The following is a 57,671-nucleotide window of genomic DNA, read 5'->3' as shown; positions in this document are numbered from 1 at the left end:
GCTCGACAGTGTCCAGATTGACGGTGTCGGCGGTGCTTTGCTTGCCGCTTTTATCCTTTCGATCCTTAATGCGGTCGTCCGTCCATTTCTTGTCATTTTGACTCTTCCGATTACGATTGTCTCGCTCGGACTGTTCCTGTTTGTGATCAACGCCATCACACTGGCTCTGACCGACTTGTTCCTCGGAAGTACATTCGATATTGATGGATTTGGCATGACCATCCTTGCCGCGGTCATCATTTCTTTCTTGAACCTGGTACTAAACAGTCTTTTGAAAGATATGAAGACATCCTGATGCAGCCGTACGGAGAAATCCGTACGGTTTTTTTATGCGCAGGACGTATTTTATGTCTATACTGATAGGGACCCCTGGTTGATACAGACCTATCCAAGATTTCAGCAAAACATGCTACAATAGGGGACAGTGATTGATGAATGGAGGTTGTTGGAAAGATGAGCAAGGTCCGCACAGAAGATTTACTGGAACAGTTTCAGCTTGAATTAGTAACCGGAAAAGATGGAGTTCACCGTGAAATACATATGAGTGATATTTCCCGCCCCGGTGTAGAAATGACCGGGTATTTCAAGTTTTACCCGAAAGACAGACTGCAGCTTCTCGGGAAGACAGAGCTGTCCTATTTCAATGAACTGACAAAGGAACAGCGTCAGGAGCGGGCGCAAAAGCTCTGCACCGATGTTACCCCGGGGATCGTTATAACGAGGGGTATGGATATTCCGGAAGAGTTGTTTGAAGCCGCTGAAGAAGCTGGCGTCCCGCTGATGATCTCTCCATATAAGACAACGAGAGTCATCAGCCGGCTGACCAATTTCCTGGAGTCCAAGTTTGCCCCGTTTACAGCTATACACGGTGTCCTTGTAGATATTTACGGTATTGGTGTACTGATCACCGGTCAGAGTGGCGTGGGTAAAAGTGAAACAGCGCTTGAACTGGTGAAGCGTGGTCACCGCCTCGTTGCTGATGACAGCGTGGAAATCCGCCAGGAAGATTACGATACGCTGATCGGAAACAGTCCGCCTCTGATTGAACATCTTCTTGAAATCCGGGGTCTCGGTATTATAAATGTGATGACGCTGTTCGGCGCTGGTGCTGTCCGCAGCTTCAAACGCATCACCCTTGTCATCAACCTGGAAATTTGGGATAAGAACAAGCAGTATGACCGCCTGGGCCTCGAGGAAGAGACGATGAAAATTATGGACGTTCATGTGCCGAAAGCGACGATCCCTGTCCGTCCGGGACGTAACCTTGCCGTCATTATTGAAGTGGCAGCGATGAACTTCCGCCTGAAGCGGATGGGCGTTAATGCCGCAGAAGAGTTTTCCGAGCGGTTAACCAAAGTGATCGATCAGGATCAAACGGGAAAATAAGGAGGAAACAAGATGCAGACATGTGAAGCACAGCCTCTTGATCCCGTCTTTCTTCAGCTGGGTCCACTTTCTGTTTACTGGTATGGCTTGATTATTGCTACAGGAGCCTTTTTAGGATTATGGATTGCGACAAGAGAAACAGAAAGACTGGGATTGAAAAAGGACTATATGGTGGACATTGTGGTCTTCGCCATCCCTGCGGCCATTTTATGTGCCCGCCTTTATTATGTGATTTTTGAATGGGAGCGGTATGCCGGCGGCCCGTTGTGGAAGGTTTTTGCTGTCTGGGAAGGCGGAATCGCCATCCACGGAGCGTTGATCGGTTCGGTGCTGACCGCCTATATTTATACAAAAGTAAAAGGCATCTCCTTCTGGATGATGGCAGATATCGCTGCCCCGAGTATTATTCTTGGTCAGGCGATCGGGCGTTGGGGAAACTTCATGAACCAGGAAGCCCACGGTGGACCTGTCTCACAGGCTTTTTACGAGAATTTCATGCAGTATCTGCCCGCGTTTATCAACCAGCAGATGTGCATTGACGGAACGGTGTATCACCCGACGTTTCTTTATGAATCCGTCTGGAATATCATCGGTTTCGCTCTTCTGCTCGTTCTCCGCCACCGATTCAACCCGCGTCGTGGGGAAGTTTTCTTAAGCTATGTCATATGGTATTCTGTCGGCCGTTTCTTCGTGGAAGGACTGCGTACGGACAGTCTCTACTTGTTCGGAGATATTCGTATGGCTCAATTTATTTCCATTGTCCTGGTGATCGGTAGTGCCGTACTCATGTATTACCGCAGAAAGAGCGGAATGGCAGATAAATATTATAACGGAAAGAAAGTAAAATAAGGGAGCCGATAGCATGAAAGGAACGTGGCTGCGTGGTGGGAAAAAGGGCCTGGATTTAACATGGACACTGGGGAAAGTCATTTTTCCCGTAACATTGATTGTGACGATTCTCCAGTATACGCCTGTCCTGCCATGGGTGATGGATAAACTGGAACCTCTGATGGGGTGGCTCGGTCTTCCAGGCCAGGCGGCTGTCCCTTTAGTGGTTGGGAATTTTTTGAACCTGTATGCCGGCATCGCTGCGATTCTCTCCTTTGATTTTACGGTGAAAGAAGTATTTATTTTAGCTGTCATGCTGTCGTTCTCCCATAACCTGCTGATTGAATCGACCGTTGCTAAAAAAGTGGGGGTCAGCTGGTGGATCGTTATTGGTGTCCGCCTTACCCTTGCCTTCTTTTCCGCATTTGTCATCCATTTGTTCTGGGACGGGGGAGGGGAACAGGCGAAGTACGGCCTTGCCCCCTCTAATCCTGTGGAACCGGAGGGATGGACGGAAATCATCATCCAGGGGGTGCAGACGGCCGGCATGGGGATTATCCAGCTTGCCTTCATTGTCATCCCATTGATGGTCGTTATGCAGTTTATGAGAGAAAAAGGATGGCTCGACAAATTTTCGGAATGGGTCGCTCCCTGCACCAGATTTTTAGGTATGGAGCGGAATACATCCATGACGCTGGCCGCCGGCTTGACGATCGGTCTTGCCTACGGCGCCGGTTTGATGATTCAGGCCGTGGAAGAGGACGGTGTATCGAAAAAGGATATGTATCTGGCCGTCATTTTCCTTGTCGCCTGTCATGCTGTTGTCGAAGATACGCTCGTATTCATTCCACTCGGCATCCCTGTCTGGCCGCTTCTCATCATCCGGTTAACGACAGCTGTGCTGTTAACAGCGTCCGTAGGGTTTGTTTGGAACAAATTACAACATAATAGAAAGGATACATCACATGAGCATACGTACCATTCTCTTTGATTTAGACGGCACACTGATTGATACGAATGAACTGATTATCGCATCCTTCACTCACACCATCGCCCAATATGGGGACAGAGACTATACGCGTGAAGAGATCTTGGATTTTATCGGCCCCCCTCTTGTGGAAAGCCTGGCTGAGATCAACCCGGACAAAGTGGAGGAGATGGTGGAAACCTACCGCGAACATAATGTGGAAAACCATGACCGTTATGTGACTGCCTATGAAGGGGTTGTCGAAACGATGCATACCTTGAAGAAGCAGGGATTCCGTCTTGGTGTTGTGACGACAAAGATGAAGAACACCGTTCATATGGGGCTGGAACTCACGAATCTGGACGGCTTGTTTGAAACGGTTGTCACTCTTGATGATGTGACCAATGCCAAACCTCACCCGGAGCCGATCGTGCGGGCGCTTCAAGAACTGGATACGCCGGCATCAGAAGCTCTCATGGTCGGTGATAATACCCACGATATTGAAGCAGGAAAAAATGCCGGAACGAAAACAGCCGGCGTTGTGTGGACTGTCAAGGGCAGAAATGTACTGGACGAGTTAAGTCCGGATTACATGCTGGATAACATGCGTGACCTGCTGCAGATTACCGGGAGATAATCGATGAGAAAGACAGACCGCTATCCCGTCGAGGGTGCGAATTCCCTGTGGCATATTTATAAAACCGTGCCGTTTTTTAAAGTCGTAAAAAATTTCATCGTTATTCAGATGGCACGTTACACCCCTTTTCTCGGAATGAAAAATTGGCTGTACCGCACGTTTTTGAACATGAAGGTGGGTGACCAGACAGCCTTTGCCTTGATGGTCATGGTTGATATTATGTTTCCCGAAAAGATCAAAGTTGGGTATAATACGGTAATTGGGTACAATACAACCATCCTAGCTCATGAATATTTGATCGATGAATACCGGCTGGGTGAGGTGATCATCGGAGATGAAGTTCTGATCGGAGCCAATACGACAATCCTCCCGGGAATCACGATTGGGGACAGGGCGGTAGTATCGGCCGGCACGTTGGTGAATAAAGATGTTCCACCCGGCAGTTTTGTCGGGGGAAACCCGATGAAGGTCATTTATACGAAAGAGCAGATGGCTCAGCGGGAGGCGGAAGAATGAGTTTTACACAGACGGTTTTACCGGCAGTAAAGAAAATCAAGGATTTTGAAACCCTGCTGGAATCGGATACGGAGTATATCATCCTTCTTGAAAGCCGTCTCGGACTGCTTCGAAAGCTCGTCCGTCTCGGGCAGAAGGCGGGGAAAAAAGTCCTCGTCCACGTGGATTTGATCCAAGGCTTGAAAGCGGATGATTACGGTATGGAATACCTCGGTCAGGAAGTGAAACCCGACGGAGTGATTTCAACAAGAGGACATGTCATTCATCAGGCGAAAAAATATAATATCCTATCTGTGCAGCGGTTGTTTCTGATTGACAGTCAGGCCATTGAGCACAATGTGAAGCTCATTCAAAGAACGGAGCCTGATTACGTCGAAGTTTTGCCTGGTGTCCTGCCGGGAATGATAAAAGAGATTAAAGAGCGGATCGGGGTACCTGTCATCGCTGGAGGACTCGTCCGTACGGAAGAAGACGTGGAGCAGGCACTGGCCTCCGGGGCTTCTGCCGTTTCTACTTCTCGTACCGACTTATGGAAGTTTTCCAAATAGATGATCCAGACGCCCTTTGTAAAAAAAGGAGCCTGAAAACGCACAGAGATTAGAAGAGACGCTAATAGTTGTGCGTTTTTGGCAGGGATCCGCTGAAGATCGGAAAGGAGCGGGCACATGACGGAATTTATGGGTGAACTGATCGGTACGATGATCTTAATCATTTTTGGAGGCGGTGTCATAGCCGGAGCGAACTTGAAAGCTACAAAAGCGGAAGGGAACTGGGTGCTTATTACAATTGCCTGGGGCCTTGCTGTTGCCATGGGCGTGTACGCGGTTGGAAGCGTTACAGGCGCTCATATCAATCCGGCAGTAACACTTGGGTTTGCTGTTGTCGGAGATTTCCCGTGGGCGAAAGTCCCACTATATATCACCGCGCAGATGATGGGGGCTTTTATCGGAGCAGCCATCGTGTTTTTCCATTACCTGCCTCATTTCAAAGATACGGAGGATCAGCTGGCTATCAAATCCATCTTTTGTACGGATCCGGCCATACGCAGTCCTATTTCCAATCTGGTAAGTGAAATGATCGGTACTTTTGTACTCGTGATGGGGTTATTATTTATTGGGGCCAATGATTTCACAGACGGCTTGAATCCGTTGATCGTCGGCTTGTTGATTGTGGCCATCGGGATGTCCCTTGGTTCTACAACCGGTTATGCGATCAACCCTGCGAGGGACCTTGGGCCGAGAGTGGCGCATGCGGTTCTTCCTATCCCCGGTAAGGGAGGATCTGATTGGGGGTACTCCTGGATTCCTGTGGCCGGCCCGGCTATCGGCGGAATGTATGGCGGATTATTTTATCAAGCCATTTTCCAGGCGGAGTATACCATATGGTTTTGGATAGGATCCGCGGTTGTTGCCGCTGTCCTTCTCAGTTCCATGAACATAGAATTAAAAAAAGTGAAACAAGCATAAAGGGAGAGATTTACCATGGGAAACTATATTTTATCAATTGATCAGGGTACAACGAGCTCGCGGGCCATCCTGTTCAACCGCGATGGAGAAATTGTTGAAACCGCACAGAAGGAATTTCAACAATACTTTCCAAAAAGAGGATGGGTGGAGCATGATGCCAATGAAATCTGGACATCTGTGCTTGCCTGTATTTCCGATGTGCTCCGCCTTGCGGATGTAGACGCCGGGGACATTGCTGGAATCGGTATCACAAACCAGCGGGAAACGACCGTCGTGTGGGATAAACATACAGGAAAACCGATCTACAAAGCCGTCGTCTGGCAGTCCAGACAGACGCAGGGCATTTGTAACGAATTGAAGGAGAAGGGACTGGAAGATACCTTCCGTGAAAAGACAGGTCTTCTCCTTGATCCTTACTTCGCAGGAACGAAAGTGAAATGGATTTTGGACAATGTGGACGGAGCAAGAGAAAAAGCCGAAAACGGGGACCTGCTGTTCGGAACGATCGATACGTGGCTCGTATATAAGCTGTCCGGCCAGAAGGCCCATGTTACGGATTATTCCAACGCTTCCCGTACGCTTATGTACAACATTTATGATTTGGAATGGGACAAGGAGCTCCTGGAACTGCTGAACGTTCCAGAAAGCATGCTTCCTGAAGTGAAAGAGTCCTCTGATGTCTATGCTCATACCATTGATTATCATTTCTACGGAAAAGAAGTACCGATCGCAGGGATTGCCGGGGACCAGCATGCGGCTCTGTTCGGACAGGCCTGCTTTGAAAAAGGAATGGCTAAAAATACTTATGGCACCGGTGGGTTCATGTTAATGAATACCGGGGAAGAACCTGTCAAGTCCAATCACGGTCTGCTTACAACACTGGCCTGGGGGCTGGATGGTAAAGTCGAATATGCTCTGGAAGGCAGTATCTTCGTTTCTGGTTCAGCCATCCAGTGGCTCCGTGACGGTCTGCAGATGATCGAATCTTCTCCTCAAAGTGAAGAGGTTGCAGGAGAAGTGAATTCTGCTGACGGTGTGTATGTGGTGCCGGCCTTTGTTGGTCTTGGAACACCGTATTGGGACAGTGAAGCGCGCGGAGCTGTCTTCGGTCTGACACGGGGAACAACCAAAGCCCACTTTGTAAGAGCAACGCTCGACTCGCTGGCCTATCAAACGAAAGATGTGGTCAATGCTATGGTGGAAGACTCCGGTCTTGAATTGAAAACGCTCCGGGTGGACGGCGGTGCTGTGAAAAATAATATGCTGATGCAGTTCCAGAGTGACCTGCTTGATGTGAACGTGGAACGTCCGGAAATCAATGAAACGACAGCGCTTGGAGCTGCCTACCTTGCCGGTCTTGCAGTTGGTTTCTGGGAAGACCGCCGTGAAATCGAAAATCAATGGAAGGTGGAGCGTGAATTCCAGCCAAGTATGGAGGAAAAGAAAACGCAGACACTATATAAAGGATGGCAGAAAGCTGTGGAAGCTACCCGGGTCTTCAAGCCTGAAGAATAAATCTTTGACACGTGTCCGCTCTCTGATATAATAAAAGTACAAGTTGATGGACACGGTCGGAGACGCGGAGAGACCACGAAGCTTTATGCACAGCATAAGGAGTTTCGTGGTCTCTTTTTTTATGCCACAGTGTCTAAAGAACATTCCCACACATAACTTTCGACATTTTCGGGAATATCCGTACCAGACCATTAAATGAAGACAACGGAAGAAGGAGAGATCGATATGCAATCATTTTCAAGCTTGGAAAGACAACGTCAATTTGAACGCTTGACTCAGGAAGAGTGGGACGTACTCGTCATCGGGGGAGGAATTACCGGCTCTGGAATCGCACTGGATGCGGCCAGCCGCGGCATGAAAACAGCGGTTGTTGAAATGCAGGACTATGCAGCCGGAACATCCAGCCGCTCCACGAAGCTCGTACACGGCGGCCTGCGTTACTTGAAGCAGTTTGAAGTTAAAATGGTGGCAGAAGTAGGAAAAGAGCGGGAGATCGTATATGAAAACGGCCCGCACGTAACCACTCCAGAATGGATGCTGCTTCCATTCCACCAGGGCGGAAACTTCGGCCCGTTCTCTACGAACATCGGCCTGCGCGTCTATGATTATCTTGCTGGTGTTAAGAAATCCGAACGCCGCTCCATGATGAGTGCGGAAGAAGCCCTTAAGCGTGAACCTCTCATTAAACAGGACGGCTTAAAAGGTGCTGGGTATTACGTAGAGTACAAGACAGATGATGCCCGTCTGACTCTTGAAGTCATGAAAAAAGCAGTCGAATATGGTGCCAACTCTTCCAACTACTCCAAAGTCGTGGACTTTATCTATAGTGATGAAGGCAGAATCGTTGGAGCAGTAGTGGAGGATTTAATCACAGGAGAACAGTATAACGTGAAAGCGAAGAAAATCATCAATGCGGGCGGTCCATGGGTGGATGAGCTTCGTGAAATCGATGGCTCCAAGAAAGGGAAAACCCTGCAGCTGACCAAAGGTGTTCACCTTGTATTCGATCAGTCTGTATTCCCGCTGAAGCAGGCGATTTACTTCGACAGTCCGGACGGTCGTATGATTTTCGCTATCCCGAGAAACGGTAAAACGTATATCGGTACAACGGATACGGTGTACGATCAGGATATTTCCCACCCGACGATGACGGAAGAAGACCGCGATTATATTATCAAAGCAATGAACTATATGTTCCCGACCGTCAAAGCGACGAAAGAAGATGTGGAATCCAGCTGGGCCGGCCTTCGTCCTCTTATTCATGAGGAAGGCAAAGATCCATCTGAGATTTCCCGTAAAGATGAAATTTTTGTTTCTGATTCCGGTCTGATTTCCATGGCTGGTGGGAAGCTGACAGGTTACCGTAAGATGGCTGTGACTGCCGTGGATCTTGTCCGCGATCAGTTGATGGAAGAAACCGGCGTCCGCTATTCTGATTCCGAGACGAAGCGCATGGCTATTTCCGGAGGAGAAGTTGGCGGTTCTAAAGGATTCAAGCAGTTCAAGGAAGAACGCTTGAAAATCGCTGAATCCATTGGTATCGATAAAGAGGAAGCAGATAAACTGATCCAGCTTTATGGTGCCAACGTGGATAAAGTGTTCAATAACTTCCAAAACCGTAAGCAGGAAGCGGAGAACGAAGGCATCGATCCAATCGTCTTTGCTCAGCTTGCTTACGCGCTTGAAGAGGAAATGACCTTCAAACCGGTGGACTTCTTCGTCCGTCGTACCGCGGCCCTGTTCTTCAACATCCAATGGGTACGCGATCATAAGGACAGCGTTATTGACTACATGGCTGAATCCTTAAACTATACAGATGAGCAGAAGAAAGAATATACCGAGCAGCTTGATCAGCTTCTAAAAGAAGCCGTTACGCCTATTGAATATGTATAAGTAATCAAACCCGTCCTCTCCGGAGGACGGGTTTTCAAGTTCTCGGGGAAATCGGTGCTGCGAATTCATCAACCGACAAATGCACGGCCTCGGAATGGCCTTATTTTCATAAGCTAACAAGCAAACGGATTCTATGGTACATTCTCCGCCAAATGTCACGCAGGATTTTTCCATTGGATTCAAAAATCTTCCCGTATTGTTTGATAGATGGGGAGGAGGATGCATACTCCTTTCTTCTTCCTGTCCTCTTATAAGACCAGTTTTTTCTGAAACTTTTTCCTTGTTTGCTGCGTAGAACATAGAAAAGGGGGAAAAGGTATGATGGACATTCGGTCATTGATATTGAAAGATGCGGGAAGACAGTTGATCACGGGTGGGGTTCTGCTGGTTTTGGGTATGTTCTTTCTTTTTTCCATCCTATTATACCAGGAGGCATCCTTTATCCTTTCTCTTTTTTACTTCCCCTTGTTCTTTGTAACGGGAGCAGGATTGTTTGCAACGGGTATACAGGATTTCAAAAAATTACGGCATACGACAATCCAGACTGCGGAGTTCGGTCCTGAATACACTTATCCCCTTTTTCCGAAGCGCATGTACCTTGGGCAGCAGGATATTAGAAATGATCAAGCTGGTCTTTATGATATGAATGGGGAACGATATGCACGGGCGGAGGAAGAACACCATTGGAAGTATAAACCGGCCGCTGTCATTTCAAGCTGGCTTTCTTTTCCTTCTATTAAATCAGGTTCTTTTGTTTGTAAAGATGATTATGATGCGTCCCAGTACCGCCTTGAGAAAAAGGGCGGCTTCCAATGGCGCGGTTATATTCAGAACGAAGCCGGCAGGTATACGGCTTATACGAAAGTGTGGAAAGGGACGGATGGAAAGCGGATCATCGGTTTTATTGAAGGACCTAACCTCCGGTGGCAGCTTAAAGGAGACCGTTACCTCGGCTGGTACAAGGTGACAGATGAAAACGGCAGGATCTGGGCGGAGATTAAGCAGGGAGCTATTCCGACCGAAGCGGCCGACCGTTTCGGGAACATGCCGGGTTTTATCATAGAATGGTCTGTAAGGGAGCAGGTTCCTTCCTCCCTTGTTGCTTTTCTATTTTTATTTCAATACGGGAATTATTAAACACCAGCCAACGCTGGTGTTTTTAATTTCCAAAATTTTATAGTTGAAGGTGACGTTAACGTAAATGGTATAGTGTAATTGTTGGAAAATTCATTCAATGAGAGGCGCTGCAGATGAGAGACGGACTGTCGATTAAGGATGTAGCTGACACGTTTGATGTAACGAAGCGGACGATCCGGTATTACGAAGAGATCGGCTTAATCAGGCCGGAACGGAACCTCCAGGGACGGAGGGTCTTCTCCACGGGGGACCTCACAAGAATCCGACTCATATTCCGTGGCAAAAAGTATGGCTTTCATCTGGAAGAAATCAAGGAAATGATCGAACTATTTGATCAAGACCCTTCCGGAGTGAGCCAGTTGGAAAGGACCATGTCTTACGGGAGGGAAAAGATGGAGGAAGTGGACATCAGGATCCGTGAATTATCGGAATTAAAGGAGGAAATGGACACTTGGATGGCAAGGTTTGAGCAGGAATTGAGGGAGCGGAGAGGAGAATCGCTGTGAATGTATCAGAAATGCTGGCTTATCAGGCAAGGAAATACCCGGATAAAGATGGATTGATTTCACCCGATCGACGGTTGAGCTATAAGGAATGGGATGAACAGGTGAATCAGATGGCCCGCGCCTTTATGAGACTTGGTGTAGAACGGGGGGATAAAATTGTCATTCACATGCCGAACACAATCGAGTTTATCGTGAGCTACTTTGCAGCTCACCGGGCGGGAGCGGTGGTCGTTCCCATTCATGCCCGGCTGATAGAGAAGGAAGTTTCCTATATTTATGATCACAGTGATGCAGTCGTCCTGCTTACACATGAACAGACGTGGCCACAAGTCAAAGGGCTTGCAGAAGACAAAGTGGGAACCTTTATTAAAACCGGGGTGTCCCGGGGGAACTGGCTCTCCTACTCCGCTCTTCTGGCTCAGGAAGAGGGGGTGGAAATCGTGAATGATGCCTCTGAAGAGGAGGAGGCTTCCATTTTGTATACGTCGGGAACAACCGGGACGCCAAAAGGAGTAGTATTTACGCACAAAAACATAGTAAGCGTTTCCATTATGATGGCCATCGAAATGGAGATGAAAGCTTCGAGCCGGATTCTTCATATGATGCCACTCAGCCATTCCGCTCCGCTTCACTTGTTTTTAACCGCAGGTACCTATGTCGGAGCTGCTCATGTTACAGCCCCATCATTTACGCCTGATCTTTTGCTGGAACTCGTATCCAGAGAGAAAACGACGCATTTCTTCGGGGCGCCTGTCGCCTATTTAATGACAGCGAGACATCCGGATGTTGCTGATACAGACATGAGCTGGATGAAACACTGGATTTATGGAGGGGCGCCGCTTTCCCGTACGGAGGTGGATTTCATACAAGAACAGTTGGACACAGAGAGCCTGTACTGTGTATATGGATTAACAGAAGCCGGTCCCAACGGTACTCTTCTGCTTCCGTCAGAGCATGAAAGAAAAGCAGGCAGTATCGGACAGCGTGCGGCTCTCAACTGTGAAATGAAAATCGCCCGTGACGATGGGCAGGAAACCGAAGCGGGAGAGGTGGGCGAAATCTGTCTGCGGGGAGATGGGGTTATGAAAGCCTACTACAAAGACCCGGAGCTCACCAGAAAAGTCATTCAGGACGGATGGTTGAAAACCGGTGATCTCGCAGTGCGGGATGAGGAGGGGTATGTGTGGGTGGTCGATCGTAAGAAAGATATGATCATCTCGGGAGGTGTCAATATCTATCCGCGGGAAATTGAAACCATCCTCTTACAGCATCCCCTCATTGAGGATGCGGCGGTGACGGGCGTCCCTCATCCCGACTGGGGTGAAACGGTGAAGGCTTTTATCGTTTCGCACGGGAGGATCGATGAATTGGAAGAGGAATGCCGGGGGTTTCTTGAAGACCACTTGGCAGGGTATAAAATCCCGCGGTTGTATGAAGAAGTGCAGGAGCTGCCCCGGAATGCCACAGGCAAGCTGTTGAAGCACAAGCTTCGAGAAGAAAATCAACAGGTTCAGGGGGACCGGTCATGAATTTTTTTGTAAATGACGAAAATCTTCAGCATGTACTAAAGCAATCCTGGAATGAACCTTTTCAGGAATGGGCCTTCCCCAAGCTGGAAAATTACGGCGCGTTGTGTGCTCACGACATTGATGAGCGCGCGGCGTACACGGACAGAGATGGGCAGCCTGTTTTGATTAAGTATGACAAGATGGGGCGGGACATTTCCTATGTGCGTCTCAACGAAGGGTACTTGAAGACTGTTCAGGATACCTACAACACGGGTATTGTGGGTTTTGTTCATAAACAGATTCCGGAACTGGGTGTGCCGGGGGATTACACGTATTCCTTTGCACTCGGTTACCTGCTCTCCCAGGCAGAGCCCGGCTTTTATTGTCCGGTCACCCTTACAATGGCTACTGCCTATTTAATCGATCATTACGCTGATGACCAATTGAAAGCTGAGTATCTGCCTCACGTCCTATCCACAGGAGAGGTGGACCTTTTTGAAGGAGCGACTTTCTTAACCGAGCGCCAGGGAGGGTCGGATGTTGGGGCGAATGAAGTCAAGGCCGTGAAGGAGGGGGACGTCTACCACCTTTATGGAGAAAAGTATTTTGCCAGTAATGCCGGTGCCTGTGGCGTCGCTATGGTTCTGGCCAGGATGGAAGGTGCACCGAAGGGGACGAAAGGATTGAGTCTGTTTCTCGTGCCCTGGCGGGGCGGGGATGGACAGTTGAACGGCATTCAAATCCGCCGTTTGAAAGACAAACTCGGAGTCCGGGCTGTTCCATCAGCCGAGGTGGAATTTGCAGGAGCCGAGGCTTACTTAGTAGGAGAGGCGGATAGAGGGTTTTATTACATGATGGAAGCCTTGAACCTTTCCCGGATATGCAATGCTGTGGCTTCGATTGGAATTATGCGCCGCTCAGTCACCGAATCCCTTGCCTATGCGAAAGAACGGGAGGCGTTCGGGGGCAGGCTGATTGACTACCCGATGATTCAGGACACCCTTTCCACTATGACAGTGAAACAGGAAGTAGAAACGCGGGCGGTGTTTCACATGATCCGTGCCTTTGACCGCATGGTTCATGCTCCAGAACACCGTCCGGAAGAAGCGGTGCTGAACCGGCTTCGGATTGCTGTATTAAAAAAGGAATCAGCAGAACAGGCGGTTCACTTTGCCCAGGAAGCCATTGAACTTCATGGAGGCAATGGATATATCGAAGATTTTGTCACTCCACGGCTGCTCCGCGACGCCCAGGTGCTTACAGTCTGGGAGGGGACGGCGAACATCCTCGGCCTTGAGGTTCTCCGGCTGTTCCATAAGTATCAGGCCCACCAGCTGTTTTACGACGAGCTTAAAGCACGAATGGATGTCTTGGTAGAAGATGAGGATGTCCGGGCGGTCGACGGATACTTGGAAGATTTTCATGAAGAAGCCATCCGGATGATGCAGATGAAGGAACGGGAGCAGACCCTTTACAGCAAACGCCTCGCCAAAAGGATGGCTCTGCTCTATGAAGGGGTCACCGCGCTGGAGATGAAAAGAGAAGGCGGACGCACAGAAAAGGCCGCCGGCTTGTATCTCCATCTGCATTTTCACCGCGAATCAAACGTGGAACATCCATTGGTCCTTCAGTATGCAGATGATCTGTTATACCGGACGGCCGTCAAACCTTAAACAGACAGTCCCCTCTTACAGGGGGCTGTTTTTCGTTGGGCGGCTGAACCGGTTTTTTTCAAAAGATTCTGTTATGATAGGGAAGAATGTATTCGGGTAGGAATTCTTGTTTGACGCGCAATCTTTATCATGTTAGCATATTAGCAAGCTAAAGGATTTGATGAAAGGATGGGTTCCATTGGTCAAACGTCTGATGTTTGAAAAACCTTTGGGAATGCGGGACACGCTTCCCTTTTTTTATAAACAAAAATCAAAAGCAAGAAGAAATTTATCGGAAACGATCCTATCTTACGGCTATTCGTTTATGGATACGCCGATTATGGAATATCACGATACCGTCGGTCAGGTGAGTGCCACACTTGATCAGCAGCTGTTCAAGCTGCTGGACCAGCAGGGGCATACCCTTGTGCTCCGTCCGGATTTGACGGCTCCCATTGCGCGTGTGGCAGCTTCTCAGCTGAAAAACAGCGAGTTCCCTCTCCGTCTGGCCTATGACGGTCCGGTCTTCCGTGCTCAGCAGGCAGAAGGAGGAAAGCCTGCTCAGTTTGAACAAGTGGGAACAGAACTCATTGGCGATCATTCTTCCTATGGAGACGCAGAAGTGATTGCTCTTCTTGTTGAATCCTTAAAGCAGACGGGGCTGGACGACTTTGTCATTACGGTCGGACACATCGGGTACGTCAAAGCCTTTTTCAACGATCTGCTTGGAGATGATCAGGAAACGATTGATGAGCTGCTGAACTACCTTTACCGAAAAAATTATGTCGGCTATAAAGAAGCCGTCAAATCCCTGGATGCCCAGGCGGATAAAAAACAATCCCTTCTCCAGCTGCTCACGCTGAAAGGCGGAGAAGAAATCTTTGAATACAGCCGCTCGCTTGCCCGCAATCAGTCCTGCATGCAGGCAGTGAATGAATTAAAACAGCTTCACAAGCTTCTGGAGCAGTACGGGGTGCAGCAGTACATTCAGTTTGATTTGAATCTGATCAGTCATATGGATTATTACACCGGGGTCCTGTTTGAAGGCTACGCCCCTCACCTGGGAGCGATGCTCTGCAATGGCGGGCGCTACGATACTCTCCTGCCTTCTTTCCAACTCAATGCATCGGCAACAGGGTTCGCCATTCATTTGGAGCGTTTAGTGGAAGCCTTGGATGACCAGGAGGACGAAGATGAGCGCATGGCTGTCATTGTGGACGATGACTCACACAGCCGCGGCATTGAAGAAGCGAAGAAATACCGACGGGAAGGATACGCGGTCCTGCTGCAGCACGTGGATCAGATCCCTGATATCCAAGCTTTCCAGCAGGAGCTTTCCAAAACGGTTGATTTAACGAAAAAAGGAGGGAAATCAAAATGAGTAAGCCTTTGACAATTGCCATGCCGAAAGGGCGAATCTATAAAGAAGCAGCGGCTCTTATGGAAAAGGCCGGCTATGAACTTGGAGCCGACCTCGATGATTCCCGTAAATTGATCCTTGAGTTTCCGGACCAGAACATCCGGGTCATGATGGCTAAACCGATGGATGTTGTCACGTATGTAGAATACGGAGCGGCTGATATCGGCATTGCCGGTAAGGACGTCCTTTTGGAACAGGACCGGGATGTCTATGAAGTGCTGGACTTGAAAATCAGCCCATGCTACGTAGCGGTTGCCGGTCTTCCGGATCAGCCGCTGAGCCGGATTGCACCTAAAATTGCAACCAAATATCCGAAGGTCGCCTCCGATTATTTCCGTGAACAGGGGGAGCAGATTGAAATCATTCCCTTGAATGGATCGATTGAGCTTGCGCCATTAATCGGACTTGCGGATCGTATTGTCGATATCGTATCCACCGGGCGGACATTGAAGGAAAACGGCCTTGTCGAGTATGAAAAGATTGCCGATATTACTTCGCGTCTGATCGTGAACCCTGTCAGCTACCGGCTGAAAAGTACAGAGATTGAACAGATGGTTACCAACTTAAGTGAAGTGATGGAGGGGATCCGGACATGAGAATCATCAATAGAACGGACCTGCCTTCGTTAAAGCGCAGTGTTGACCAGGGGACAGAAGAGCAGCGGAAATCTGTCCAAAACATTATTGCCCGCGTGAAACAAGAGGGTGACAAGGCTGTACATGCCTTTACAGAACAGTTCGACAGAGTCACGCTTGAGAAAATGAAAGTGACAAAAGAAGAGTTTGAACAAGCCTATGAATCCGTCGATGGAGAGTTTGTCAGCATCCTGGAAGAAGCGGCGGCTAACATCCGCTCCTTCCATGAGAAACAAAAAACCTCCTCATGGTTCGATACGAATCCAGATGGAACGCTGCTCGGGCAGAAGATTACACCGATCGATGCTGCCGGCGTTTACGTGCCGGGGGGAACAGCAGCTTATCCATCTTCAGTATTCATGAACGTCATTCCTGCTCAAGCAGCCGGCGTGGAAAAGATCGTCATGGTAACCCCGCCCGGGAGAGACGGGCAAGTGCCTGCCGGTGTGCTGCTTGCAGCCCACATCCTCGGCGTGGAACATGTGTATAAAGTGGGGGGAGCCCAGGCGGTTGCCGCTCTTGCCTATGGTACGGAAACGATTCCGGCTGTCGATAAAATCACAGGACCGGGGAATGTTTTTGTAGCCCTTGCCAAGCGGGAGGTGTTCGGGGATGTCGATATCGATATGATTGCCGGACCGAGTGAAATCGCAGTGCTCGCTGATGAGACAGCGAAAGCAGAAGAAATTGCTGCTGATCTGTTGTCCCAGGCGGAACACGACGCCCGCTCCTCCAGTGTCCTTGTAACGACAAGCTCGAGACTTGCAGAGGACGTCAAAGAAGCGGTGCTGGAACAGGTAGAGAAGCTTCCACGGAAAGAAATTGCAGGAAAGAGCGTCGAAGACTACGGGATGATCGTTTTGTGCAGGGATCATGAAGAAGCGGTTGCGGCCGTCAATGAAATGGCGCCGGAGCACCTTGAAGTGATGACCGCATCGCCTTTTGATGACCTCGGGAAGATTAAGCATGCGGGAGCGATCTTCCTCGGTCCCTACAGCAGTGAGCCGGTGGGGGATTATTTCGCTGGACCGAACCATGTCCTCCCGACCAACGGGACAGCCCGTTTTTCCAGCCCGCTGAATGTCGATGATTTTGTGAAAAAATCGAGTATCATTTCCTACAGTGAACAGGCCTTGAAGACGAATGCAGACAAAATTGCCCGCTTCGCCAGACTGGAAGGCCTTGAAGGCCACGCCCGGGCCGTCGAAATCAGAAAGGAGCGCTGGACATGACAGAACAACGCAATGCCAGCATTGAACGAAAAACAAGAGAAACAGATATCAGCCTCGATTTCACGATCGACGGACAAGGGAAGGCGGATTTGGACGTACAGGTTCCCTTTCTTTCCCACATGCTGGAGCTGTTCACTAAGCACGGCCTCTTTGATCTGACGGTCAGAGGCTATGGAGATGTGGAGGTGGACGACCACCATTTAACCGAGGATATCGGCATCTGCCTCGGCCAGACGCTGCGGGAGGCGGTAGGCGATAAATTCGGAATGAAACGCTATGGATCGATGACTCTTCCGATGGATGAAACGCTCGTCACGGTAGCCGTTGACTTAAGTGACCGCCCTCATCTGGAATGGCGTGCAGAACTTCCCAAAGACCGGGTAGGGACCTTTGATACCGAAAATGTCCATGAATTTTTCTGGAAGCTTGCGGTAGAAGCAAGAATGAATCTGCATATCGTCCTTCACCACGGACACAATACCCACCACATTATTGAAGCCATGTTCAAAGCCTTGGCACGTGCGCTGGATGAAGCTACACAGATTGATCCACGGGTACAGGGAGTGCCGAGTACGAAGGGGAGTTTGTAAACATGATCGGTGTGATTGATTACGGCATGGGAAACCTCTTCAGTGTTTCGAAAGCACTGGAGCGTTTGAATATTGAATACAAAATCGGGGACCGACCTGATCAGCTTCACGGATGTGACGGCTATATCCTGCCTGGAGTGGGAGCTTTCCCTGATGCAATGAAAGCCTTGGCAGAGCACCAGTTTATCGGTTTCATCCACCAGAAAGTGGACGAAGGAGTGCCGTTGTACGGCATCTGTCTTGGCATGCAGCTGCTTTTTGAAAGCAGTGAGGAAGGCGGCTGGACAGATGGACTGGGTATTTTCCCAGGGACCATCCGCCGCTTTTCGGGAATCGATGAAAACGGCCGGGCCTACAAAGTACCTCACATGGGATGGAACCAGATGAACATCCGCCGTCCGGAAAAAGAGCTGTTGACCGATGTGGAGAACGAGTACGTCTATTTCGTTCACTCCTATGCGGCCGTCACAGAGGACGAGGATATTTTATATGCCACGGCGGATTATCACACCGACGTACCGGCCATAGTGGGACGGGACCACGTCGTGGCCAGTCAGTTCCACCCGGAAAAAAGCGGTCGTGCAGGGATGCAGCTGTTGGAAAACTTCTGCCGGATGATGTGCAGACAATAAGGAGGGGCACGAGATGAGTTTTACGATTTATCCTGCTATCGATATGCGCGGCGGAAAATGTGTGCGGTTGGAGCAGGGAGACTTTGATAAAGAGACCATTTATGGGGAAAATCCCTTTGAGATTGCCGAACAGTTCGCAGAAGCCGGAGCATCATGGATCCATATGGTGGATCTGGATGGAGCGAAAGAAGGATCCAGACAGAATGCTGAATTTGTGCTCCAGGCAGCCGGAAAACTGAACAGCCGCATTCAAATTGGCGGCGGTATTCGTTCTGAAGCAGATGTGAAATATTATCTGGACCAGGGTGTCGACCGCGTCATTATAGGTTCCCTTGCTGTCAGTGATATTGAAACAACGAAAGAGCTGCTGGCCGAATACGGCAGCCGCATCGCCATCGGGCTTGATGCAAGAGATGGGTATGTCTCCACAGCCGGATGGCTGGAGCAGTCGGAAATCAAGGCGGTCGATCTGGCGAAAGAGCTTGTGGAAGCCGGCGCCCGCACATTCATCTATACAGATATAGCTAAAGACGGAATGCTGGCAGGACCGAATACAAAGGAAATCGTCCGTCTGGCTGAGGAAGCCGGGGTGGATGTCATCGCTTCCGGAGGCATCAAGGACCTTGGTGATCTTCAGGAATTAAAACAGTACCGTGATCGGAATGTAGCAGGATCGATCGTAGGGAAGGCGCTTTATACGAACCAGTTCACCTTGGAAGATGCCCTCGATTTGGAGGTGGAGTAATGCTTTCCAAACGAATTATTCCATGTCTTGATGTAAAAGAAGGGCGGGTCGTCAAAGGGATCCAGTTTGTCGATATCAGAGACGCCGGGGATCCAGTTGAACTCGCCAAAGTCTATGATGAGCAGGGAGCCGATGAGCTCGTTTTCCTTGATATATCGGCCAGTCACGAAGGGAAGAAAACGATGATTGATGTCGTCCGCTCGGTCGCCTCCGAGCTTGCCATTCCTTTTACTGTCGGTGGTGGTATCCGTACACTTGAGGATATTAAAGAGACATTGAGAAACGGAGCCGATAAAGTGTCCTTGAATTCATCTGCCGTCCAGCGTCCTGAATTAATTACCGAAGGTGCCGATTATTTTGGCAGCCAGTGCATCGTCGTCGCGATTGATGCGAGATATGACGAACCATCCGATAACTGGGTCGTTTATACCCACGGAGGCCGGACGCCGACCGAGTGGTCTCTCACCGATTGGGCGCAGGAAGCGGTGAAGCGTGGAGCGGGTGAAATTCTGCTCACTTCCATGAACAAGGATGGAGAGAAGACTGGTTTTGACCTGCCGATGCTGGATGCTGTTCAAAACGTCGTAAGCGTACCGGTCATTGCTTCCGGTGGTGCCGGCTCCAGTGAGCATTTTTATGATGTGTTTACAAAGGTGGATGCGGATGCGGCCCTCGCGGCTTCCATTTTCCACTATAAAGAAACTTCTGTAGGAAACGTGAAACGTTACTTAAAAGATAAAGGGGTGCCGATCCGATGAACATCAATGAAGTGAAATTTGACGAGCAGGGCCTGGTACCGGCGATTGTCCAGGACGAGCGCTCAAAAGAAGTATTGACCCTCGCTTATATGAATAAGGAATCTCTCGAAAAAACACTGGAGATTGGAGAAACGGTCTTTTACAGCCGTTCCAGAAAAGAACTGTGGCACAAAGGGGAGACGTCCGGAAATACGCAGCAGGTGAGACAGATCAAGTATGACTGTGATCAGGACGCTCTGCTCGTGCAGGTGATTCCGGCCGGACCAGCCTGTCATACGGGAAGCTACAGCTGTTTTTCTGAAACACTGACCGGTGACCAGACAGAAGCAAAAGAAAACCGCTACGCCATTCTTGATGAGCTCCAGTCGGTACTTGCCGAGCGGAAATCTCTTCTACCAGAAGGCTCTTACACGTCCAAGCTTTTCCAGGAAGGTGTGGACCGGATTGCCAAGAAAATCGGGGAAGAAGCCGGAGAAGTGATCATAGCGGCTAAAAACGATGACCCGGCTGAGATGGCACTGGAATCTGCCGATCTGATTTTCCACCTGCTTATGATTCTGACAGACCGAGGTGTACCGCTAGATGATGTCCTGCGTGTGCTGGAGGAAAGACATTCCTAAGAGGGATTCCTTTTTTCTCCTATTTCTATCTTCCTATTTATGTTATACTGCATAATTAGTGAGATTTGATACGTATTAGGGGGACAGTCATGACAACATCAGTAAAAGGGACAGCGGCACGACAGAATACGAATGTTATCCCATTTCTGCCTTCAGGTAAGTTTTATTTTACCCATGGGATCCAGGCTTTCCAAAAGCGTCGTTTCAATGCCGCTGTCAAGTGGCTGAAGAAAGCTATCGAAGCCTCTCCCGAAGAACCTCTATACCCATGCCAGCTTTCAGTGGTCTACACGGAAGTTGGCTCTTATCATGCGGCCAACCAGGTGTTGACGGAAGTGCTCGCCAATTTCGGTAAGGAATACGTCGACTGCTATTACTTGATGGCGAACAATTACGCTCATCTTGGTCTGCTCAGTGATGCGAAAAAATACGTGGACACGTACCTCGAACAACCAGGTGATGGGGAATTTGAGGAAGCAGCTGAACAGTTAAAGGAAATGCTGGATTCGCTTGAGGAAGAAGAGGATGAGGACGAGTGGGCTTTCGAAGATGAAGATGAGCTTTTGATTTATCAGGAAACCGCCTTTTATCATTTGGAACAGGAAGAGTGGGAGCAGGCGCTTCAGCTTCTTGAAGAAATGATGGACATGTTCCCTGAGTTTACGATGGCGAAGCATAAATATGCCTTCGCTCTTTATATGAACGGCAGCGAGGAAGAAGCGGTGAACCTCGAGCGCTCGATTTTAGCTGAGGACCCCTCTGACATTCACAGCCACGTGAATCTTGCCGTATTCCATTTGAAAAATGGGCAGCAGGAAGAAGCGATGCATCATATCCATCAGCTGCGCAACGTCTTTCCTATGCACGATCAGCAGAAGCTGGCCGTAGCCGAGACACTGGCGCGCGCAGGGTTTTATCAGGAATCCATCGAACGGTTCCGGGCACTGAAGGATAGACAGGTTGTGAGAAGACGGGTGTACTACAAATGGTACAGCATCGCACTTTATCATACGGGGCAGCCGGCGAAGGCTCTTCAAATGTGGGAAAAGGGCTGCAGGCAGTTCCCTTCCATGGCTGAGGAAGGCGGGCCCTGGTCGGATCAGGTATAACAACCACGGGTAGAGGAAACAGCAGGGTCTTTCTCTCTGACCGGAAACGCTGAAGCAGATCTTTGCTGAAGAGGAGAAACTTTTCTTCGAAGGTCTGTTTTCGTATGTATGTGCTGCCATGATAGGATGCGGTCTGTCCCTGTCCTGCTGCGGCTTAAGAGCCTCCCGCTCCTCTTATAAGCACATTAATGGACGGTTTTCGTATGATTTACTATGATATGTACAGGAAACAACAAGTGATTTGGAATCATAAGGAGTTGAAGATAGATGAGTGAAGAACGTATTTATGATGTAATTATCGCTGGCGCCGGTCCCGCTGGTATGACAGCAGCCGTTTATACATCTCGTGCGAATCTGGATACGCTCATGATCGAGCGCGGAATTCCGGGCGGACAGATGGCCAATACAGAAGATGTAGAAAACTACCCGGGCTATGAAAGCATTCTAGGACCGGACCTTTCTAATAAAATGTTCGACCATGCGAAGAAGTTCGGGGCAGAATATGCCTATGGCGATATTAAAGAAGTGATCGACGGGAAAGAATATAAAACAGTGAAGGCAGGCAATAAAGAGTACAAAGCCCGTGCGGTCATCGTAACGACAGGTGCCCAGTACAAAGAACTCGGCGTCCCTGGTGAAAAAGAGCTTGGTGGACGCGGTGTATCCTACTGCGCCGTATGTGATGGGGCTTTCTTCCGGGATAAAGAGCTTGTCGTGGTCGGCGGCGGAGACTCTGCCGTTGAAGAAGGCGTGTACTTGACCCGCTTTGCGAGCAAGGTAACGATTGTGCACCGCCGTGACGAACTGCGCGCTCAGAAAATTCTTCAGGATCGTGCCTTTGATAATGACAAAATTGATTTCATCTGGGATACAGTTGTCAAGACCATCAATGATCAAGATGGGAAGGTCGGCAGTGTCACGCTTCATAACAGAAAAACGGATGAAGAATATGATTTCGATACCAACGGAGCTTTCATCTATATCGGAATGATCCCGTTGAGCCAGCCGTTCACAAGCCTTGGTATTACAAACGAGCAGGGCTACATTGAAACGGACGAAACTATGGAAACGAAAGTGCCGGGCGTCTTCGCAGCTGGAGACATCCGTGAAAAAGAACTGCGTCAGATTGTCACAGCAACAGGTGACGGCAGTATTGCAGCCCAGTCTGCACAGCACTATATTGAGAATCTTCTAGAGGAATTAAAAGTCGTCAATTAAAGATATTATATTTTAACGCTGATGTAACATCTGTGAAACATTCTTTTGTTACGCTGAAGATAATTAATTGACCCCCTTTTAATAGAGTTCGCTCTATAAGACACAGGTGCTCCTCATCTGTGTCTTTTTTTTATGATCAAGTCTTGAACGTTGTCTTTCTCACAAAGAGGTCCTTTCGGAAAATCAGCTCATAATATTGTTGCCTTGTGTGTATTCATTGTATAATGGGGAGAGATGCCCTCCTGACAGAAAATGAGGTGACGACGAACGATGCAGCGTGTAGCCAATTGTGTTTTACGTTCAAAAGACAAAGTATTGATGCTTAAAAAACCGCGCAGAGGCTGGTATGTAGCTCCTGGAGGAAAGATGGAACCAGGAGAAAACATTAAGGATTCAGCTGTGCGTGAGTTTAAAGAAGAAACAGGACTTGATATTGAAAACCCTGAACTGAGGGGATCTTTTACTTTTATTATGAGGGAAGAGGAAAAGACGGCTCAGGAATGGATGATGTTCACCTTTTATACAACGAGTTATACAGGTGAACTGCTTGAGGAAAGTGAAGAAGGTGAACTGGAATGGGTCCCTGTCGATGAAGTGCTGAACAAGCCCATGGCTGAGGGTGACCGTGAGATATTCAGACATATTCTAAGCAGTGATCACCAACTTTATGGAACATTTGTATATACGACGGATTTCAAACTGATCGATCAGGATCTGGATCCGTCATGACCTGACGAATGGGGAGCGATGGAGATGCATGTAGATGCAAACGAAACTCAGCTGGTAATTATTACTGGAATGTCAGGGGCAGGGAAAACCGTAGCTGTTCAAAGCTTTGAAGATCTCGGTTTTTTTTGTGTGGACAACCTGCCGCCTGCCCTACTGCCTAAATTCCTGGAATTGATGAAGGACTCGAGCAACAACATACAGAATGTGGCGCTTGTCATGGATTTGAGAGGGCGGGAATTTTTCGATGCGCTTTTTGATTCCCTGGACAAACTGGGGAAAGAAAACTGGCTGCAGGAGCATATTCTTTTCCTTGATGCAGAGGATCAATCCCTCGTTTCAAGGTATAAAGAAACACGCCGCTCCCACCCGCTTGCCAAAGAAGGGCTTCCTCTTGAGGGAATCCGTAAAGAACGAAAAATGCTTGATGAGCTGAGGGGACGTTCCCAGACGATCATTGATACCACTTCATTGAAACCGAAGGAACTGCGGGAGCGCATTATTGAAAGCTACCGACAGAAAGAGCAGCAGGTGTTTTCGGTTCAGATGGTGTCCTTCGGCTTCAAATACGGGGTGCCGATTGACGCGGATTTAATGTTTGACGTGCGTTTCCTTCCAAATCCCCATTACGTGGAGCAGATGCGTCCGCTGACAGGTCTGAATTCAGAGGTGTCCTCTTATGTGTTCAAATGGAGCGATACACAGAAGTTTCTGGAAAAGCTGAAGGATCTGCTTCAGTTCATGCTTCCCCAGTATAAACGGGAAGGCAAAAGTCAGCTTGTTGTCGCCATCGGCTGTACCGGAGGCCAGCACCGTTCTGTAGCTTTGGCGGAGCATCTATCCGAATATTTTTCAAGCGATTTCGTGACCCACGTAACCCACAGGGATATCGAAAAAAGGAAGGGTTTGTAATAGATGGATTCAAAGACGAAACCGCGTGTCGTCGTCATCGGAGGCGGCACCGGAATGCCCGTGCTCCTGCGGGGACTGAAAAAATTACCTGTTGATCTTTCAGCCATCGTAACGGTTGCTGATGACGGGGGGAGTTCAGGAAGACTCCGAACGGAAATGGCCATCCCTGCTCCGGGAGATATCCGAAATGTGGTAGCTGCTCTGTCAGATGCAGAGCCTATGCTGCTCGACTTGTTTCAGCACCGCTTCTCCAACGGCAACGGTCTTTCCGGCCATTCTATGGGAAATCTCCTTCTGGCAGCCATGGCGTCCATGACAGGGGATTTTTATAAAGGGATTAAGGAAATCTCCCGGGTGTTGAATGTCCGTGGAAATATCTATCCCATTGCCAACCACAGCATGAACCTTCACGCGGAAATGGAGGACGGGACGATCGTAACCGGCGAATCAAGCATACCCAAACAAGGAAAACGAATAAAACGGGTGTTTGTCAGTCCTACACCGGTCCAGCCGCTTCCGGAAGCCGTGGAAGCCATCCAATCGGCGGATTTAATTGTCATCGCTCCGGGCAGTCTATATACGAGCATCCTGCCGAACATTATCATTCCTGAAATCGGTCATGCGCTGAAAGAAACGAAGGCAAAAGTAACGTATATCTGCAACGTTATGACCCAGGAAGGCGAAACATCCGGCTATTCTGCAGGTGATCATATCCAGGCACTGGTTGATCATATCGGCCGTGACGTGGTACAGTCAGTAATTGTGCACAACAGACCGATTGATCAGCACGTCCGTAAAAAGTATGCCGAAGAAAATGCTGAACCGGTGATTTATGATATTGACCGGATCAAATCGATGGGTGTCCAAGTGATTGAAGAAGATATTATTGATCATGATAAAGTGATGCTGCGCCATGATACAGCTAAATTGGCGCGTCTTTTACATTCCATGCTCTAAGAAAGAGATTGTTGTTAGGAAAGGGGGGATCGGAATGTCCTTTGCATCAGAAATTAAGAAAGAGCTGACCAACGTAGAAGCAGATATGGGATCGATGGAAGCGGAACTGGCTGCGCTCGTACGGATGAATGGAACGTTCTCCTTATCGAACCGCCAGTACATTCTGGATGTGCAGACGGAAAACGCGGCTATTGCCCGCAGGATCTATACACTGATCAAGAAGATTTACCCATACCCTGTTGAACTTCTTGTGCGTAAAAAAATGCGTTTGAAGAAGAATAATGTATATATTGTAAGACTTGCGGAAAAGGCGGATGTTGTTTTGGAGGACCTTGAAATACTAAAAGGACCGTTATCCATAAACCCCAATATTCCCCAGAAGTATTTGAAAGATACGAGTTGTAAACGGGCGTATTTGAGAGGGGCCTTTCTTGCCGGAGGTTCTGTCAATAATCCGGAAACTTCTTCTTATCATCTGGAAATTTATTCTGCTGATGAGGAACACAACGAGGCGTTGTGTAAGCTGATGAACAGCTTTGACCTGCATGCCCGCACGCTGAGCAGGAAAAAAGGATACATCACTTACTTGAAAGAAGCCGATAAGATCACAGAGCTGATCAGCAACATCGGCGCCCATCAGGCGTTATTCAAGTTTGAAGATGTCCGGATTGTAAGAGACATGAGAAATTCCGTAAACCGTCTGGTGAACTGCAAGACGGCCAATCTGAATAAAACCATTGGGGCGGCTTTCCGCCAGGTGGAGAATATAAAATTCATCAAACGAACAGTAGGACTGGAGGCTCTTCCGGATAAGCTTCAGGAGATTGCTTCCCTTCGTCTTGAGTACCAGGAAGTTTCACTGAAGGAACTAGGGGAATACGTTTCAGGCGGAACAATCAGTAAATCCGGCATTAACCACAGACTGAGAAAAATTGATGAATTCGCTGACCGAGTTAGAAAAGGTGAAGTCACAGAAAAGTCCAGAAACTGATTCATCTTCGGATTCATTCGTGCTATAATAAAAGACAATTATAACGCTTTCGTAAGGAGAGCGTTCTTTTTTCACCCATTTGATAACGCTTACAAAAGTGGTGTGAACAAGAAAGGAGAATGACCAGTGTTGGAAAAAACGATTAAAATCGAATTGGAAACCGGCCTTCAGGCAAGACCTGCTGCCTTGTTTGTTCAGGAAGCTAATAAATTTTCCGCGGACATCTTCATTGAAAAAGAGGAAAAACGTGTGAATGCAAAAAGTATCATGGGGTTAATGAGTCTTGCGGTAGGCACCGACGAAGAAGTGAAAATTATCGCAGACGGGTCTGATGAAGAACAGGCCATTCAAATGTTAACGGCATTTGTGCAGCCTGCGTAAGCTTCATTATGTGAATCAATGAACGTGTCGAATAAGAGAACGTTCTCATATAAAACATAAAAAATCCGCTGGAACTCCAGCGGATTTTCAAGAGATGTCATTAAACGTTCTTTTCCATCACTTTGTCGATTAGTCCGTACTCAACAGCTTCGTGTGCAGACATGAAGTTGTCACGGTCTGTATCGCGTTCGATGACCTCATACGGCTGACCTGTGCGTTCGGCAAGAATCTGGTTCAGTTTCTCGCGCATTTTGATGATACGCTTTGCGTGGATTTCAATGTCAGAGGCCTGACCCTGTGTACCGCCTAGTGGCTGGTGGATCATGACTTCACTGTTTGGAAGAGCGTAACGCTTCCCAGGCTCACCAGCGTTCAGAAGGAAGGCACCCATAGATGCTGCCATACCTGTGCAGATGGTAGATACGTTCGGCTTGATGAACTGCATCGTATCGTAGATCGCCATTCCTGCAGTAATGGAACCACCTGGTGAGTTAATGTATAGGGAAATATCTTTTTCAGGGTCATCTGCTGCAAGGAACAACAGCTGAGCTACAACAGAGTTCGAGATGTTGTCATCGATCGGGCTGCCGAGCATAATGATCCGGTCTTTAAGTAAGCGGGAGTAGATGTCATAAGCACGCTCTCCCCGGTTTGTTTGTTCAATAACTGTAGGGACTAAATTCATTGTAAGTTCCTCCTTATCATCACTTGATTATCTTTGAGATACATTCATCATACCTTTAAGGTCAATAAAGGTCAAACAAAAACAATCGACGATATCCGCAGCCGTTAAATCAGACGGAAGAGACGGATTCCTTCTACCATCATACCCTTAATTGTCTGTAATAAACGTAGGATATAAAAATCCGTGGAACATCCGATGACCTTCTATGTACATGTTTAAAGATCTCATTTCCTGGTCACTGTGCAGGAAGGGCCCGCGGAGTTCCAGGGCCCCGGCGGATCGTTTTATCATAAGTATACGTACCAAAAGAAATTATTTTTCAAAAACGGGTTGCGTAATCAGTGGTCATTCATTATAATAGTATTTGCATGTCGCTTCTGCGCCTGTAGCTCAGTCGGATAGAGCGGTAGATTCCGGTTCTACGTCAGTCGGGGGTTCGAATCCTCTCAGGCGCGCTGTCTAAAATAGACCTTCCTTTTGGAAGGTCTATTTTTTTATTCCCTGTATTATTATGGTACAATAATAGTAGGATAAAGCAGACAGTTACATGCATGTTATTTAAACATCTTATGAACAGTAATCTTACGGCAGTTATACGAACGTTTATTTGGGTAAGTTATTCCGATGTAGTTTCTAAATGAGGCGTCGTATGTTATGATTATCTTATGTACTGTAGGACTTTTCGCTTTATTTAGAAGAGGGGTATCTATGACAAACCTAATCCGTTACAAAATCTTGGCGACCGAACAAGTGTCTGAAGACCGGCGGATTCACGTGTTTGATATGCAGAAGCAGCAGAAGTTGTCGTTTAATTACGAGTTACTGAAAAGAACTCCGGAAAACTATGTAGGCGAAGGGTTGGCGGAATTTTTACATCGCAGAAAACTCAAAATCGATAATGGCTTTTATGATAAAAAAGGGCACGCATCTTGAATGTGTGTCCTTTTTATTGTGAGATAGGAACAAGTCCTGTACAAAAAAGATAGGATAAGGGGAGGGGATGGCATGCAGACAGTCGTTCTGTATAGGAAGAACGGATGCACGTTGTGTGATGAAGTGAGGGCCCTGTTGTCTTTGTTTTCTGTGGAAGTGTCAGAAGTAGATATCGAAACAGACCCGGAGCTCCATGAGAAGTATTTTCTCGAAATACCAGTCGTTAGGATCAATGAAGAGGAACTGGACTATCGGACCATTGATTACTTTGAGCTGCAAAAGCGTTTACAATAAAAAACCATGGGTTTTCTGCTTGCACCCGTACCCCCTCACTGTTAAGATAAAAAATGTAATGAGATATTTTTTTGCTCCTAGCGGGACATAATATGACTACCTGGGACGTAATTCATCCCAGTCGGCAGTTTTTTCAAAGAAGGGGCTTTTTCCATGCGAGCGTTCATCGATCTACAAAAAAAATTATTCCCTGATGTCCTGGACGTTATTCAGAGGCGCTATCAGCTGCTTCATTACATCCAGATCATGCAGCCCGTCGGAAGAAGAGCATTGGCTGAAAACGTCAATCTTGCCGAACGGACGGTACGCAGCGAGGTAGACTTCTTAAATCAGCAGGGAGCTGTTGAAATTACATCAAGAGGCATGCATCTCAGCTATGAGGGGCAGAACATCCTTGAGCAGCTGGCTGAATTTATAAAGGAAGTTACAGGCATTAAGGTTTTGGAGCAACAGTTAAAGGATAAATTAAATCTGGATTACGTTGTTGTTGTTCCTGGTGATAGTGATGAGCTCAATTGGGTAAAACAAGAGATGGGAAAAGCTTGTGTCCAGTATTTGAAAGGCCATATGAGTCCTGAACAGGCCATTGCCATTACAGGTGGAACAACGATGGCATCCGTTGCCCAGATGATGACCTCATTCAAGGGCGCCGATCAATGCCTGTACGTACCTGCCAGAGGCGGGCTGGGTGAAAGAGTGGAAAATCAGGCCAATACGATTTGTGCGGAGATGGCAAAAAAAGCAAAGGGCGACTACCGTTTGTTATATGTACCCGATCCGCTGAGCGAGGAATCCTATAAAACGATAAAAGAAGAGCCTTCCATCAAAGAAGTTCTCGACATTATCCGTCATGCCGACATCGTTATCCATGGTGTTGGAGATGCAATGACCATGGCACAACGGAGAAAGACATCTCCGGAGCAGCTGGAGCTGATCCAGCAGTATGAAGCCGTGGGAGAAGCATTTGGATACTATTTCAATCGTATGGGTGAAATCGTTCATAAGGTTCGCACCGTTGGTCTGCAGCTTGAGGATCTGAACAGATCCCGGCATGTCATTGCCGTTGCCGGAGGCCGGTCAAAGGCTCAGGCAATCGCTTCTTATTTCCAGCCCGGACAGAGTAATGTCCTCATCACAGATGAAGGGGCTGCACAAGAGTTAATAAGGGATTTTTCCCTTTAAATAAAATGATTTTTATCATTCAAGGAGGAATTTTGCATGACAGTAAGAATTGGTATTAATGGTTTTGGACGTATTGGACGTAACGTATTCCGTGCTGCACTTAACAACAATGATGTAGAAGTAGTGGCGGTTAACGATCTAACAGATGCGAATATGCTTGCACACCTTCTTCAGTATGACACTGTACACGGTGCTCTTTCTGAAAAAGTAACAACAAACGGTGACAACCTGATTGTTGGCGGCAAAGAAATCAAAGTACTATCTGAAAAAGATCCAGCACAACTTGGCTGGGGCGATCTTGGAGTAGATGTTGTGATCGAATCTACAGGACGCTTCACTCAGCGCGAAGATGCGAAGAAACACATCGACGCCGGTGCTAAGAAGGTCATCATCTCTGCTCCAGCGAAGCAGGAAGACCTTACAATCGTTATGGGTGTTAACGAAGATCAGTATGATAAGGATTCCCATCACGTTATTTCCAACGCTTCCTGCACAACGAACTGCCTGTCTCCAGCAGCGAAAGTTCTTGATGAGAAGTTCGGTCTTAAGCGTGGTATGATGACAACGATCCACTCTTACACAAACGACCAGCAAATCCTTGACCTTCCACACAAAGACTACCGTCGTGCGCGTGCTGCAGGTCAAAACATTATCCCAACAACTACTGGTGCGGCACAAGCTGTTGCAAAAGTACTTCCACACCTTGATGGTAAACTAAGCGGAATGGCGATGCGTGTACCAACAATGAACGTATCTATCGTTGACTTCGTTGCGGAACTTGAAAAAGACGTAACAGCTGAAGAAGTAAACGAAGCACTTCGTGAAGCTGCTGAAGGCGACCTTAAAGGTGTTCTTGCTTACAGCGACGAGCCACTTGTATCTTCTGACTACAATGGCAACACGAACTCTTCTATCATTGATGGTCTTTCTACAGCAACTCTTGAAAACAACATGGTTAAAGTTGTCACTTGGTACGACAACGAAACTGGTTACTCCAACCGTTGCGTAGACTTGGCTGTATACCTTAAAAACCAAGGCTTGTAATATCTGAGTCTTTTTAGAAAATACTAGGAAAAGAAGGAAAGGAGGAGGTCTCATGTCCTCCTCCTTTATCCTTGTTTTTCTGTTTTCTGCTTGTCTGCGTTTCTGTTCCTTCAAGGTGTGGAAACGTACATAAGGGCAGATGTTTAACGACCAAAACCAAGGAGGTTGTCATTCTATGAATAAACAAACGATTCGCGACGTTGAAGTGAATGGAAAAACGGTCTTCTGCCGCGTAGACTTCAACGTACCAATGAGCGATGGAGAGGTAACAGATGACACAAGAATTAAAGCTGCTCTTCCGACAATCCAGCACCTGACTGGAAACGGAGCGAAAGTCATTCTTGCCAGTCACCTGGGACGACCTAAAGGAGAAGCGGTACAGGAGCTTCGACTTGATCCTGTAGCTGACCGTCTAAGTGATCTTCTTGGACAGACGGTTATTAAAACAGATGAAGTATTCGGTAATGAAGTCAATCAGGCCATTTCAGAATTGAACAATGGTGATGTGCTTCTTATTGAAAACGTACGCTTCCATCCTGGTGAAGAAAAGAACGATGCTGAACTTGCGAAGGCTTTCGCAGACATGGCTGATCTTTTCGTTAACGATGCCTTCGGTGCTGCCCACCGTGCCCATGCGTCAACAGCGGGTGTAGCTGAACATATCCCGGCCGTTGCCGGTTTCCTTATGGAAAAGGAAATCAATGTACTCGGCAAAGCTTTATCCAACCCTGAGCGCCCTTTCACAGCCATTGTTGGTGGAGCGAAAGTGAAAGACAAAATCGGCGTGATTGATAACCTGATTGATAAAGTGGACAATCTGATCATCGGCGGTGGACTGGCTTATACATTCGTAAAAGCCCTCGGCCACGAAATCGGTAAATCCCTTCTTGAAGAAGACAAAATGGATCTTGCCAGAGAGTACATGAAGAAGGCAGAAGAAAAAGGCGTGAACTTCTACATGCCGGAAGACGTTATCGTTGCTGATGACTTCTCTGATTCTGCCAATAAAAAAGAAGTAGCGATTGACAGCATCCCTGCAGACTGGGAAGCGCTTGATATCGGTCCGAAAACGAGAGAAAAATACGCCAACGTCATCAAGGAATCCAACCTGATCATCTGGAACGGACCTATGGGCGTATTTGAAATTGAATCCTTTGCCAATGGTACGAAAGCCGTTGCTGAAGCTCTGTCCCAGACAGAAGGCTACAGCGTGATCGGCGGTGGAGATTCAGCAGCAGCTGTTGAGAAATTCGGCTATGCATCTGATATGAACCACGTATCCACCGGCGGCGGTGCTTCCCTTGAATTTATGGAAGGTAAAGAACTTCCAGGGGTTGCTCTACTAAACGATAAGTAAAAAGGAGAGGTGAAGCAGTCATGCGTAAACAAGTAATCGCAGGTAACTGGAAAATGAACAAAACGCACCGTGAAGCGGAAGATTTCATTCAGACAGCTAAAAACGAAGTGCCATCTGCCGAACAGGTGGAATCCATCGTTGTAGCTCCATTCCCTTTTCTACAAAAGCTTGTAGAGGAAACAGAAGGAACGAGTCTGAAAATCGGTGCACAGAACATGCACTTTGAAGAAAACGGCGCTTTCACAGGTGAAGTCAGCCCTGTTATGTTGAAAGAGCTGGGAGTGTCCCACGTTGTTCTCGGCCACTCTGAACGCCGTGAAATCTTCAAGGAAACAGATGAAGATGTCAACAAAAAAGTCCACGCCGCTTTCAAGCACGGCCTGACTCCAATCATCTGTGTCGGTGAATCCCTTGAACAGCGTGAAGCCAATGAGACGATGGATGTTGTAGAAGGTCAAGTGAAAAAAGCACTTGAAGGACTTACAAACGAGCAGTGTGCAGAAACGATCATTGCCTATGAGCCGATCTGGGCGATTGGTACAGGCCGCACAGCAACTTCTGAGCAGGCCAATGAAGTGTGCACACACATCCGTAAAGTTGTCAGCGAGTACGTGAATGCCGATGCTGCTGATGCGGTCCGCATCCAGTACGGCGGAAGTGTAAAACCTGCAAACGTGGATGAGCTGCTTTCCCAGTCTGACATTGACGGAGCTCTTGTGGGAGGCGCAAGCCTTGAAGCAGATTCTTTCCTAAAACTTGTGGAGGCAGGTAAGCATGAGTAATCAGAACTTAGCTGCGTTAATCATTCTTGACGGCTATGCCATCCGTGATGAAGAATTCGGAAATGCCGTGAAGCAGGCCAACACGCCAAATTTTGACCGTTACTGGAACCAGTTCCCTCATTCTCAGCTCACGGCGAGTGGAGAGGCTGTTGGACTTCCTGCAGGCCAGATGGGGAACTCTGAAGTAGGTCACTTGAACATTGGTGCCGGCCGTGTGGTTTATCAAAGCTTAACCCGTATTAATCTTGCGATCCGTGAAGGCGACTTCTTTGATAATGAAGTTCTCAAGGATGCTGTTAAAAAAGCAAAGGAAAAAGGTAAGGCCCTTCACATCTTCGGCCTGTTGTCTGATGGTGGAATTCACAGCCATATCGAGCATATGAAAGGCACGCTGAAACTGGCCGAACAGGAAGGATTGGAACAAGTATTCCTCCACGCTTTCCTTGATGGACGTGACGTTGGTCAGCAATCTGCCAAAACCTATGTGAAGCAGGCACAGGAAGCTATGGAGGAAATCGGCATCGGCCGTATGGCTACGATTTCCGGCCGCTATTACGCTATGGACCGCGACAATCGCTGGGAACGCGTACAGAAGGCCTATGATGCGATCGCTTACGGAGAAGGTCTAACGTATCAGGACCCGATTCAGGCGATTGATGATTCCTACAAACAGGAAGTCTATGATGAATTCGTAGAACCTGTCGTTCTTACGGATGATGACGGTCAGCCGATCGGTAAAGTGGAGGACGAGGATAGTATCATCTTCTTCAACTTCCGTCCTGACCGTGCCATCCAGCTGTCCCGCACATTTGCCAATGATGATTTTGATGGGTATGACCGTGGGGAGAACGCTCCGAAAAACCTTCACTTTGTGAGCATGACACAGTATAGCGATCAAGTGAAAAGCCATATCGCGTTCCCACCGAACGATCTGAAAAATACGATCGGGGAAGTGCTGGCCGATAACGATATGAAACAGCTTCGTATCGCAGAAACGGAAAAATACCCGCACGTAACCTTCTTTATGAGCGGCGGCCGCGAAGCTGAATTCGACGGGGAAGAGCGCATCCTTATCGATTCACCTAAAGTGGCAACGTACGATTTACAACCGGAAATGAGTGCTTATGAAGTGACAGATGCTCTCCTTGCAGAGCTTGATGCGGATAAGCACAATGCGATTCTCCTGAACTTCGCCAATCCGGATATGGTCGGTCACTCAGGCATGCTTGAGCCGACAATCAAAGCGATTGAAGCTGTCGACGAATGTCTTGGTAAAATCGTTGATAAAATTCATGAAAAAGGCGGACACGCCATTATTACAGCGGACCACGGGAACTCTGACGAAGTGACGACTTTGGATGGAGATGCCATGACCGCACACACGACAAACCCTGTGCCTGTCATTGTGACAAAAGAGGGCGTCGATCTCCGCGAAGGCGGAATTCTTGGTGATCTTTCACCAACCCTGCTGGAACTGCTGAATGTAGAGCAGCCGCAGGAAATGACTGGACAATCATTAATTAAAAAATAAGGGAGAGATATTAATGCCATATATTACTGACGTATATGCACGTGAAGTCCTTGACTCTCGTGGTAACCCAACAGTTGAAGTTGAAGTTTATACTGAATCCGGAGCTTTCGGTACAGCTCTAGTCCCAAGTGGAGCATCTACAGGTGAGTATGAAGCTGTAGAACTTCGTGATGGTGACAAAAACCGTTACCTTGGAAAAGGTGTTCAAAACGCCGTTGACAACGTAAACGAAAAAATTGCTCCAAAACTTCTTGGTATGGATGCAACCCAGCAGGTGATCATCGACCAAATGATGAGAGAGCTTGATGGTACAGAAAACAAAGGAAACCTTGGTGCCAACGCAATCCTTGGTGTTTCCATGGCCGTTGCCCACGCAGCAGCTGAAGTGGTTGGACAGCCTCTTTACAAATATCTTGGAGGATTCACAGCGAATACTCTTCCAACACCAATGATGAACATCCTTAACGGTGGAGAGCACGCGGACAACAACGTGGACATCCAGGAGTTCATGGTTATGCCTGTAGGAGCTCCTACTTTCAAGGAAGCTCTACGCATGGGTGCGGAAATTTTCCACTCCCTTAAGAAAGTACTAAGCAGCAAAGGCTACAACACTGGTGTCGGTGATGAGGGTGGATTTGCTCCTGACTTAGGTTCTAACGAAGAAGCTCTTTCTACAATCATCGAAGCGATTGAAGCAGCTGGCTACAAGCCGGATGCTGAAGTGAAGCTTGCGATGGACGTTGCCTCTTCTGAAATTTACGAAGATGGTAAGTACAACCTGAAAGGTGAAGGCGTTGTACGTACTTCTGAAGAAATGGTGGACTGGTACGAAGAGCTTGTGAACAAGTATCCAATCGTTTCTATCGAAGATGGTCTTGACGAGAACGACTGGGAAGGTACGAAACTTCTTACAGACCGTATCGGCGACCGCGTACAGCTTGTAGGGGACGACTTGTTCGTAACCAACACAGAAAAGCTTTCCCGTGCGATTGAAGAGGGTGTAGGAAACTCCATCCTTATCAAAGTGAACCAGATCGGTACACTTACTGAAACATTCGAAGCCATTGAAATGGCGAAGCGCGCCGGCTACACAGCCGTCATCTCCCACCGTTCTGGTGAAACAGAAGATGCTACGATCGCTGACATCGCTGTTGCGACAAACGCCGGTCAAATTAAAACAGGTGCTCCGTCTCGTACGGACCGCGTAGCGAAATACAACCAGCTTCTTCGTATCGAAGATCAGCTGCTTGGTACAGCCGTTTACGCTGGTGAGAAAGCTTTCTACAACCTGAATAAGTAATTCTGCTCAAAAGCCTCTCTGATGGATTCAGAGAGGCTTTTTTATGTGATAAACTAGATACATACGTTAATGGAGTAGGAGAACGATCACGAATGAAGAAGTTCATTGTAATGGGAATGATCATCACTCTGTTGTACAGCGCGTACACGGCTTATTCGGTATGGACCTTCGGGGAAGGCAGCCAGCCGCCTGAGGCGGATGCCGCCATCGTGCTGGGAGCTGCTCAGTGGAATGGTAAACCGAGCCCGGTATTTGAAGGGCGCTTGAAGCAGGGAATTGAGCTGTATGAGAAAGGGCATGTGGACTACCTGATTTTTACAGGCGGAAAAAGTGAACAGGCTGCTTCCTCTGAAGCGGAAGTAGGACGGGAGTATGCTTTGGAAAAAGGAGTCCCTGAAGAAGATATCCTTTATGAAGACAGCTCTTTGATGACAGAAGACAATATCATCAATGCAAAGGAAGTAACAGAGGAAAAAAACTTAGAAACGTTTTTAATTGTCAGCGATCAGTTTCATTTAAAGCGGGCAGTCGCTATGGCAGAGAGTTATGGGATGTCTGCCAAAGGTGTACCGACCCAGTATTCAGCTTATCAATCGCTGGATACAAAGCTGCCTTTCTTTCTCCGGGAGTGGGGTTTCTGGATGGGGCACCAGCTGACCAATCTGCTGATTGTTTGAGGTGAGGAAGATGGAATTAGTGGAAGCGGTGAAAAAACGCCGTTCGATTCACGAATATGAACCGAAACTTGTGGATGAAGAGGTGTTGAAAAATATTTTCCGTACAGCGGCATGGGCGCCGACCCATCGGATGAAAGAGCCGTGGAATGTTCACCTTTACCAGGAACAGGGAAAAGAACGTTACGCAGAGGCTGTGCTCGACAGCTATGAGCGTCAAGGGTTCTTTGAAGGCTATGATGAAGAGAAATCCCGGCAGTTGAAAAAGGGGATTGGTGATTTTCTTCTGCAGATTCCACACCACGCTCTCATTTACATGCCGAAGGACGAAGATGAGCGCAAGTTCGAAGAAGACTATGCAGCCGTATGTGCGTATATTCAAAATGTCCAGCTGCTTGCCTGGGAAGCTGGTGTAGGCGTACTCTGGACGACCAGTCCTTACCTTCACGATCCAGAGTTTGCAAAGGGAGTAGGTGTGGATCCATCTTTCTATAAACTGGTCTCTGTGCTTCAGATCGGCTATCCAAAGCGGATCCCTAAAGCGAAACAGCGCACAGATATTGGAGATAAAATGAAGGTTATTCGAACATAAAAAAGCTGACACCCTAGCGGGTGTCAGCTTTTTTTGCTGGGTGTACAGTTTTTTTTGCTGGGTGTACAGCTTTTTTTGCTGGGTGTACAGCTTTTTTTGCTGGGTGTACAGCTTTTTTTGCTGGGTGTACAGCTTCTTTATCCTCAGGCAGAGGGTCGATGGTATGGTTATATTCATAACCTTTATGAACAGCCATTCCGAACAATGCGGCAATGCCTAAGACAATACCAATACAGACAATCATAATGACTGCGAAAGTCAAAAGCTTCACCACTTTCTTCTTTGTCATGGCAGGGTCATTCACAACTGGTCGGTTTTATTGTCCCCCATCCTTTGAGGAAAATTACTTCATCTGTGTTTTTTCTTTAATGAAGGCAACGACTTCTTCGGCGGTACCCATAGAAAGAATTTCGTCTTTATAAGCAGCGAGTTCTTTCTTGGACAGATCCTTGATCTGTGTACGGGCAGGAAGGATGGACGTGGCACTCATGCTGAACTCATCCAGGCCTAGCCCAAGCAGGATCGGGATGGCAATCTCATCGCCGGCCATCTCTCCGCACATACCGGCCCATTTGCCTTCTGCGTGCGCAGCTTCGATGACGTTGTTGATCAGATTCAGAATCGCCGGGTTGTATGGCTGGTACAAGTAGGACACGCGTTCGTTCATACGGTCGGCAGCCATTGTATATTGAATCAGGTCATTGGTTCCAATACTGAAGAAATCCACTTCTTTAGCGAACTGACGGGCAATGACAGCTGTCGCTGGAATTTCCACCATCATACCGATTTCAATGCCATCAGCAATGTCATACCCTTCGCTTGTTAGATTGGCACGCTCTTCTTCAAGGATCGCTTTAGCTTGACGGAACTCATCAAGAGTAGCGATCATTGGGAACATGATCTTCAAGTTTCCGTGGACACTCGCACGCAGCAATGCGCGCAGTTGAACACGGAAGATATCATCACGCTCCAGGCACAGACGGATTGCGCGGTACCCAAGGAACGGGTTCATTTCTTCAGGAAGATCAAGGTAGGAAAGCTCCTTATCTCCACCGATATCAAGCGTACGGACGACAACAGGCTGGTCACCCATTTGCTTCAGTACTGAGGAGTAGGCTTCAAACTGCTCTTCTTCCGTAGGGAGCTGGCTCTTGCCCATGTATAGGAATTCTGTACGGTAAAGGCCGACACCTTCCCCGCCGTTGTTCAGGACACCTTCAACGTCTTCCGGCGTACCAATGTTGGCTACAAGCTCCACGTGCTCTCCTTCAGAGGTGAGGGTAGGCTCGTCTTTCAGCTTCGCCCACTCCTGTTTCTGCTTCTCGAAGTCTTCCTGCTTCTGTTGGTAAGTAGAAATCTGTTCTTCAGATGGATCAACGATGACGTCGCCGTTGATGCCGTCTACAATAATCATGATATCCTTCCCAGCTTTGGCCGTGATCTCTTTTGTACCGACAACGGCCGGGATTTCAAGAGAGCGGGCCATAATGGCTGAGTGGGATGTACGTCCACCAATATCTGTTGTGAACCCTTTAACGAACTGTTTGTTCAACTGAGCGGTATCGGAAGGTGTCAGATCATCCGCTACAATGACAACTTCTTCATTGATAAGTGCAGGATCCGGGAACGTAACGCCAAGCAGGTGAGCCATTACACGTTTCGTTACATCATTGATGTCCGCAGCGCGTTCGCGCATATACTCATTGTCCATGTTCTTGAACATGTCGATGAACATATTCGCTGTTTCGGAAAGAGCTGCTTCTGCGTTAACGTTATCATTTTTAATTTTGTCTTCAATCGGCTGGATCAATTCTGGATCACTAAGAACGAGCAGGTGGGCTGAGAAAATTTCTGCATGCTCATCACCAAGTGATTTTTTTGTATGGGCCTTGATTTTTTCAAGTTCTGTTTTTGAGATCTCAAGCGCATCTTGAAGACGGGAGATCTCTTGTTCCGGATCTTCTACTTTCTTTTTATCGAAAGAAAGGTCCGGAGCTTCCAGACGGTAGACTTTTGCGATGGCAATACCGCTGGAAGCTGCAATACCTTGAAGCTGTGTCATGCTGTTATTCCCCCAAGCTTTCATTCTTCATTGTTGTTTCCAAGTGATCGATCGCTTCCTGTTCGTCACTGCCTTCTGCCGTGATTTTCACTTCGGCATTAGCTGGAATCCCAAGACTCATGATGCCCATGATGGACTTCAGATTAACGGATTTTTCTTTGTAGTGAAGATTAATATCAGACTCGTACTTCCCGGCGTTCTGGACTAGAACGGTCGCAGGACGAGCGTGTACACCATCAGCAGATGTAATTGTAAAAGTTTTTTCTACCATAGTAGATATCCTCCTTATAAAAATTGGTTGTTATTGAATTACCCTAACTTTCTTATTTTAAGCCTTTTGGAGGTCTTTTTTCAAGAATCCTACGACAATTGCAGAAAGAATTGACCCGGCAATAATAGCCAGCAGATAAAGAAGGATTTGTCCGATTCCACCTTCAACAAGTGGAGCTACGATAATACCGCCGTGCGGGGCGCGGAGACCGATACCGAACAACATTGTCAGCATACCAGTGAGCGCACTTCCGGCTACCATGGATGGAATGACACGAGCCGGATCGGCAGCTGCGAACGGAATCGCTCCTTCTGTAATGAAGAAAGCACCGAGTGGATAAGCGGCCTTACCTGTTTCGCGTTCTTCTTTCGTGAATTTATTTTTGAAGAATGTTGTGGCAAGTCCCATAGCAAGTGGTGGAACCATTCCACCAGCCATTGCAGCAGCAATAAACGTATAGTTCCCTGCATCAAGCGCTGCAATGCCGAATGTGTAGGCCGCTTTGTTGACAGGGCCGCCCATATCGACCGCCATCATGCCGCCGACAATCAATCCGAGCAGAGCGAGGTTGGAACCGCTCATGGAATCCAGAAGATCAAACAACCACGTGTAAACGCTTGTTAAAGCCGGGTTGATCAAAAGCATAATCATACCTGTACCGAAGATGGCGAACACAGGATAAAGCAGGACTGTTTTCAAGCCGTCCATAACAGCAGGCAGGCCTTCAAGCATTTTCTTCACGCCAAGTGTTAAATAACCAGCAAGGAAACCAGCAATAAGTCCACCTAAGAAACCGGAGCCATTTCCTGCACCTTCGACGGTCTGTGTAATGGCAATCAAACCACCGACCATACCAGGAGCAAAACCAGGTCTGTCCGCAATACTGGATGCGATAAAGCCGGCCAGTACAGGGACGAGCAGGAAGAAGGCATTGCCGCCGCCGATAATGCTGAGCATTTCAGCGAATCGGTTGTATTCAACACTGTTCGGGTCGGCTGAGTTGATTCCCCAGAAGAAGGAGATCGCAATTAGGATTCCCCCTCCGACAACGAATGGGAGCATGTTGGAAACACCATTCATCAGATGCTTGTAAAAGCCAGTCCGCTGGCCTTTTTCACTGGAGGCTTCCTTGGAGCTGCCTCCACTTCCCTGAAACACAGGAGCATCCTGATTCAAGGCTTTATTGATCAGTTCCTTCGGCTCGTGAATCGCTTTGGCTACAGGCACTTCAATGACATGCTTTCCATGGAAATCTTCCATATCCACCTTTGTATCAGCAGCTACAATAATAGCTGCAGCGTCAGCGATGTCTTCTTTCGTCAAACGGTTTTTTACACCGCTGGATCCGTTCGTCTGTACTTTAATCGGTACGCCCATTTCCTTCGCTGTAGCTTTCAGCTTATCAGCAGCCATGTACGTGTGGGCAATTCCAGTCGGACACGCGGTGACGGCCAGGATTTTTCCGGAAGGCTGATCGTTGGTCTCCTCTTCAGGCTCCTCGTCCTCGGCTTCTTTCGCATTAATCGCTGCAATGATTTCCTCTTTCGTCTGAGCGGCTTCCAGCTGCTCACGGAATGTATTATCCATCAGGAAAGAGGATAGACGGGAGAGTGTTTCCAAGTGCGTGTTGTTTGCCCCCTCGGATGCAGCAATCATAAAGAATAAATGTGTCGGCTGGCCATCAAGGGACTCATAATCAAGGCCTTCCTGTGAGCGTCCGAATGCAATGGCGGGATTCTGGACAGCACTTGTTTTCGCATGGGGGATGGCGATTCCATCTCCGATTCCCGTTGTGCTTTGGCCTTCTCTATCTTCGATCGCTTTCTTAAAGCCATTCCGGTCGTTTAGACGGCCGGCTTCATCCAGCTTATCGACTAATTCATCGATCGCTTCCGGCTTTGAAGAAGCGGACATGTTCAGTACAATCGTCTCTTCTGTTAACAAGTCAGTAATTCTCATTTCGAATCACTCCTTTATTGAATTGGTGATACGTTGATTTGCTCAAGCAGGTGAAGAACATCCTCCTGCTCACAAAGGTCATCCTGAAACGCTGTAGCACTCCCAGATGCGACTCCGAATCGGAAGGCCTCTGCCAAGGACTTTCCTTCTGAATAGGCAGCGAGGAATCCCGCAACGACGGAATCACCGGCTCCTACCGAGTTTTTGACCGTCCCTTCAGGCACATTGGCATACCATTGTTCTTCGCGGCTCACATATACGGCTCCCTGGCCGCCCATGGAAACGATCACGTTTTCGACTCCTTGATCTACGAGTTTCTTCCCATAAAATGCAGCATCTTCAGGCGTGTGGATTTCTACATTATATAGATCTCCCAGTTCATGATGGTTCGGCTTCATGAGGAACAAGGGCTGGCCGAGAATCTGTGTCAGCGCTTCTCCTGATGTATCAAGAACCACTTTTGTATGATTTCTTCTGCAGATATTCGTGATCTGCTCATAATAATCACCCGGAAGAGAAGAAGGAACACTGCCAGCGAGGACTAAGATGTCTTCATTGGTCAATTGCTGAACCTGATCCAGCAATGCCTGCTGCATGTCTTCGGACAAGGCAGGCCCCGGGCCGTTGATTTCTGTTTCGTCTCCAGACTTCAGTTTTACGTTTACCCTTGTTTTTTGACCGGTGTTCATAAACTGGTGCTGGACCCCTTCTTCGTCAAGGAAATCACGGATGAAGTCACCGCTGAAACCACCGATGAAACCGAGAGCCCTGGATAGGACACCCATCCGGTTGACGACCCTGGAGACATTAATGCCTTTTCCTCCAGGGTAGAAAAATGTCTGCCCGGCTCGGTTTAATCCACCAGCTTCAAATGAATCCACATGCATGATGTAATCAATGGATGGATTCAGCGTGCAGGTATAAATCATGTTGTCACAACCTTTATATTCGTTTTTTCGGCATAGTCCGTGTATGTCATGCCATTATCATTTGTAATAATATCTGCCTCATGTATGGCTGCGAACTGGGTGAACGACGTTTCCCCGAACTTGGTATGATCGGCTAATATAAATCGTTCGCTCGAGAGCTGCAGTGTCCGCTGCTTAATCGCTGCTTCCTCTGGGTCCGGGGTGGTGAAACCATCCTCCAGCGTAATGCCGTTCACGCCCATGAAGCAGTTGTCAAAGCGGTACTGCTTGAGGTTCTGTAAAGCTCCTGCTCCTACAACAGCCCCCGTACGGGATTTCACCAGTCCACCGAGTACATACGTTCGAATGCCATGGTCCGTAAGAGCCAGCAGGTGATCCAGACCATTGGTTACCACGATAATATCCTTCTGTTTTAGAAAAGGAATCATTTCGTAAGTTGTCGAACCAGCATCAACAAAAACCGAATCACCATCTTTAACAAAAGAAGCGGCATAGGAAGCGATGGCCCGCTTTTCCTCTTGGAATTTCGTCTGCTTGTCCTTCATGGCCGGTTCATCGGCAGCAGACTGCTTGATCGATGCCCCGCCGTGGACGCGCCGCAGGTGACCTTGTCTTTCCAATTCATCAAGGTCGCGGCGGATGGTTGACTCTGACGCCTGAGTAACTTCGACGAGCTGTTTAATGGATGCGGTCTGATTGTTTTTGACTGTTTCTAATATCCGCTCGTGTCTTTCAGGTGTAAGCATTGGAGTCATCTCCTTGATCTTTATACTTGTATTATAAAGAAAGCCCTTTCAAAAAACAAGCATATTATTTCAAAAACAATCAAAAAATATCAACATCAATCATGAGCCTTCTAGTAAAGGAAACGGGATGTTCTTGCCGGCTTCCGGCTTTTATGCTACATTTAAAATAGTTATTTGTACGTCTTTAGGAGGTGTTCGAACATCATGGAAACACTTGTTATCACTTTGCTGACCATAGATACAATCGCACTTATCGTTTTAGTACTTTTACAATCCGGAAAGAGTGCAGGGTTGTCCGGAGCTATTTCCGGTGGAGCCGAGCAGTTGTTCGGAAAGCAGAAAGCCCGCGGAATCGATGCTGTTCTGCATAGATCGACCGTTGTAACCGGAGTCCTGTTCTTCGTTTTGGCTTTCCTTACAGGCTATATCGTTTAATGGATGACAGCTGAACGTTAAAAACCACGCGTTTATACAATGCGTGGTTTTTCTTTTTTTAAGGGAAAATATACGGATGCAGCTGTTTTTTTTCTGCAATGATGCCCTGGAAGGTTTACGTGGGTTTTTCTGCTCATCGTTGCTTGAATCCTGTTATGAAATGCAGAGGTTTGTTGAGGGAACCAGATGGGAAGTCTGAATATAGGTTTAACCCTTCCGGCAGACGGATACGCAGAATGTGCCAGGGCGGTGTAATTTTGGTAAAATAGAATACATTGCTGAAAAGAATGAAATTTATCAATATAGGACATAGATGAAGTAAGGAGAGAATGAACATGAAGATCAAACAACCTCAGCCATTTACGTTTGAGGGAGGAGACCGTGCGGTATTATTATTACATGGATTCACCGGCCACTCTGCCGATGTGCGCATGCTGGGCCGGTTTTTACAGAAGCACGGGTACACCACCCATGCCCCTATTTATGCCGGTCATGGCAGAGAGTTTGAAGCTCTGCTTGATGCAAGACCTGAAGACTGGTGGAGCGATGTACAGGAAGCATTGAATCACTTGAGGGAACTCGGATATAAGGAAATCGCTGTGGCAGGATTGTCCCTTGGTGGTGTTCTGGGACTGAAAACCGCTTATTCCGCTCCAGTCAAAGGTCTGATCACGATGTGTTCCCCTGTTTTCTTCGATAACGAGAAACAGCTGACGAAAACGTTCGAATTCAAAGCACGTCAGTATAAGCAGCTGGAAGGAAAAGATGAAGAGACCATTGAAAAGGAAATCCAGGACCTGCTTGATGAATCGAAGGAAATGTTCACAGAACTTGGCGGACTAATCAATGAAGTACACGATAACATTGATCAAATTTATACGCCGACCTTCGTAGTACAGGGAACACAGGATGATATGATCAATACAAGCAGTGCCGATTATATATACGAAGAGGTAGAAACAGACGATAAACAAATCAAATGGTACGAAAATTCCGGACATGTCATTACGATGGACAAGGAAAAAGAAGAACTGCATGAAGATATCCTGCAGTTCCTGAATTCCCTTGACTGGTCCTGACGCGTCTGGTCCTTCACTCAAAAGGAGGTAAGGCAATTGACGACTGAATTAAAACAGCAGATTTTAAACTTATTTAAAGAAACCGCTTCGAAGCCTCTATCTGTGCAGGAATTGCAGGATACGATGGAACTTGGAAGCTCTGAGGAATTTAAAGTATTGATGAAATCCTTAAATGAATTGGAAGAAGAAGGAGAGCTTGTCCAAACGAGGAAGAACCGTTTTGGACTTCCGGAAAAAATGAACCTGATCCGCGGCCGCATTCAAATGCATGCGAAGGGGTTCGCTTTTCTAATTCCTGATGATGAAGACAGCGACGACGTTTATATTCACCATTCCGACCTTCATTCAGCGATGAACAATGATAAAGTCTTCGTCCGTATTGAAAAACGGAAGGAAGACGGATCGCGCCCTGAAGGTGCCGTCATCCGTATATTGGAAAGGGCGACGACAAGAGTCGTGGGTACGTATGAGTCCAGCCGCAACTTTGGCTTTGTCATCGCGGATGATAAGCGGATTCCCAATGATATCTTCATTCCTAAATCCCAGAACAACGGAGCTGTAGACGGTCACAAGGTTATTGTGAATATTACCAAGTTTCCTGAAGACCGGATGAGCGCCGAAGGAGAGATTGTAGAAATCCTCGGTCACAAAAATGATCCGGGAATCGACATTCTTTCAATCATTCATAAACACGGGATAAAAATTGATTTTCCAAACGAAGTCCTGGAACAGGCAGCAGAAACGCCTGACCAGATCAGCGAGGATGAAATCAAGAACCGCAGAGATCTGCGGGACGAGACGATTGTAACGATTGACGGGGCCGATGCGAAAGATCTGGATGATGCTGTTGCGGTGAAACAGCTGGACAACGGGAATTATCACCTTGGCGTCCACATTGCTGATGTCACCTATTACGTCGGTGAAGGCTCTGCGATCGATCAGGAAGCCAGACAGCGGGCTACAAGTGTGTACCTTGTTGACCGGGTTATTCCGATGATCCCTCACAGGCTTTCCAACGGCATCTGCTCACTCAACCCTCAGGTGGACCGTCTCACTCTTTCCTGTGAAATGGAAATCAGTCCAAAAGGGGAAGTTGTTTCCCATGAGATTTTCCAAAGCGTAATCAAAACAAACGAGCGTATGACTTATAAAGATGTCAACGAAATCTTAACGAACGAAGATCCTGCCTTGATGGAAAAGTATAAAGATCTTGTTCCGATGTTCCAGAACATGGAAAACCTTGCTTCGATTCTCCGTGGTAAACGGATGGACCGCGGCGCGATTGATTTTGACTTCAAAGAAGCGGGTGTTGTCGTAGATGAGGAAGGAAAAGCCGTTGATGTGCGCCTGCGTGAGCGTTCAGTAGCAGAACGTCTCATTGAGGAATTCATGCTTGCAGCGAACGAAACGGTTGCTGAACACTTCCACTGGATGGAAGTCCCATTCATCCACCGTATCCACCAGGAGCCGGCTGAGGATAAGCTGCAGACGTTCTTCGACTTTGTAGCCAATATGGGCTACGTCGTAAAAGGAACGGCGGACAGTGTCCACCCTCAAGCGCTGCAGAAGGTGCTGGAAGAAGTGAAGGGGACGCAGGAGGATATGATCATATCCAAACTAATGCTCCGCTCCATGCAGCAGGCGAAATATGATCCGCAGGGACTTGGACACTTTGGACTTGCTACGGATTATTATACGCACTTCACGTCCCCGATCCGCCGTTATCCTGACTTGATCGTTCACCGGTTAATCCGGACGTATCTGGTAGAGAATAAGGTGGATTACAAAACGCGGAAGCATTGGAAAGACCAGATGCCGGAAATCGCCCGCCACTCCTCGGAAATGGAGCGTGCAGCAGTTGATGCCGAGCGTGAAACCGATGACCTGAAGAAAGCCGAATACATGCAGGATAAAGTCGGTGAGGAGTATGAAGGTGTCATCAGTTCTGTCACCAGCTTCGGCATGTTCGTCGAGCTGCCGAACACGGTGGAGGGTCTTGTTCATGTCAGTACTCTGACTGATGACTATTACCACTTCCATGAGAAGCAGTATGCGATGATCGGGGAACGGACTGGAAATGTGTTCCGGATCGGTGATGAGGTCACCATACGTGTAACCAACGTCAATATTGAGGAAAGAGTCGTTGACTTTGAAATTGACGGGATGAAGCCGCGTAAAGAGCGGAAGCGTCCGGAACGCCCGAAGAAAATTGAATCCAAAGGCCCCGACCGGAAGAAAGAAAAAGAGAAAAAGAAAAACAAACAGAAAGGGAACAAACCTTTCTATAGAAACAAAGGCGTTCCTAAAAAAGGAAGTAAGAAAAAGAAATAGAGTACAAAAGACGCGCCGGAAGGCGCGTCTTTTCAGTATGTAAAATAGTCTGTGTCATCCAGTTGGAATCGGCCGGATGTTGTGGGGAGGGGGGCTCGTTCCGCTTATCGGTGGATGCTTGTCCCGCGCACAGCTGAAGTTCCCACAGGTGTCACAACCGAACATTTTTTGATTCACAAGACCGGGATGGGCTGCGCTGTTGCCGCTTGCGTGGGAAAAGGTGAAGGAGAGTCTTTTTTGATGTTAAAGAATTCCCAAAGGGGCTTTCGATCCTGGCGGTAAGAAAGAAAAAAAGCTTGTAAAGAAACAGAGGCTTCTCTACAAGCTGAAAAGACGAGTCTTTAGTTTAGGCACTTAACGTGTGCTGAACATTGGCAACATCTTTTTCGTTTAAGTGGCGGGCAGACTCTTCAAGGTCCAGATCCACATAGGTGGACCATTGAGAGAGTTCCTCCCGCGGAACAATATGGTTGTTCAAAATGTGGCCTTCCTTTTCAGAACGGATGTGGTAGGAAATGAACAATTTCCCTTCCATCAATTCTCGATCGTGGGAAACAGAAACAATCATCCAGTTATCTTTTACAGATGATTCCCAATCAGATGCCAGCGCATCTTCAGCCGTAAGCTGATACACAGATGGTTCGTTATGATCAAAAAAGACAATGACGCCTTCTTTATCTTTTGTAATATATCCAGGGTTCTTCCAGGAATGACGTTTCAAAGCATGACCTTCATCTAACATTTGTGCGGCTTTCATAAAGTCCATTGCAATAAGTCCTTTCTCGTGGAAATTTTCACCTTATGGATTTTATAGACTGCAAACGCTTCCTGTCAACCGTTAGAATGAAGTTTTCACCCATTGTCCATATAAGATCCAAGGATCCTGTACATCATAGGGAGTCAGGTCAGGGATACTTTTAAATCCCAAGGGTGAAAAGTCGATCCAGCATCCCGTATTACCGGGGTTTTGTTCCCAGTGTTTAAGGACCGTTTCGAAAAAGCCGGGCTGTTCATAATGATCATCCCAGAAATATTTAACGTGGGAGTAATCGTATTTCTTTGTGTCATTTTTGATGATGATGAACCGCTGGTGGTCGGGACTGATATAGAAAGAAGAGTCACCGAGGTATTGATCAGTGAAAAAGGCTTCATCATAAGGGAAGGGATAATAACATTCATAAGGGAAAGTGCCGAGAGCGTTGCTTTTTAACGTCTGAAGGAGCTTCCGCTTATCTTCCAGATTATGGACCGTCCTCCACGCTCTCCCTTTGGTGTGTCCAGTGAGAAAATCCGGCCGCTTTAAAGTAAGGTAATGACTTACAGGACCTTGGTCAAGCCCGAGCTTTCCAAGGACCCTCCTTGCTGGAAGGTTTCCGATGTGTGTGTTCGCACCAAGCCACCGGATGCCGGGGGAGGTGGTTAATTCGTTAATGATGGCGGAGAGAAGGTGGGTGGCGTGTCCTTTAGCCAAGTACCGCTGGTCACTGCGGAGCCTCCCCAGCATAGCAAACTGCTTCTTTCCAAATAAGCTGTAGCCGGCTACAGAGAGCATCCGTCTATCTTGGAATAAGCCGAACAGTCTATGCTCTTCAGAGGTAACAAGGCGCTCAAAAATCCGGACGACGTAATCGTCCTCAATGCCTGTTTCCATCGCCTGAAGGCTGTATATATCATCCACGGTCAGCGTTTTGACCTGGAGCACCTGATTCATCGATTCTGCCCCTTTCTTCTTCTTTTTCCACCTTTATATTCTCATAATTCGAATAAGGAAGTCTATGGAGAGGCATCCGCTTTCATCAATAGGTTATCCGTTGGAATCAACGAAGTCGGCGTGGTACAATAAAGGGACGTAACAGAGGAGGAAGTCACTATGCCTAGAGGAAATGGAAAGACATTGGCTCAGAATAAAAAAGCCCGCCATGACTACACGATCGAAGAAACATTTGAAGCAGGTGTGGTTCTGCAGGGCACAGAAATCAAATCGATCCGTAACGGACGGTTGAACTTAAAGGACAGCTTCGCCCGTATTCATAAAGGAGAAGTATATCTGCATAACATGCACATTTCACCATATGAACAGGGCAATATTTTCAACCATGATCCTACACGGGCGCGTAAGCTTCTGCTGCACCGTAAGGAAATCAACCAGTTGATTGGACAGACCCAGCAGAAAGGGTATTCCCTTGTCCCTTTGAAGGTCTATATTAAAAACGGCGTCGCTAAAGTTTTAATCGGCCTTGGTAAAGGGAAGAAGAAATATGATAAGCGTGAAGATTTGAAGCAGAAACAGCAGAAGCGGGAAATCGACCGCGCAATCAAGGAAAGCTTGAAGTAAGCACGCCCCTTGAAAAAATATTTTAATATGCTATAATAGTTATTGTCGTTAATTCGACAAGCAAGACGACAGCTTGGCTGTTCTCTTTAATCCTAACGGGGACGTTACGGATTCGACGGGGATAGGTCGAGCCCGGGTCGCGAGTCGAGTGACGTCTCGTAAACCGTCATTTGCCTAAATATAACTGGCGAATCTAACGAAAACCTAGCTGTAGCTGCGTAAGTAGTCTATAGCTGATCCTTCCCGGCATCGCCCATGTGCTGGATGAAGGGTCTCAAACTGAAGTGGGCTACGCGTTTTTCCACCGCCTGAGGAAAAACGAAGAGACTAAACAGGCTAGCTGCTTGGAAGCCTGTTGATAGGCCGAAGAGACAGTGAACTATAAATGTATCAACTACGCTCGTAGAAGCCCGGGTGCCGATATCTCCGGACGTGGGTTCGACTCCCACCGTCTCCACCAATACATATATTGGTGGTTTTTTTTATGGGTAAAAAAGAAAGCGCATCCAGTGTGATTCCTGATTTTTCTAAAAGTTTTTATGTGTCATCTGCTATAACGGTTCTTTAACGTATTGATCCCCGTGTCAGCCTCCTTGGTGTCTGTTGTGTTCTTTGGTGCCTGTATCTCTGAAGGGTAATCTTTTTAGTACCGGGGAACCTTGAGAGCGCGGAGGCTTCATTTAGAATTCCGGGTGGTGCTTATGCCTGTGCTGAAGTTGCGGATGTATAATTATACGCATTTTATAAATGACAGGGTGACCGATCAGTCAAAACGGTATTCTTTTACTGGTGGGGCACTATCTGTTGACTACCTGGTCACTTGTGTGTATGATAGAGTCATAATCATATAACGTCCTTCTAAGGGGAGTAGCTTTTACGGTAACGTCGTCATTACAGAGACTTGTCTCTCGGCTTTATCGGCAGCAGACGCTGTTAGCAAGACCTTACCACTATGGTACAGGTCCCTTATTGTCTGAAACGATCTGTACCTTGTACAGGTCGTTTTTTATTTCTTTAAAAGGAGAGGAACAGAGTGAACTTACAATCCATGAAAGTTTCCATGCCAACGTATATGTCTAAGGAATTCGAGAAAATGGAGAAAATAACAGAACCAAAAACGAAAAAAATGCGGAGGTATTCGCTTGTTTCTCTATTTATGCTGCCGATGGCTGTGTTTAATATCATCAGCCTCGTCTTCTTCACTGAGACGATGGCGGTCGTCCCGGTTCTTCTGTTTAGTGCCGCGGGGGCTGTGGCTTTAGCCCTTCAAAAAGAGGTGAAGGTTCTCTTGAAAGAAGTGCAGGAAATGATGGTCAGTTATATGAAAGAGCGGATGGATAAGGCAGCAGGAATGAATCCGATCCGGCTCAACCGATTCAAAACACAACTGGAAGAAAATCCGAACCAATCCGTTAAAGTATTCGCAGAATTTCTCGAAGCAGAAAGAGAGTGGTCAGGGAATGAATAAAGAAGAGGTCGTAGAAATGACAAAGCTGCACATAGGAGAGTGGAAGGACCTTTTAATCTTGTATAAATTTGGTCTGGATGAAATCAACACAAAGTTGAAAATTCTTAACGAAGAATTTAAATACTTGTATAACCATAACCCTATTGAGCATTTAAAATCGAGAGTGAAGGACCCTGCCGGCATTGCAGAAAAGTTGAAAAGAAAAGGCTGTGATCCTACTAAGGAAAATGCCCGGGAATATGTTCAGGATATCGCAGGGATAAGGATCATCTGCTCTTTTGTTTCTGATATCTATAAGATTTATGACATGCTTGATCAGCAGGATGATATCCATGTGATCGAGGTGAAAGACTACATCGAAAACCCAAAACCGAACGGCTATAAAAGCCTCCATCTTATTTTGGAAGTCCCTGTGTTTTTATCCAATCGAACGGAGATGGTCAAAGTTGAAGTTCAGATCAGAACGGTAGCGATGGATTTCTGGGCAGGTATTGAGCATAAGCTGTACTACAAATATGAAAAAAGCGTCCCCGATCATCTTGCTGGAGAGCTGTTGAAGGCTGCGGAAACTGTCCATGCGCTGGATGACAAGATGAGCGGTTTGAAGAAAGAAGTCGATATGTTGGAAGCGTCACACGTTTAACCAATGAAAAAGGTGAGGTGGGCAAAGATGGAAAAGCACACGGTCGATAAGAAGCGGGACACGTTTATCAGCCGTCTTAGAAGTCAGGGTGTGAACATACAAGTGACGTCAAAAAAGAAAAAAGAGGTAAAGCCGCTGCTGGACCTGGATGTACCGAAATGGAAAAATGCCTTTCATTGATAAGAAAAAGCCGCCTTCAACGGCGGCTTCCTTTTCTACATATAATGGGCGCGGATTTGTGTGGACAGGTCTATATATTCATCATATCTTTCCAGGTTAAAGACCATTCCTTTTATAACGGCTGGTCTCGGTGCTTCGGATTTCAACTCCTGAAGAAGAATGTCTGCTGTATCTTTCAAATCCACATCATCCCTCTGGGCATAAATTTCTTGAAGCTGGAAGACAATGTCTTCCAGCTGGTTGAACTGGTAATTTTCAGGGATAACCCGTTTAATGACTTCGTCTGTTATGACGGGGGAGTCATGGCCGTTTTCAAACCCTTCCATAATAGCATCCATTTTGTTGGCTATTGACTCCGCGACCTTCAAAAGACTGAACTCCATTTTATCCATAATCATAAGGTCCATGTACGTTTTGAATAAGCTCTGGACGGTCAGGCTCGCTTCCCAGGCGTAGGGTTCTGCCTTGGTCCCGTAAATGGCAAGGATGTGGTTACGGTAGAACAACACGGAATGATACCGCATCCGTCTGATTAAATTCTCGATCATATCATTGAACGGGATCACCTGCTCGCGTACCTGCATGATGATGAATTCGCGGTGGTCCGCCACTTCCTCCATGGACACCTTCAATTGATGGATGAATTTCTCCTTTGGCGGCATAGGGGTGGAAGATACTTCGTTGATTCTCTTCTGCATCCGCCTCCAGTAATGTTCGAACAATTCGTAAAGAAGGTCATCCTTTGTATCAAAGTGAAGATAAAAAGCTCCCTTGGAAATATTGGCTGCTTTGGCGATTTCCTGAACGGATGTAGAGCTGAATCCTTTTCTAGCGAATAATTTTATAGAAGTCTCGATGATATTGAGTTTTTTCTGATCCATATAGATAGCACCTTTCAAATAGTGTAACACTTGACTGGTGACTGACCGGTCATGTATATTGTAGAACGTGATGACCGATTAGTCAATTAGAGGGGGAGAATATAAAGTGAAGAAGATCATTGATTTTTCAATGAACAATAAGTTTGCTGTCTGGTTAATGACTATTATTATAACAGCAGCAGGGCTCTATTCGGGCTTGAATATGAAATTGGAAACCATACCTGATATTGAACCGCCGATTATAACCGTAACAACGGTCTACCCGGGTGCTACTCCAGCCGAAGTAGCCGGAGAAGTTTCGGAACCGTTGGAACAGCAGGTTCAAAATTTAAGTGGAGTAAAAACGGTAAGTTCGAGTTCTTTCCAAAACGCTTCAAATATCCAGTTGGAGTATGGATACAGCAAGGATTTAGATGAAGCTGAGGATGAACTGCAGGAAGCTGTGGATTCGGCTGCGCTTCCGGATGATGTGCAGGAACCGGACGTGTCCCGCATCAACTTCAATGCTTTTCCAGTCTTAAGTATGAGTGTGATCAGCGAAGGACAGAGCCTTGAAGAACTGACCGCTGAGGTTGAAGATTCGATTAAACCACAGCTGGAAGGTCTGGAAGGTGTTGCAGATGTACAGATATCCGGACAGCAGGTCCAGGAAGTGCAGATGTCCTTTGATGAGGAAGCTCTTGCTGAAAGAGGCATGGATCAGGAAACTGTGCAGAATATCATCCAAGGGTCGAACGTGACGTTCCCGCTGGGGCTTTATAACTTTGATGATACACAGAAGTCTGTCATGATTGATGGCAATGTGTCTTCCCTTGAAGATTTGAAACAGCTTGAAATTCCTGCGATCCCATCCCAGAGTGATTCGTCCTCTGCTCAAAGTCAGCAGGCGGCAGGAGCAGCGCAGGGGCAGCAGGGCGATGCCGCTGCAGCTCAGCAAGGGGCAGCCGATGCTCAGGCACAGCAGGCCGAGGGGGTTCCAACTGTTCAGCTTCAGGACATTGCGGATCTTGAGATTGTTGGACAGACGGAATCGATTTCAAGAACCAATGGGGAGGAATCCATCTCCATTCAAATTGTAAAATCACAGGAAGCAAACACCGTGGACGTGGTGAATCTTGTGAAGGAAACGACCGAAGATCTTGAAAGTGATTTAGATGGTCTTGAGTTTATCTATTCCTTTGACCAGGGAGAACCGATTGAAGAATCTGTAAGTACGATGCTGAACAAAGCGTTGTTCGGCGGATTGTTCGCTATTCTTGTCATTCTGTTGTTCCTCCGTAACTTTAGAACAACACTGATTTCTGTTGTGTCCATTCCATTATCACTGCTGATCGCGATTCTTATATTGAATCAGATGGACATTACCTTGAACATTATGACGCTCGGAGCCATGACTGTGGCTATCGGCCGGGTTGTGGATGATTCCATTGTTGTGGTGGAGAACATCTACAGGCGGATGGCGCTTAAAGACGAAGAACTTGAAGGGAAGGCTTTAGTTCGAGCGGCTACGAAAGAAATGTTTATGCCGATTCTTTCTTCAACCATTGTAACGATAGCGGTATTCCTTCCGCTTGGATTAGTTGAAGGTGTCGTCGGTCAGGTATTCCTGCCGTTTGCGTTAACGGTCGTCTTTGCACTCCTTGCTTCCTTAGTGGTCGCTGTTACGATCGTACCGATGATGTCTCATTCCCTTCTTACGAAAGAAAGAGCTCAAAAGGGACACCAGGAAGGCCCGGGTAAAATTGCGAAATGGTACCGCTCAGTATTAAACCGTGTGTTAAACCATAAGATTATTACTTCTCTAGTAGCTGTAGCTATTCTCGTTGGAAGTATCGCTCTTATCCCTCTTGTAGGGGTCAGCTTCCTTCCTTCAGAAGAACAGAAGATGGTCATGCCGACGTACAGCCCGGCACCGGGTCAGACGATTGAAGATGTTGAAGAGATTGCTTCCGAAGCCCATGAATACTTTGACGGGCGGGACAATGTGCAGACGATTCAATATTCTGTCGGTGGAGAAAATCCGATGAGCCCGGGAGCATCCAATCAGGCAGCCTTTTTCGTTGAATATGACAGCGAAACAGAAAACTTTGAATCAGAAAAAGAGCAGGTGCTCGAAGACTTGAAAGCGATGACGGATGAAGGGGAATGGGCAAGTCAGGACTTCTCCTCCACAGGGTCCAGCAATGAAATTGAAGTTCAAGTCTTTGGTGACAATACGGATGAAATCAAGCCATATGTAGAAGAAGTACAAACACTGCTCGAAGATCAGGATGAATTGAAAGACGCTTCCTCCTCTCTTTCCGAATCGTATGAGGAATATACACTGGTTGCCGACCAGGAAAAAATGAGCCAGCTCGGTTTGACAGCGGGTCAATTGGGAATGGAGCTCAGTTCCAATGGTGAACGTACAGAAATCACCACCATTCAGGAAGATGGAGAAGAACTTCAGGTGTACCTGGAAGTAGAGCAGGACAATTACAGTAATATTGATGATTTAACCGATAAGGAAATCCAGTCACCACTAGGTACATCTGTACCGATCAGTGAAGTCGTAGAAGTTGAAGAAGGCACGACTGAAGATACGATCAGCCGCCGGAACGGCCAGGTGTATGCAAGTGTCAGTGCCAAGACGACAACGGATGATATCGGATCTGTATCTGCAAGTGTTCAGGAAGAGCTGGATCAGATTGATCACCCGGCTTCCATTGACCTATCCATCGGTGGTGTGACGGAGGATATTAACGAGTCCTTCAGTCAGCTTGGATTAGCCATGCTGGCAGCCATCGCCATTGTGTATGTTGTGCTGGTCATCTTCTTTGAAGGTGCACTCGCGCCATTTGCGATCCTGTTTTCTCTTCCGTTTACGATCATCGGAGCAGTAGTCGGCTTACTGATTGGCGGAGAAACGTTAAGTATCTCGGCTATGATCGGGGCTCTTATGCTCATTGGTATCGTCGTAACGAACGGTATTGTATTGATTGACCGAGTCATTCAAAGAGAAAAAGATGGCTTCTCTACGCGTGAAGCGCTGCTTGACGCAGGAATGACACGTATCCGCCCAATATTGATGACAGCTCTGGCAACAATCGGAGCACTGCTTCCATTAGCCCTCGGCTTTGAAGGCGGCTCGATCATCAGTAAAGGACTGGGGATTACTGTCATCGGTGGTCTTGCAAGTTCCACATTGTTAACACTGCTGATTGTACCGGTTGTGTATGAGATGCTCAGTAAAATTGGTAAAAAGAAAAAAGCATAAAGGATTGTAATGAGGAAGACTCCACGGGGAATCGTGGAGTCTTCTTTTATGATTTAAATCGGAAAAAATCATCTTCTTTCCACCGGCAGCGTCATGCAGCGGATGCCTCCGCCGCCATTTTCCAATTCGTCCACATCGATACGGATGATGTTTTTCTTTTTCAACTTTTCATGATGAAGCACTTTCTTATGGGCTTTCGTACTTACCAGCAGAGTGTCCGGGTTCAGATTCAGAAAATTAATATCGGCTACGGTGTGCGTTATCTCATCTGTCCAAAAAATGTCATATCCGTGACGAGGAATGAAGTCGTCCATCATCATATAGGATCTCTCTTTAGCTGTGAAAACGTGAACGGGGAAGTACTTCATATAACTTTTGGCGATAAGAAGATCGTGGGCCGCTACATTACAGTTCATATCCATGTGCATCGTATCCCCCCGTCTTGGAAGATCGATGACACCCACTTCAGAAAACCCTTCCTCCCATAGGCGCGGAAGCAGCTTCAGGACACTTTCAAAGCTCGTCCGAAGTCCTGTGTTAATAAAAACCGCCTCTTTACTTAGAACGAGGACATCACCAAACTCAAGAGCGTTGGTCTCATTATTGGCTTGAAGTGAGAAACGGTCTTCAGGGAACCAGTTTTCAAAAAGTTTGTGGGCATACAGGTATTCCGGTCTTCTCATGGATATGCCGGCTTCACCGGGAACGACGAGCGTACCAAAAACACAGGCGAGATCCCTTGCAAAAACCCGATTGATCAATCGGGCATGAAAGGCTTGATCAGGCTCAGGGAGATGGCCGGAATAATCAATGACCTCCACACCTTCCCGAGTCATGGCTTCTGTCATCTCTTGAAAAGCCGCAGCCGTTTTCTCAGGGTTCACCGGCTTTTCCCACTGCACATCATCGGCTGCTGCCTGGGTGGGAATCCTGGTCGTAGAAGGTGAACACATAATCACTTTTTTTAATTCGTCATATTCATTACAACAAAAGGGGTGTATGAGCATCATGATCACGTTCCTTCCTCATTCATTCCTTATTACTTTTTCCGAAATGGTGAAAGACATTCCCGGAACGATTTACATAAAACCTCCGCTTCACATCAAACTAGATATAAAGGAGGGAAGCGGCTGTGAAGAAGGAAAGTACCCAGGGAACACTAACATGGTGGCAGATGTCGTTTATAGGAATTGGATGCATTATTGGAACAGGTTTTTTTCTAGGTTCCAGCATAGCCATCTCGAAAGCAGGCCCTCCCGTTATTTTCGTCTACCTTGCGGCTGGTACCGGAACGTATATCGTTTTCCGCTGCCTTGCTGCCCTGACGGCGGCACACCCTGAAAAAGGATCGTTTCGTACGTACGCCAAACAGGCCTTCGGATCATGGGCGGGGTTCAGCAACGGGTGGGTGTACTGGTCGTGTGAAATGTTGATTATGGGCAGTCAGCTCACAGCTCTGGCCATCTTTGCCCAATTTTGGTTTCCGAAGCTTCCGTTATGGGTGTTTGCTCTTGTGTTCGCCCTTTTAGGTCTCCTTGTCATCTGGCTTGGTGTGCGCAAGGTGGAGCAGATGGAAAACATGTTCGGAATCATTAAAATATCCGCTGTTCTCATGTTTATTATCATTGCCGCTTTAGCCTTGACCGGAGTGATTGACCGTTCGGCTGGTACCGCCGATGCGGCCGGTGTATTCCATAATTTTTTTGAAAAAGGCTGGACCGGTTTGTGGGTGGCCCTGCTTTATGCGTTTTACGCTTTTGGGGGGATTGAAGTGATGGGATTGAT

At 47.4% G+C, this 57,671-nt stretch carries 58 protein-coding genes, 1 tRNA gene, 1 other RNA gene and 1 pseudogene (2 of these 61 running past the window's edge); 50 read left to right on the top strand and 11 right to left on the bottom strand.

Going from position 1 to position 57,671, the window contains the following annotated elements; translation table 11 throughout:
* From ACXAD6_RS14120 to ACXAD6_RS13980, 29 genes are all read left to right on the top strand, one after another.
* Nucleotides 1–295, top strand: the 3' portion of a protein-coding gene (locus tag ACXAD6_RS14120) for a phage holin family protein (RefSeq protein ID WP_474969398.1). It extends 62 nt beyond the left edge of the window; only the last 295 of its 357 coding nucleotides appear in the window; its start codon lies beyond the left edge, outside the window; its stop codon occupies nt 293–295.
* 158 nt (nt 296–453) lie between these two features.
* A complete protein-coding gene (hprK, locus tag ACXAD6_RS14115) occupies nt 454–1,386 on the top strand; it encodes an HPr(Ser) kinase/phosphatase (RefSeq protein WP_474969397.1) in 933 nt (310 codons plus the stop codon).
* 12 nt (nt 1,387–1,398) lie between these two features.
* A complete protein-coding gene (lgt, locus tag ACXAD6_RS14110; RefSeq protein ID WP_474969396.1) occupies nt 1,399–2,235 on the top strand; it encodes a prolipoprotein diacylglyceryl transferase in 837 nt (278 codons plus the stop codon).
* Between the two features lie 13 nt (nt 2,236–2,248).
* Nucleotides 2,249–3,205 (top strand): nucleoside recognition domain-containing protein, encoded by a 957-nt coding sequence (locus tag ACXAD6_RS14105; protein WP_474969395.1) that lies wholly within the window; start codon nt 2,249–2,251, stop codon nt 3,203–3,205.
* Nucleotides 3,180–3,818 carry a pyrophosphatase PpaX gene (ppaX, locus tag ACXAD6_RS14100; RefSeq protein ID WP_474969394.1) on the top strand — a complete coding sequence of 213 codons (639 nt, stop codon included), beginning with the start codon at nt 3,180–3,182 and terminating at the stop codon, nt 3,816–3,818. The genes ACXAD6_RS14105 and ppaX overlap by 26 nt, the downstream gene beginning before the upstream one ends.
* Before the next feature lie 3 nt (nt 3,819–3,821).
* Nucleotides 3,822–4,334 carry an acyltransferase gene (locus tag ACXAD6_RS14095; RefSeq protein ID WP_474969393.1) on the top strand — a complete coding sequence of 171 codons (513 nt, stop codon included), beginning with the start codon at nt 3,822–3,824 and terminating at the stop codon, nt 4,332–4,334.
* Nucleotides 4,331–4,882, top strand: a complete 552-nt coding sequence (locus ACXAD6_RS14090; protein ID WP_474969392.1) for a glycerol-3-phosphate responsive antiterminator — start codon at nt 4,331–4,333, stop codon at nt 4,880–4,882. The genes ACXAD6_RS14095 and ACXAD6_RS14090 overlap by 4 nt, the downstream gene beginning before the upstream one ends.
* Before the next feature lie 117 nt (nt 4,883–4,999).
* Complete coding sequence (locus ACXAD6_RS14085; protein ID WP_474969391.1) at nt 5,000–5,800, top strand: MIP/aquaporin family protein; 801 nt, start codon at nt 5,000–5,002, stop codon at nt 5,798–5,800.
* A gap of 15 nt (nt 5,801–5,815) precedes the next feature.
* Nucleotides 5,816–7,315: a glycerol kinase GlpK gene (gene glpK, locus ACXAD6_RS14080; protein ID WP_474969390.1), complete on the top strand. Its 1,500-nt coding sequence runs from the start codon at nt 5,816–5,818 to the stop codon at nt 7,313–7,315.
* Between the two features lie 225 nt (nt 7,316–7,540).
* The gene (locus ACXAD6_RS14075; RefSeq protein WP_474970432.1) at nt 7,541–9,208 is read left to right on the top strand and encodes a glycerol-3-phosphate dehydrogenase/oxidase; all 1,668 of its coding nucleotides are present in this window, start codon (nt 7,541–7,543) and stop codon (nt 9,206–9,208) included.
* A gap of 318 nt (nt 9,209–9,526) precedes the next feature.
* The gene (locus tag ACXAD6_RS14070) at nt 9,527–10,345 is read left to right on the top strand and encodes a hypothetical protein (RefSeq protein ID WP_474969389.1); all 819 of its coding nucleotides are present in this window, start codon (nt 9,527–9,529) and stop codon (nt 10,343–10,345) included.
* A gap of 113 nt (nt 10,346–10,458) precedes the next feature.
* Complete coding sequence (locus tag ACXAD6_RS14065; RefSeq protein WP_474969388.1) at nt 10,459–10,851, top strand: MerR family transcriptional regulator; 393 nt, start codon at nt 10,459–10,461, stop codon at nt 10,849–10,851.
* Nucleotides 10,848–12,380, top strand: a complete 1,533-nt coding sequence (locus ACXAD6_RS14060; protein ID WP_474969387.1) for a class I adenylate-forming enzyme family protein — start codon at nt 10,848–10,850, stop codon at nt 12,378–12,380. The genes ACXAD6_RS14065 and ACXAD6_RS14060 overlap by 4 nt, the downstream gene beginning before the upstream one ends.
* Nucleotides 12,377–14,032, top strand: a complete 1,656-nt coding sequence (locus ACXAD6_RS14055; protein WP_474969386.1) for an acyl-CoA dehydrogenase family protein — start codon at nt 12,377–12,379, stop codon at nt 14,030–14,032. The genes ACXAD6_RS14060 and ACXAD6_RS14055 overlap by 4 nt, the downstream gene beginning before the upstream one ends.
* 178 nt (nt 14,033–14,210) lie before the next feature.
* Nucleotides 14,211–15,392, top strand: coding sequence for an ATP phosphoribosyltransferase regulatory subunit (locus ACXAD6_RS14050; RefSeq protein WP_474969385.1), 1,182 nt, complete (start codon nt 14,211–14,213; stop codon nt 15,390–15,392).
* Nucleotides 15,389–16,027: an ATP phosphoribosyltransferase gene (hisG, locus tag ACXAD6_RS14045; protein ID WP_027956307.1), complete on the top strand. Its 639-nt coding sequence runs from the start codon at nt 15,389–15,391 to the stop codon at nt 16,025–16,027. The genes ACXAD6_RS14050 and hisG overlap by 4 nt, the downstream gene beginning before the upstream one ends.
* Entirely contained in the window at nt 16,024–17,298 is a 1,275-nt protein-coding gene (gene hisD, locus ACXAD6_RS14040; protein ID WP_474969384.1) for a histidinol dehydrogenase, read from the top strand. The genes hisG and hisD overlap by 4 nt, the downstream gene beginning before the upstream one ends.
* Nucleotides 17,295–17,888, top strand: a complete 594-nt coding sequence (gene hisB / locus ACXAD6_RS14035) for an imidazoleglycerol-phosphate dehydratase HisB (protein ID WP_474969383.1) — start codon at nt 17,295–17,297, stop codon at nt 17,886–17,888. The genes hisD and hisB overlap by 4 nt, the downstream gene beginning before the upstream one ends.
* Before the next feature lie 2 nt (nt 17,889–17,890).
* Nucleotides 17,891–18,520, top strand: a complete 630-nt coding sequence (gene hisH, locus ACXAD6_RS14030) for an imidazole glycerol phosphate synthase subunit HisH (protein ID WP_474969382.1) — start codon at nt 17,891–17,893, stop codon at nt 18,518–18,520.
* 13 nt (nt 18,521–18,533) lie between these two features.
* Entirely contained in the window at nt 18,534–19,265 is a 732-nt protein-coding gene (hisA, locus tag ACXAD6_RS14025; protein WP_474969381.1) for a 1-(5-phosphoribosyl)-5-[(5-phosphoribosylamino)methylideneamino]imidazole-4-carboxamide isomerase, read from the top strand.
* Nucleotides 19,265–20,023: an imidazole glycerol phosphate synthase subunit HisF gene (gene hisF / locus ACXAD6_RS14020; RefSeq protein ID WP_474969380.1), complete on the top strand. Its 759-nt coding sequence runs from the start codon at nt 19,265–19,267 to the stop codon at nt 20,021–20,023. The genes hisA and hisF overlap by 1 nt, the downstream gene beginning before the upstream one ends.
* Nucleotides 20,020–20,643 (top strand): bifunctional phosphoribosyl-AMP cyclohydrolase/phosphoribosyl-ATP diphosphatase HisIE, encoded by a 624-nt coding sequence (gene hisIE, locus ACXAD6_RS14015; protein WP_474969379.1) that lies wholly within the window; start codon nt 20,020–20,022, stop codon nt 20,641–20,643. The genes hisF and hisIE overlap by 4 nt, the downstream gene beginning before the upstream one ends.
* 89 nt (nt 20,644–20,732) lie before the next feature.
* The gene (locus ACXAD6_RS14010) at nt 20,733–21,752 is read left to right on the top strand and encodes a tetratricopeptide repeat protein (RefSeq protein WP_474969378.1); all 1,020 of its coding nucleotides are present in this window, start codon (nt 20,733–20,735) and stop codon (nt 21,750–21,752) included.
* Between the two features lie 267 nt (nt 21,753–22,019).
* Nucleotides 22,020–22,970 carry a thioredoxin-disulfide reductase gene (trxB, locus tag ACXAD6_RS14005; protein WP_474969377.1) on the top strand — a complete coding sequence of 317 codons (951 nt, stop codon included), beginning with the start codon at nt 22,020–22,022 and terminating at the stop codon, nt 22,968–22,970.
* Nucleotides 22,971–23,240: 270 nt separating this feature from the next.
* The gene (locus tag ACXAD6_RS14000; protein ID WP_474969376.1) at nt 23,241–23,699 is read left to right on the top strand and encodes an NUDIX domain-containing protein; all 459 of its coding nucleotides are present in this window, start codon (nt 23,241–23,243) and stop codon (nt 23,697–23,699) included.
* Between the two features lie 24 nt (nt 23,700–23,723).
* Nucleotides 23,724–24,608: an RNase adapter RapZ gene (gene rapZ / locus ACXAD6_RS13995; RefSeq protein ID WP_474969375.1), complete on the top strand. Its 885-nt coding sequence runs from the start codon at nt 23,724–23,726 to the stop codon at nt 24,606–24,608.
* A gap of 3 nt (nt 24,609–24,611) precedes the next feature.
* Nucleotides 24,612–25,565 carry a gluconeogenesis factor YvcK family protein gene (locus tag ACXAD6_RS13990; RefSeq protein ID WP_474969374.1) on the top strand — a complete coding sequence of 318 codons (954 nt, stop codon included), beginning with the start codon at nt 24,612–24,614 and terminating at the stop codon, nt 25,563–25,565.
* 34 nt (nt 25,566–25,599) lie between these two features.
* Entirely contained in the window at nt 25,600–26,556 is a 957-nt protein-coding gene (whiA, locus tag ACXAD6_RS13985) for a DNA-binding protein WhiA (protein ID WP_474969373.1), read from the top strand.
* 126 nt (nt 26,557–26,682) lie between these two features.
* Entirely contained in the window at nt 26,683–26,937 is a 255-nt protein-coding gene (locus ACXAD6_RS13980; RefSeq protein ID WP_281658455.1) for an HPr family phosphocarrier protein, read from the top strand.
* Between the two features lie 100 nt (nt 26,938–27,037).
* Here ACXAD6_RS13980 and clpP read toward each other — a convergent pair.
* Nucleotides 27,038–27,625: pseudogene (gene clpP / locus ACXAD6_RS13975) on the bottom strand (ATP-dependent Clp endopeptidase proteolytic subunit ClpP); the annotation flags it as partial.
* A 376-nt stretch (nt 27,626–28,001) separates the two neighbouring features.
* Between clpP and ACXAD6_RS13970 the strand changes: the two are divergent.
* The 11 genes from ACXAD6_RS13970 (at nt 28,002) to ACXAD6_RS13920 (ending at nt 37,311) form a co-directional block, all read left to right on the top strand.
* Nucleotides 28,002–28,077: transfer RNA gene (locus tag ACXAD6_RS13970), tRNA-Arg, on the top strand.
* A 253-nt stretch (nt 28,078–28,330) separates the two neighbouring features.
* Nucleotides 28,331–28,555, top strand: coding sequence for a hypothetical protein (locus ACXAD6_RS13965; protein WP_474969372.1), 225 nt, complete (start codon nt 28,331–28,333; stop codon nt 28,553–28,555).
* Between the two features lie 72 nt (nt 28,556–28,627).
* Nucleotides 28,628–28,849 carry a glutaredoxin family protein gene (locus ACXAD6_RS13960; RefSeq protein ID WP_474969371.1) on the top strand — a complete coding sequence of 74 codons (222 nt, stop codon included), beginning with the start codon at nt 28,628–28,630 and terminating at the stop codon, nt 28,847–28,849.
* Nucleotides 28,850–29,002: 153 nt separating this feature from the next.
* Nucleotides 29,003–30,031 (top strand): sugar-binding transcriptional regulator, encoded by a 1,029-nt coding sequence (locus ACXAD6_RS13955; protein ID WP_474969370.1) that lies wholly within the window; start codon nt 29,003–29,005, stop codon nt 30,029–30,031.
* 36 nt (nt 30,032–30,067) lie between these two features.
* Nucleotides 30,068–31,075, top strand: a complete 1,008-nt coding sequence (gene gap, locus ACXAD6_RS13950) for a type I glyceraldehyde-3-phosphate dehydrogenase (protein ID WP_474969369.1) — start codon at nt 30,068–30,070, stop codon at nt 31,073–31,075.
* Nucleotides 31,076–31,250: 175 nt separating this feature from the next.
* On the top strand, nt 31,251–32,432 hold the full coding sequence (locus tag ACXAD6_RS13945) for a phosphoglycerate kinase (protein WP_474969368.1): 1,182 nt from the start codon (nt 31,251–31,253) through the stop codon (nt 32,430–32,432).
* Nucleotides 32,433–32,452: 20 nt separating this feature from the next.
* On the top strand, nt 32,453–33,214 hold the full coding sequence (gene tpiA, locus ACXAD6_RS13940) for a triose-phosphate isomerase (protein WP_474969367.1): 762 nt from the start codon (nt 32,453–32,455) through the stop codon (nt 33,212–33,214).
* The gene (gene gpmI / locus ACXAD6_RS13935) at nt 33,207–34,745 is read left to right on the top strand and encodes a 2,3-bisphosphoglycerate-independent phosphoglycerate mutase (RefSeq protein ID WP_474969366.1); all 1,539 of its coding nucleotides are present in this window, start codon (nt 33,207–33,209) and stop codon (nt 34,743–34,745) included. The genes tpiA and gpmI overlap by 8 nt, the downstream gene beginning before the upstream one ends.
* Nucleotides 34,746–34,758: 13 nt before the next feature.
* Nucleotides 34,759–36,045, top strand: coding sequence for a phosphopyruvate hydratase (gene eno / locus ACXAD6_RS13930; RefSeq protein WP_474969365.1), 1,287 nt, complete (start codon nt 34,759–34,761; stop codon nt 36,043–36,045).
* 92 nt (nt 36,046–36,137) lie between these two features.
* Nucleotides 36,138–36,722, top strand: a complete 585-nt coding sequence (locus ACXAD6_RS13925; RefSeq protein ID WP_206933510.1) for a YdcF family protein — start codon at nt 36,138–36,140, stop codon at nt 36,720–36,722.
* 10 nt (nt 36,723–36,732) lie between these two features.
* The gene (locus tag ACXAD6_RS13920) at nt 36,733–37,311 is read left to right on the top strand and encodes a nitroreductase family protein (protein WP_474969364.1); all 579 of its coding nucleotides are present in this window, start codon (nt 36,733–36,735) and stop codon (nt 37,309–37,311) included.
* Between the two features lie 13 nt (nt 37,312–37,324).
* Here ACXAD6_RS13920 and ytzI read toward each other — a convergent pair whose 3' ends face one another.
* From ytzI to ACXAD6_RS13890, 6 genes are read right to left on the bottom strand one after another with little or no spacing between them, the layout of a single operon-like run.
* On the bottom strand, nt 37,325–37,600 hold the full coding sequence (ytzI, locus tag ACXAD6_RS13915) for a YtzI protein (RefSeq protein ID WP_474969363.1): 276 nt from the start codon (nt 37,598–37,600) through the stop codon (nt 37,325–37,327).
* A 54-nt stretch (nt 37,601–37,654) separates the two neighbouring features.
* Nucleotides 37,655–39,373, bottom strand: coding sequence for a phosphoenolpyruvate--protein phosphotransferase (ptsP, locus tag ACXAD6_RS13910; protein WP_474969362.1), 1,719 nt, complete (start codon nt 39,371–39,373; stop codon nt 37,655–37,657).
* Nucleotides 39,374–39,377: 4 nt separating this feature from the next.
* A complete protein-coding gene (locus ACXAD6_RS13905) occupies nt 39,378–39,644 on the bottom strand; it encodes a phosphocarrier protein HPr (RefSeq protein ID WP_027956353.1) in 267 nt (88 codons plus the stop codon).
* Between the two features lie 57 nt (nt 39,645–39,701).
* Nucleotides 39,702–41,603, bottom strand: a complete 1,902-nt coding sequence (locus ACXAD6_RS13900) for a PTS fructose transporter subunit IIABC (RefSeq protein ID WP_474969361.1) — start codon at nt 41,601–41,603, stop codon at nt 39,702–39,704.
* Nucleotides 41,604–41,617: 14 nt separating this feature from the next.
* Entirely contained in the window at nt 41,618–42,532 is a 915-nt protein-coding gene (gene pfkB, locus ACXAD6_RS13895) for a 1-phosphofructokinase (RefSeq protein WP_474969360.1), read from the bottom strand.
* Nucleotides 42,529–43,278: a DeoR/GlpR family DNA-binding transcription regulator gene (locus tag ACXAD6_RS13890; protein WP_474969359.1), complete on the bottom strand. Its 750-nt coding sequence runs from the start codon at nt 43,276–43,278 to the stop codon at nt 42,529–42,531. The genes pfkB and ACXAD6_RS13890 overlap by 4 nt, the downstream gene beginning before the upstream one ends.
* A 204-nt stretch (nt 43,279–43,482) precedes the next feature.
* Between ACXAD6_RS13890 and secG the strand changes: the two genes are divergently transcribed.
* The 3 genes from secG (at nt 43,483) to rnr (ending at nt 47,123) form a co-directional block, all read left to right on the top strand.
* Nucleotides 43,483–43,713, top strand: a complete 231-nt coding sequence (gene secG / locus ACXAD6_RS13885; protein WP_027956357.1) for a preprotein translocase subunit SecG — start codon at nt 43,483–43,485, stop codon at nt 43,711–43,713.
* A gap of 335 nt (nt 43,714–44,048) precedes the next feature.
* On the top strand, nt 44,049–44,792 hold the full coding sequence (locus ACXAD6_RS13880; protein ID WP_474969358.1) for an alpha/beta hydrolase: 744 nt from the start codon (nt 44,049–44,051) through the stop codon (nt 44,790–44,792).
* Between the two features lie 36 nt (nt 44,793–44,828).
* Nucleotides 44,829–47,123, top strand: a complete 2,295-nt coding sequence (gene rnr, locus ACXAD6_RS13875) for a ribonuclease R (RefSeq protein ID WP_474969357.1) — start codon at nt 44,829–44,831, stop codon at nt 47,121–47,123.
* A 346-nt stretch (nt 47,124–47,469) separates the two neighbouring features.
* Here rnr and ACXAD6_RS13870 read toward each other — a convergent pair whose 3' ends face one another.
* Nucleotides 47,470–47,889, bottom strand: a complete 420-nt coding sequence (locus ACXAD6_RS13870; protein WP_474969356.1) for a Thoeris anti-defense Tad2 family protein — start codon at nt 47,887–47,889, stop codon at nt 47,470–47,472.
* A 72-nt stretch (nt 47,890–47,961) separates the two neighbouring features.
* Nucleotides 47,962–48,834, bottom strand: a complete 873-nt coding sequence (locus ACXAD6_RS13865) for a GNAT family N-acetyltransferase (RefSeq protein WP_474969355.1) — start codon at nt 48,832–48,834, stop codon at nt 47,962–47,964.
* A gap of 159 nt (nt 48,835–48,993) precedes the next feature.
* Here ACXAD6_RS13865 and smpB point away from each other — a divergent pair, with 159 nt between their 5' ends.
* The 5 genes from smpB to ACXAD6_RS13840 all read left to right on the top strand — a co-directional run bounded on the left by smpB (nt 48,994) and on the right by ACXAD6_RS13840 (nt 51,749).
* A complete protein-coding gene (smpB, locus tag ACXAD6_RS13860; protein ID WP_027956362.1) occupies nt 48,994–49,458 on the top strand; it encodes an SsrA-binding protein SmpB in 465 nt (154 codons plus the stop codon).
* A 97-nt stretch (nt 49,459–49,555) separates the two neighbouring features.
* Nucleotides 49,556–49,918, top strand: a transfer-messenger RNA (tmRNA) gene (gene ssrA, locus ACXAD6_RS13855).
* 573 nt (nt 49,919–50,491) lie between these two features.
* Nucleotides 50,492–50,926 carry a DUF5392 family protein gene (locus ACXAD6_RS13850; RefSeq protein WP_474969354.1) on the top strand — a complete coding sequence of 145 codons (435 nt, stop codon included), beginning with the start codon at nt 50,492–50,494 and terminating at the stop codon, nt 50,924–50,926.
* A complete protein-coding gene (locus ACXAD6_RS13845) occupies nt 50,919–51,569 on the top strand; it encodes a GTP pyrophosphokinase (protein ID WP_474969353.1) in 651 nt (216 codons plus the stop codon). The genes ACXAD6_RS13850 and ACXAD6_RS13845 overlap by 8 nt, the downstream gene beginning before the upstream one ends.
* Before the next feature lie 27 nt (nt 51,570–51,596).
* Nucleotides 51,597–51,749, top strand: coding sequence for a hypothetical protein (locus tag ACXAD6_RS13840; protein WP_474969352.1), 153 nt, complete (start codon nt 51,597–51,599; stop codon nt 51,747–51,749).
* A gap of 35 nt (nt 51,750–51,784) precedes the next feature.
* On the opposite strand, the gene ACXAD6_RS13835 is transcribed toward ACXAD6_RS13840, so the two are convergent.
* Nucleotides 51,785–52,630 (bottom strand): TetR/AcrR family transcriptional regulator, encoded by an 846-nt coding sequence (locus ACXAD6_RS13835; protein ID WP_474969350.1) that lies wholly within the window; start codon nt 52,628–52,630, stop codon nt 51,785–51,787.
* 106 nt (nt 52,631–52,736) lie between these two features.
* Between ACXAD6_RS13835 and ACXAD6_RS13830 the strand changes: the two genes are divergently transcribed.
* Entirely contained in the window at nt 52,737–55,886 is a 3,150-nt protein-coding gene (locus ACXAD6_RS13830; RefSeq protein WP_474969349.1) for an efflux RND transporter permease subunit, read from the top strand.
* A gap of 68 nt (nt 55,887–55,954) precedes the next feature.
* Here ACXAD6_RS13830 and ACXAD6_RS13825 read toward each other — a convergent pair whose 3' ends face one another.
* Nucleotides 55,955–56,896 (bottom strand): arginine deiminase family protein, encoded by a 942-nt coding sequence (locus tag ACXAD6_RS13825; RefSeq protein WP_474969348.1) that lies wholly within the window; start codon nt 56,894–56,896, stop codon nt 55,955–55,957.
* 122 nt (nt 56,897–57,018) lie between these two features.
* On the opposite strand from ACXAD6_RS13825, the gene ACXAD6_RS13820 reads away from it, so the two are divergent.
* Nucleotides 57,019–57,671, top strand: partial view of an amino acid permease gene (locus ACXAD6_RS13820; RefSeq protein WP_474969347.1) — the 5' portion only. The gene runs 667 nt beyond the window's last position; the window shows 653 of its 1,320 coding nt (coding positions 1–653); its start codon is at nt 57,019–57,021; the stop codon falls past the right edge of the window.

It is taken from the genome of Halobacillus sp. ABH2_015 (assembly GCF_056158945.1).
This window is presented reverse-complemented; position numbering and strand designations above follow the sequence as displayed.

Coding starts and splice junctions, on each gene's coding strand:
- hprK (WP_474969397.1), top strand. CDS start 454: ATGAGCAAGGTCCGCACAGAAGATTTACTGGAACAGTTTCAGCTTGAA.
- lgt (WP_474969396.1), top strand. CDS start 1,399: ATGCAGACATGTGAAGCACAGCCTCTTGATCCCGTCTTTCTTCAGCTG.
- ACXAD6_RS14105 (WP_474969395.1), top strand. CDS start 2,249: ATGAAAGGAACGTGGCTGCGTGGTGGGAAAAAGGGCCTGGATTTAACA.
- ppaX (WP_474969394.1), top strand. CDS start 3,180: ATGAGCATACGTACCATTCTCTTTGATTTAGACGGCACACTGATTGAT.
- ACXAD6_RS14095 (WP_474969393.1), top strand. CDS start 3,822: ATGAGAAAGACAGACCGCTATCCCGTCGAGGGTGCGAATTCCCTGTGG.
- ACXAD6_RS14090 (WP_474969392.1), top strand. CDS start 4,331: ATGAGTTTTACACAGACGGTTTTACCGGCAGTAAAGAAAATCAAGGAT.
- ACXAD6_RS14085 (WP_474969391.1), top strand. CDS start 5,000: ATGACGGAATTTATGGGTGAACTGATCGGTACGATGATCTTAATCATT.
- glpK (WP_474969390.1), top strand. CDS start 5,816: ATGGGAAACTATATTTTATCAATTGATCAGGGTACAACGAGCTCGCGG.
- ACXAD6_RS14075 (WP_474970432.1), top strand. CDS start 7,541: ATGCAATCATTTTCAAGCTTGGAAAGACAACGTCAATTTGAACGCTTG.
- ACXAD6_RS14070 (WP_474969389.1), top strand. CDS start 9,527: ATGATGGACATTCGGTCATTGATATTGAAAGATGCGGGAAGACAGTTG.
- ACXAD6_RS14065 (WP_474969388.1), top strand. CDS start 10,459: ATGAGAGACGGACTGTCGATTAAGGATGTAGCTGACACGTTTGATGTA.
- ACXAD6_RS14055 (WP_474969386.1), top strand. CDS start 12,377: ATGAATTTTTTTGTAAATGACGAAAATCTTCAGCATGTACTAAAGCAA.
- hisG (WP_027956307.1), top strand. CDS start 15,389: ATGAGTAAGCCTTTGACAATTGCCATGCCGAAAGGGCGAATCTATAAA.
- hisD (WP_474969384.1), top strand. CDS start 16,024: ATGAGAATCATCAATAGAACGGACCTGCCTTCGTTAAAGCGCAGTGTT.
- hisB (WP_474969383.1), top strand. CDS start 17,295: ATGACAGAACAACGCAATGCCAGCATTGAACGAAAAACAAGAGAAACA.
- hisH (WP_474969382.1), top strand. CDS start 17,891: ATGATCGGTGTGATTGATTACGGCATGGGAAACCTCTTCAGTGTTTCG.
- hisA (WP_474969381.1), top strand. CDS start 18,534: ATGAGTTTTACGATTTATCCTGCTATCGATATGCGCGGCGGAAAATGT.
- hisF (WP_474969380.1), top strand. CDS start 19,265: ATGCTTTCCAAACGAATTATTCCATGTCTTGATGTAAAAGAAGGGCGG.
- hisIE (WP_474969379.1), top strand. CDS start 20,020: ATGAACATCAATGAAGTGAAATTTGACGAGCAGGGCCTGGTACCGGCG.
- ACXAD6_RS14010 (WP_474969378.1), top strand. CDS start 20,733: ATGACAACATCAGTAAAAGGGACAGCGGCACGACAGAATACGAATGTT.
- trxB (WP_474969377.1), top strand. CDS start 22,020: ATGAGTGAAGAACGTATTTATGATGTAATTATCGCTGGCGCCGGTCCC.
- ACXAD6_RS14000 (WP_474969376.1), top strand. CDS start 23,241: ATGCAGCGTGTAGCCAATTGTGTTTTACGTTCAAAAGACAAAGTATTG.
- rapZ (WP_474969375.1), top strand. CDS start 23,724: ATGCATGTAGATGCAAACGAAACTCAGCTGGTAATTATTACTGGAATG.
- ACXAD6_RS13990 (WP_474969374.1), top strand. CDS start 24,612: ATGGATTCAAAGACGAAACCGCGTGTCGTCGTCATCGGAGGCGGCACC.
- whiA (WP_474969373.1), top strand. CDS start 25,600: ATGTCCTTTGCATCAGAAATTAAGAAAGAGCTGACCAACGTAGAAGCA.
- ACXAD6_RS13965 (WP_474969372.1), top strand. CDS start 28,331: ATGACAAACCTAATCCGTTACAAAATCTTGGCGACCGAACAAGTGTCT.
- ACXAD6_RS13960 (WP_474969371.1), top strand. CDS start 28,628: ATGCAGACAGTCGTTCTGTATAGGAAGAACGGATGCACGTTGTGTGAT.
- ACXAD6_RS13955 (WP_474969370.1), top strand. CDS start 29,003: ATGCGAGCGTTCATCGATCTACAAAAAAAATTATTCCCTGATGTCCTG.
- gap (WP_474969369.1), top strand. CDS start 30,068: ATGACAGTAAGAATTGGTATTAATGGTTTTGGACGTATTGGACGTAAC.
- ACXAD6_RS13945 (WP_474969368.1), top strand. CDS start 31,251: ATGAATAAACAAACGATTCGCGACGTTGAAGTGAATGGAAAAACGGTC.
- tpiA (WP_474969367.1), top strand. CDS start 32,453: ATGCGTAAACAAGTAATCGCAGGTAACTGGAAAATGAACAAAACGCAC.
- gpmI (WP_474969366.1), top strand. CDS start 33,207: ATGAGTAATCAGAACTTAGCTGCGTTAATCATTCTTGACGGCTATGCC.
- eno (WP_474969365.1), top strand. CDS start 34,759: ATGCCATATATTACTGACGTATATGCACGTGAAGTCCTTGACTCTCGT.
- ACXAD6_RS13925 (WP_206933510.1), top strand. CDS start 36,138: ATGAAGAAGTTCATTGTAATGGGAATGATCATCACTCTGTTGTACAGC.
- ACXAD6_RS13920 (WP_474969364.1), top strand. CDS start 36,733: ATGGAATTAGTGGAAGCGGTGAAAAAACGCCGTTCGATTCACGAATAT.
- ytzI (WP_474969363.1), bottom strand. CDS start 37,600: ATGACAAAGAAGAAAGTGGTGAAGCTTTTGACTTTCGCAGTCATTATG.
- ptsP (WP_474969362.1), bottom strand. CDS start 39,373: ATGACACAGCTTCAAGGTATTGCAGCTTCCAGCGGTATTGCCATCGCA.
- ACXAD6_RS13905 (WP_027956353.1), bottom strand. CDS start 39,644: ATGGTAGAAAAAACTTTTACAATTACATCTGCTGATGGTGTACACGCT.
- ACXAD6_RS13900 (WP_474969361.1), bottom strand. CDS start 41,603: ATGAGAATTACTGACTTGTTAACAGAAGAGACGATTGTACTGAACATG.
- pfkB (WP_474969360.1), bottom strand. CDS start 42,532: ATGATTTATACCTGCACGCTGAATCCATCCATTGATTACATCATGCAT.
- ACXAD6_RS13890 (WP_474969359.1), bottom strand. CDS start 43,278: ATGCTTACACCTGAAAGACACGAGCGGATATTAGAAACAGTCAAAAAC.
- secG (WP_027956357.1), top strand. CDS start 43,483: ATGGAAACACTTGTTATCACTTTGCTGACCATAGATACAATCGCACTT.
- ACXAD6_RS13880 (WP_474969358.1), top strand. CDS start 44,049: ATGAAGATCAAACAACCTCAGCCATTTACGTTTGAGGGAGGAGACCGT.
- ACXAD6_RS13870 (WP_474969356.1), bottom strand. CDS start 47,889: ATGGACTTTATGAAAGCCGCACAAATGTTAGATGAAGGTCATGCTTTG.
- ACXAD6_RS13865 (WP_474969355.1), bottom strand. CDS start 48,834: ATGAATCAGGTGCTCCAGGTCAAAACGCTGACCGTGGATGATATATAC.
- smpB (WP_027956362.1), top strand. CDS start 48,994: ATGCCTAGAGGAAATGGAAAGACATTGGCTCAGAATAAAAAAGCCCGC.
- ACXAD6_RS13845 (WP_474969353.1), top strand. CDS start 50,919: ATGAATAAAGAAGAGGTCGTAGAAATGACAAAGCTGCACATAGGAGAG.
- ACXAD6_RS13840 (WP_474969352.1), top strand. CDS start 51,597: ATGGAAAAGCACACGGTCGATAAGAAGCGGGACACGTTTATCAGCCGT.
- ACXAD6_RS13835 (WP_474969350.1), bottom strand. CDS start 52,630: ATGGATCAGAAAAAACTCAATATCATCGAGACTTCTATAAAATTATTC.
- ACXAD6_RS13825 (WP_474969348.1), bottom strand. CDS start 56,896: ATGATGCTCATACACCCCTTTTGTTGTAATGAATATGACGAATTAAAA.